Origin of the sequence: Thermococcus sp. LS2 (assembly GCF_012027375.1) — an archaeon.
Classification (GTDB): domain Archaea; phylum Methanobacteriota_B; class Thermococci; order Thermococcales; family Thermococcaceae; genus Thermococcus_B.
The window spans coordinates 1-56722 of sequence record NZ_SNUI01000009.1 but is presented as its reverse complement, the minus strand read 5'-3'; the positions used below and the strand labels follow the sequence as shown (position 1 = coordinate 56722).

General features: G+C 41.9%; 59 protein-coding genes, 3 tRNA genes and 1 pseudogene. 39 read left to right on the top strand and 24 right to left on the bottom strand.

All coding sequences use genetic code 11. The annotated features are described in order from the left end of the window. The first annotated feature begins 78 nt into the window (after positions 1 to 78). Positions 79 to 1371, top strand: a complete 1293-nt coding sequence (gene asnS / locus E3E24_RS10680) for an asparagine--tRNA ligase (RefSeq protein WP_167886909.1) — start codon at positions 79 to 81, stop codon at positions 1369 to 1371. 161 nt (positions 1372 to 1532) lie between these two features. On the opposite strand, the gene E3E24_RS10675 is transcribed toward asnS, so the two are convergent. Beyond that, positions 1533 to 3140: a radical SAM protein gene (locus E3E24_RS10675; RefSeq protein WP_167916021.1), complete on the bottom strand. Its 1608-nt coding sequence runs from the start codon at positions 3138 to 3140 to the stop codon at positions 1533 to 1535. Positions 3141 to 3457: 317 nt separating this feature from the next. Between E3E24_RS10675 and E3E24_RS10670 the strand changes: the two genes are divergently transcribed. Beyond that, a tRNA-Arg gene (locus tag E3E24_RS10670) sits at positions 3458 to 3534 on the top strand. A 431-nt stretch (positions 3535 to 3965) separates the two neighbouring features. Next, entirely contained in the window at positions 3966 to 5114 is a 1149-nt protein-coding gene (locus E3E24_RS10665) for a transglutaminase-like domain-containing protein (RefSeq protein ID WP_167915992.1), read from the top strand. A gap of 3 nt (positions 5115 to 5117) precedes the next feature. On the opposite strand, the gene E3E24_RS10660 is transcribed toward E3E24_RS10665, so the two are convergent. Together E3E24_RS10660 and E3E24_RS10655 are read right to left on the bottom strand one after the other, a co-directional pair. Next, positions 5118 to 6266, bottom strand: a complete 1149-nt coding sequence (locus tag E3E24_RS10660; RefSeq protein WP_167915991.1) for a DEAD/DEAH box helicase — start codon at positions 6264 to 6266, stop codon at positions 5118 to 5120. A 42-nt stretch (positions 6267 to 6308) separates the two neighbouring features. Continuing rightward, a tRNA-Lys gene (locus tag E3E24_RS10655) sits at positions 6309 to 6386 on the bottom strand. A gap of 99 nt (positions 6387 to 6485) precedes the next feature. Between E3E24_RS10655 and E3E24_RS10650 the strand changes: the two genes are divergently transcribed. Next, a tRNA-Leu gene (locus tag E3E24_RS10650) sits at positions 6486 to 6573 on the top strand. Positions 6574 to 6700: 127 nt separating this feature from the next. Here E3E24_RS10650 and E3E24_RS10645 read toward each other — a convergent pair. Then, the gene (locus E3E24_RS10645; protein ID WP_167915990.1) at positions 6701 to 7828 is read right to left on the bottom strand and encodes a tyrosine--tRNA ligase; all 1128 of its coding nucleotides are present in this window, start codon (positions 7826 to 7828) and stop codon (positions 6701 to 6703) included. A 231-nt stretch (positions 7829 to 8059) separates the two neighbouring features. Between E3E24_RS10645 and E3E24_RS10640 the strand changes: the two genes are divergently transcribed. The 8 genes from E3E24_RS10640 to E3E24_RS10605 all read left to right on the top strand — a co-directional run bounded on the left by E3E24_RS10640 (position 8060) and on the right by E3E24_RS10605 (position 18354). Beyond that, entirely contained in the window at positions 8060 to 9190 is a 1131-nt protein-coding gene (locus E3E24_RS10640; RefSeq protein ID WP_167915989.1) for a CGP-CTERM sorting domain-containing protein, read from the top strand. Positions 9191 to 9280: 90 nt separating this feature from the next. After that, positions 9281 to 10675: an ABC transporter substrate-binding protein gene (locus E3E24_RS10635; protein WP_167886905.1), complete on the top strand. Its 1395-nt coding sequence runs from the start codon at positions 9281 to 9283 to the stop codon at positions 10673 to 10675. Next, positions 10672 to 12513 carry an iron ABC transporter permease gene (locus E3E24_RS10630; RefSeq protein WP_167886904.1) on the top strand — a complete coding sequence of 614 codons (1842 nt, stop codon included), beginning with the start codon at positions 10672 to 10674 and terminating at the stop codon, positions 12511 to 12513. The genes E3E24_RS10635 and E3E24_RS10630 overlap by 4 nt, the downstream gene beginning before the upstream one ends. Before the next feature lie 10 nt (positions 12514 to 12523). Then, the gene (locus E3E24_RS10625) at positions 12524 to 13585 is read left to right on the top strand and encodes an ABC transporter ATP-binding protein (RefSeq protein ID WP_167886903.1); all 1062 of its coding nucleotides are present in this window, start codon (positions 12524 to 12526) and stop codon (positions 13583 to 13585) included. 34 nt (positions 13586 to 13619) lie between these two features. Continuing rightward, positions 13620 to 14231, top strand: a complete 612-nt coding sequence (locus E3E24_RS10620; RefSeq protein WP_167886902.1) for a DUF447 domain-containing protein — start codon at positions 13620 to 13622, stop codon at positions 14229 to 14231. Between the two features lie 94 nt (positions 14232 to 14325). Continuing rightward, a complete protein-coding gene (locus E3E24_RS10615; protein WP_167886901.1) occupies positions 14326 to 16302 on the top strand; it encodes a metallophosphoesterase in 1977 nt (658 codons plus the stop codon). A gap of 93 nt (positions 16303 to 16395) precedes the next feature. Next, positions 16396 to 17010 carry a hypothetical protein gene (locus E3E24_RS10610; protein WP_167886900.1) on the top strand — a complete coding sequence of 205 codons (615 nt, stop codon included), beginning with the start codon at positions 16396 to 16398 and terminating at the stop codon, positions 17008 to 17010. A gap of 96 nt (positions 17011 to 17106) precedes the next feature. Continuing rightward, positions 17107 to 18354 carry a phosphoglycerate kinase gene (locus E3E24_RS10605; protein ID WP_167915988.1) on the top strand — a complete coding sequence of 416 codons (1248 nt, stop codon included), beginning with the start codon at positions 17107 to 17109 and terminating at the stop codon, positions 18352 to 18354. 5 nt (positions 18355 to 18359) lie between these two features. Here E3E24_RS10605 and E3E24_RS10600 read toward each other — a convergent pair whose 3' ends face one another. From E3E24_RS10600 to E3E24_RS10585, 4 genes are read right to left on the bottom strand one after another with little or no spacing between them, the layout of a single operon-like run. Further along, on the bottom strand, positions 18360 to 19172 hold the full coding sequence (locus tag E3E24_RS10600) for an ABC transporter permease (protein WP_167886898.1): 813 nt from the start codon (positions 19170 to 19172) through the stop codon (positions 18360 to 18362). Then, positions 19169 to 20161 carry an ATP-binding cassette domain-containing protein gene (locus E3E24_RS10595; RefSeq protein ID WP_167886897.1) on the bottom strand — a complete coding sequence of 331 codons (993 nt, stop codon included), beginning with the start codon at positions 20159 to 20161 and terminating at the stop codon, positions 19169 to 19171. The genes E3E24_RS10600 and E3E24_RS10595 overlap by 4 nt, the downstream gene beginning before the upstream one ends. A 5-nt stretch (positions 20162 to 20166) precedes the next feature. Continuing rightward, the gene (locus E3E24_RS10590; protein ID WP_167886896.1) at positions 20167 to 20571 is read right to left on the bottom strand and encodes a ferredoxin family protein; all 405 of its coding nucleotides are present in this window, start codon (positions 20569 to 20571) and stop codon (positions 20167 to 20169) included. Beyond that, a complete protein-coding gene (locus E3E24_RS10585) occupies positions 20564 to 21028 on the bottom strand; it encodes a PadR family transcriptional regulator (protein WP_167886895.1) in 465 nt (154 codons plus the stop codon). The genes E3E24_RS10590 and E3E24_RS10585 overlap by 8 nt, the downstream gene beginning before the upstream one ends. Before the next feature lie 151 nt (positions 21029 to 21179). On the opposite strand from E3E24_RS10585, the gene E3E24_RS10580 reads away from it, so the two are divergent. The 7 genes from E3E24_RS10580 to E3E24_RS10550 all read left to right on the top strand — a co-directional run bounded on the left by E3E24_RS10580 (position 21180) and on the right by E3E24_RS10550 (position 27279). Beyond that, complete coding sequence (locus E3E24_RS10580; protein ID WP_167886894.1) at positions 21180 to 21614, top strand: ATPase; 435 nt, start codon at positions 21180 to 21182, stop codon at positions 21612 to 21614. Continuing rightward, the gene (gene nth / locus E3E24_RS10575; protein ID WP_167886893.1) at positions 21577 to 22296 is read left to right on the top strand and encodes an endonuclease III; all 720 of its coding nucleotides are present in this window, start codon (positions 21577 to 21579) and stop codon (positions 22294 to 22296) included. Before E3E24_RS10580 ends, nth begins: the two co-directional genes overlap by 38 nt. 65 nt (positions 22297 to 22361) lie before the next feature. After that, positions 22362 to 23537 carry a magnesium transporter gene (locus E3E24_RS10570; RefSeq protein ID WP_167886892.1) on the top strand — a complete coding sequence of 392 codons (1176 nt, stop codon included), beginning with the start codon at positions 22362 to 22364 and terminating at the stop codon, positions 23535 to 23537. Then, a complete protein-coding gene (locus E3E24_RS10565) occupies positions 23530 to 24303 on the top strand; it encodes a sugar phosphate isomerase/epimerase (RefSeq protein WP_346766030.1) in 774 nt (257 codons plus the stop codon). The genes E3E24_RS10570 and E3E24_RS10565 overlap by 8 nt, the downstream gene beginning before the upstream one ends. Before the next feature lie 167 nt (positions 24304 to 24470). After that, on the top strand, positions 24471 to 25892 hold the full coding sequence (locus tag E3E24_RS10560) for an acetate--CoA ligase family protein (protein WP_167886890.1): 1422 nt from the start codon (positions 24471 to 24473) through the stop codon (positions 25890 to 25892). Positions 25893 to 25897: 5 nt separating this feature from the next. Beyond that, on the top strand, positions 25898 to 26605 hold the full coding sequence (locus E3E24_RS10555; protein WP_167886889.1) for an acetate--CoA ligase family protein: 708 nt from the start codon (positions 25898 to 25900) through the stop codon (positions 26603 to 26605). A 254-nt stretch (positions 26606 to 26859) separates the two neighbouring features. Next, the gene (locus tag E3E24_RS10550; protein WP_167886888.1) at positions 26860 to 27279 is read left to right on the top strand and encodes an ester cyclase; all 420 of its coding nucleotides are present in this window, start codon (positions 26860 to 26862) and stop codon (positions 27277 to 27279) included. A 487-nt stretch (positions 27280 to 27766) separates the two neighbouring features. On the opposite strand, the gene E3E24_RS10545 is transcribed toward E3E24_RS10550, so the two are convergent. From E3E24_RS10545 to E3E24_RS10490, 13 genes are all read right to left on the bottom strand, one after another. Continuing rightward, positions 27767 to 29080 carry an RNA-guided endonuclease TnpB family protein gene (locus E3E24_RS10545; protein ID WP_167886887.1) on the bottom strand — a complete coding sequence of 438 codons (1314 nt, stop codon included), beginning with the start codon at positions 29078 to 29080 and terminating at the stop codon, positions 27767 to 27769. Next, positions 29077 to 29247 (bottom strand): hypothetical protein, encoded by a 171-nt coding sequence (locus E3E24_RS10540; RefSeq protein WP_167915985.1) that lies wholly within the window; start codon positions 29245 to 29247, stop codon positions 29077 to 29079. The genes E3E24_RS10545 and E3E24_RS10540 overlap by 4 nt, the downstream gene beginning before the upstream one ends. Positions 29248 to 29385: 138 nt before the next feature. Beyond that, on the bottom strand, positions 29386 to 29802 hold the full coding sequence (locus E3E24_RS10535) for an MFS transporter (RefSeq protein ID WP_167886886.1): 417 nt from the start codon (positions 29800 to 29802) through the stop codon (positions 29386 to 29388). Between the two features lie 15 nt (positions 29803 to 29817). Then, complete coding sequence (locus tag E3E24_RS10530) at positions 29818 to 30498, bottom strand: MFS transporter (protein ID WP_240912208.1); 681 nt, start codon at positions 30496 to 30498, stop codon at positions 29818 to 29820. Between the two features lie 91 nt (positions 30499 to 30589). Beyond that, complete coding sequence (locus E3E24_RS10525) at positions 30590 to 30880, bottom strand: hypothetical protein (RefSeq protein ID WP_167886884.1); 291 nt, start codon at positions 30878 to 30880, stop codon at positions 30590 to 30592. Continuing rightward, a complete protein-coding gene (locus tag E3E24_RS10520; RefSeq protein ID WP_167886883.1) occupies positions 30877 to 31698 on the bottom strand; it encodes a cysteine synthase family protein in 822 nt (273 codons plus the stop codon). The genes E3E24_RS10525 and E3E24_RS10520 overlap by 4 nt, the downstream gene beginning before the upstream one ends. A 165-nt stretch (positions 31699 to 31863) precedes the next feature. Continuing rightward, the gene (locus E3E24_RS10515) at positions 31864 to 32457 is read right to left on the bottom strand and encodes a 7-cyano-7-deazaguanine synthase (protein ID WP_167886882.1); all 594 of its coding nucleotides are present in this window, start codon (positions 32455 to 32457) and stop codon (positions 31864 to 31866) included. 155 nt (positions 32458 to 32612) lie between these two features. Then, positions 32613 to 32798, bottom strand: coding sequence for a hypothetical protein (locus E3E24_RS12910; RefSeq protein WP_240912205.1), 186 nt, complete (start codon positions 32796 to 32798; stop codon positions 32613 to 32615). A 35-nt stretch (positions 32799 to 32833) separates the two neighbouring features. After that, positions 32834 to 33136 (bottom strand): hypothetical protein, encoded by a 303-nt coding sequence (locus E3E24_RS12905; RefSeq protein ID WP_240912204.1) that lies wholly within the window; start codon positions 33134 to 33136, stop codon positions 32834 to 32836. Positions 33137 to 33146: 10 nt separating this feature from the next. Then, a complete protein-coding gene (locus E3E24_RS10505) occupies positions 33147 to 34895 on the bottom strand; it encodes an OPT family oligopeptide transporter (RefSeq protein WP_167886881.1) in 1749 nt (582 codons plus the stop codon). 424 nt (positions 34896 to 35319) lie between these two features. Continuing rightward, positions 35320 to 36471 carry a tRNA uracil 4-sulfurtransferase ThiI gene (thiI, locus tag E3E24_RS10500; RefSeq protein ID WP_167886880.1) on the bottom strand — a complete coding sequence of 384 codons (1152 nt, stop codon included), beginning with the start codon at positions 36469 to 36471 and terminating at the stop codon, positions 35320 to 35322. Positions 36472 to 36475: 4 nt separating this feature from the next. After that, complete coding sequence (locus E3E24_RS10495) at positions 36476 to 36796, bottom strand: hypothetical protein (RefSeq protein ID WP_167886949.1); 321 nt, start codon at positions 36794 to 36796, stop codon at positions 36476 to 36478. Between the two features lie 44 nt (positions 36797 to 36840). Further along, positions 36841 to 37446, bottom strand: a complete 606-nt coding sequence (locus E3E24_RS10490) for a nitroreductase family protein (RefSeq protein WP_167886879.1) — start codon at positions 37444 to 37446, stop codon at positions 36841 to 36843. Positions 37447 to 37741: 295 nt separating this feature from the next. Here E3E24_RS10490 and E3E24_RS10485 point away from each other — a divergent pair, with 295 nt between their 5' ends. Beyond that, positions 37742 to 38455: an aspartate/glutamate racemase family protein gene (locus E3E24_RS10485; protein WP_167886878.1), complete on the top strand. Its 714-nt coding sequence runs from the start codon at positions 37742 to 37744 to the stop codon at positions 38453 to 38455. Positions 38456 to 38566: 111 nt separating this feature from the next. Beyond that, positions 38567 to 39949, top strand: coding sequence for an ADP-specific phosphofructokinase (gene pfkC, locus E3E24_RS10480; protein WP_167886877.1), 1383 nt, complete (start codon positions 38567 to 38569; stop codon positions 39947 to 39949). 32 nt (positions 39950 to 39981) lie between these two features. On the opposite strand, the gene xerA is transcribed toward pfkC, so the two are convergent. From xerA to sfsA, 3 genes are all read right to left on the bottom strand, one after another. Further along, positions 39982 to 40812, bottom strand: coding sequence for a site-specific tyrosine recombinase/integron integrase (gene xerA / locus E3E24_RS10475; RefSeq protein ID WP_167886876.1), 831 nt, complete (start codon positions 40810 to 40812; stop codon positions 39982 to 39984). Positions 40813 to 40837: 25 nt separating this feature from the next. Next, entirely contained in the window at positions 40838 to 41695 is an 858-nt protein-coding gene (locus E3E24_RS10470; protein ID WP_167886875.1) for a toprim domain-containing protein, read from the bottom strand. Between the two features lie 72 nt (positions 41696 to 41767). Beyond that, positions 41768 to 42463: a DNA/RNA nuclease SfsA gene (gene sfsA / locus E3E24_RS10465; protein ID WP_167886874.1), complete on the bottom strand. Its 696-nt coding sequence runs from the start codon at positions 42461 to 42463 to the stop codon at positions 41768 to 41770. A gap of 78 nt (positions 42464 to 42541) precedes the next feature. Here sfsA and E3E24_RS10460 point away from each other — a divergent pair, with 78 nt between their 5' ends. From E3E24_RS10460 to E3E24_RS10375, 18 genes and pseudogenes are all read left to right on the top strand, one after another. Then, positions 42542 to 43102: a V4R domain-containing protein gene (locus tag E3E24_RS10460; protein ID WP_167915987.1), complete on the top strand. Its 561-nt coding sequence runs from the start codon at positions 42542 to 42544 to the stop codon at positions 43100 to 43102. Then, positions 43102 to 44220 carry a winged helix-turn-helix domain-containing protein gene (locus E3E24_RS10455; protein ID WP_240912207.1) on the top strand — a complete coding sequence of 373 codons (1119 nt, stop codon included), beginning with the start codon at positions 43102 to 43104 and terminating at the stop codon, positions 44218 to 44220. Before E3E24_RS10460 ends, E3E24_RS10455 begins: the two co-directional genes overlap by 1 nt. 103 nt (positions 44221 to 44323) lie before the next feature. Then, the gene (locus E3E24_RS10450) at positions 44324 to 44959 is read left to right on the top strand and encodes a 4Fe-4S dicluster domain-containing protein (RefSeq protein WP_167886872.1); all 636 of its coding nucleotides are present in this window, start codon (positions 44324 to 44326) and stop codon (positions 44957 to 44959) included. A gap of 10 nt (positions 44960 to 44969) precedes the next feature. Continuing rightward, positions 44970 to 46871 (top strand): anaerobic carbon-monoxide dehydrogenase catalytic subunit, encoded by a 1902-nt coding sequence (gene cooS / locus E3E24_RS10445; protein ID WP_206205018.1) that lies wholly within the window; start codon positions 44970 to 44972, stop codon positions 46869 to 46871. Between the two features lie 73 nt (positions 46872 to 46944). Continuing rightward, positions 46945 to 47751, top strand: a complete 807-nt coding sequence (locus E3E24_RS10440; protein WP_167886871.1) for a P-loop NTPase — start codon at positions 46945 to 46947, stop codon at positions 47749 to 47751. After that, positions 47752 to 47946, top strand: coding sequence for a CooT family nickel-binding protein (locus E3E24_RS10435; RefSeq protein WP_167886870.1), 195 nt, complete (start codon positions 47752 to 47754; stop codon positions 47944 to 47946). A gap of 215 nt (positions 47947 to 48161) precedes the next feature. After that, positions 48162 to 50081: a proton-conducting transporter membrane subunit gene (locus tag E3E24_RS10430; protein WP_167886869.1), complete on the top strand. Its 1920-nt coding sequence runs from the start codon at positions 48162 to 48164 to the stop codon at positions 50079 to 50081. After that, entirely contained in the window at positions 50078 to 50959 is an 882-nt protein-coding gene (locus E3E24_RS10425) for a respiratory chain complex I subunit 1 family protein (protein ID WP_167886868.1), read from the top strand. The genes E3E24_RS10430 and E3E24_RS10425 overlap by 4 nt, the downstream gene beginning before the upstream one ends. 2 nt (positions 50960 to 50961) lie before the next feature. Then, on the top strand, positions 50962 to 52575 hold the full coding sequence (locus E3E24_RS10420; RefSeq protein WP_167886867.1) for an NADH-quinone oxidoreductase subunit C: 1614 nt from the start codon (positions 50962 to 50964) through the stop codon (positions 52573 to 52575). Between the two features lie 3 nt (positions 52576 to 52578). After that, positions 52579 to 53097 (top strand): 4Fe-4S dicluster domain-containing protein, encoded by a 519-nt coding sequence (locus E3E24_RS10415; protein WP_167886866.1) that lies wholly within the window; start codon positions 52579 to 52581, stop codon positions 53095 to 53097. Beyond that, positions 53090 to 53671 carry an NADH-quinone oxidoreductase subunit B family protein gene (locus E3E24_RS10410; RefSeq protein WP_167915986.1) on the top strand — a complete coding sequence of 194 codons (582 nt, stop codon included), beginning with the start codon at positions 53090 to 53092 and terminating at the stop codon, positions 53669 to 53671. The genes E3E24_RS10415 and E3E24_RS10410 overlap by 8 nt, the downstream gene beginning before the upstream one ends. Beyond that, entirely contained in the window at positions 53661 to 53945 is a 285-nt protein-coding gene (locus E3E24_RS10405; protein WP_167886864.1) for a monovalent cation/H+ antiporter complex subunit F, read from the top strand. Before E3E24_RS10410 ends, E3E24_RS10405 begins: the two co-directional genes overlap by 11 nt. After that, complete coding sequence (mnhG, locus tag E3E24_RS10400) at positions 53942 to 54301, top strand: monovalent cation/H(+) antiporter subunit G (RefSeq protein WP_167886863.1); 360 nt, start codon at positions 53942 to 53944, stop codon at positions 54299 to 54301. Before E3E24_RS10405 ends, mnhG begins: the two co-directional genes overlap by 4 nt. Continuing rightward, on the top strand, positions 54294 to 54548 hold the full coding sequence (locus E3E24_RS10395) for a hydrogenase subunit MbhD domain-containing protein (RefSeq protein WP_167886862.1): 255 nt from the start codon (positions 54294 to 54296) through the stop codon (positions 54546 to 54548). The genes mnhG and E3E24_RS10395 overlap by 8 nt, the downstream gene beginning before the upstream one ends. Continuing rightward, on the top strand, positions 54549 to 55319 hold the full coding sequence (locus tag E3E24_RS10390) for an MnhB domain-containing protein (protein ID WP_167886861.1): 771 nt from the start codon (positions 54549 to 54551) through the stop codon (positions 55317 to 55319). Then, positions 55312 to 55716: a sodium:proton antiporter gene (locus E3E24_RS10385; RefSeq protein ID WP_167886860.1), complete on the top strand. Its 405-nt coding sequence runs from the start codon at positions 55312 to 55314 to the stop codon at positions 55714 to 55716. Before E3E24_RS10390 ends, E3E24_RS10385 begins: the two co-directional genes overlap by 8 nt. Continuing rightward, complete coding sequence (locus E3E24_RS10380) at positions 55713 to 56198, top strand: Na+/H+ antiporter subunit E (RefSeq protein ID WP_167886859.1); 486 nt, start codon at positions 55713 to 55715, stop codon at positions 56196 to 56198. The genes E3E24_RS10385 and E3E24_RS10380 overlap by 4 nt, the downstream gene beginning before the upstream one ends. 10 nt (positions 56199 to 56208) lie before the next feature. Next, positions 56209 to 56722: pseudogene (locus E3E24_RS10375) on the top strand (cation:proton antiporter); the annotation flags it as partial.

The window sequence follows — 56722 nt, the reverse complement described above, 5'->3', positions numbered from 1 at the left end:
GGGTGCCTTTTCTTTAGGTAGCATGGTTAGTTTAATAAACCCTCAGTTTAACTTTCAAAAAGTTGTGAGGTGATGGTTATGATTGACAAGATTTACTGTGCTCAAGTTAAACCTGAAATGGAAGGACAAAGGGTTAAACTTGCTGGTTGGGTGTATAGAAAGAGAGAAATTAAAGACAAGGTGTTTATAGTCCTCAGGGACTCAAGCGGAATTATTCAAACCGTATTCAAAGAGGAGCTCAGCAAAGAAGCCTACGAGACTGCAAAGAAAACCGGAATAGAGTCAAGCGTGATAATTGAAGGTGTTGTAAAGGCTGATAGAAGGGCCCCTGGAGGAGTTGAAATTCAAGCCGATAAGATTGAGGTAATTCAAAACGTCGAGTTCTTCCCAATAACCAAGGACGCAAGTCCAGAGTTCCTCTTGGATGTCAGGCATCTTCACCTTAGATCTCCAAAAGTAGCGGCAATAATGAAAGTTAAGGCAACTCTAATTCAAGCTGCGAGAGAATGGCTCCTTCAAGACGGCTGGTATGAGGTATTTCCACCAATATTAGTTACAGGGGCAGTTGAAGGTGGAGCTACGCTCTTCAAGCTCAAATACTTTGACAAAACTGCTTACTTGAGTCAATCTGCTCAACTTTACCTTGAAGCTGCAATCTTTGGCCTTGAAAAAGTATGGAGCTTAACCCCTTCGTTTAGAGCAGAGAAGAGCAGAACAAGGAGGCATTTGACAGAGTTCTGGCACCTTGAGCTTGAGGCTGCATGGATGGATCTCTGGGACATAATGAAGGTTGAAGAAGAACTCGTTAGCTATATGGTTCAGAGAACCTTAGAGTTGAGGAGATCAGAAATAGAAATGTATAGAAAAGATCTCACAACCTTGAAGAACACAGAGCCACCTTTCCCGAGGATAAGTTATGATGAAGCAATTGACATACTTCAGAGCAAGGGCGTTCAGATAGAGTGGGGCGAAGACATGGGAGCTGATGAGGAGAGGGTTTTAACAGAAGAATTCGACAGACCATTCTTTGTTTACGGATATCCAAAGCATATCAAGGCCTTCTACATGAAGGAAGATCCAGAAGACCCAAGAAAGGTCTTAGCGGCTGATATGCTTGCACCTGAAGGATATGGTGAAATAATTGGTGGTTCACAGAGAGAAGACGATTACGACAAGCTTGTGCAGCGTATTTTAGAGGAGGGCATGGATCCAAAGGACTACGAGTGGTATCTCGATTTGAGGAAATACGGCTCAGTTCCGCACAGCGGCTTTGGGCTTGGTGTAGAAAGAGTAGTTGCATGGATTCTCAATCTTGACCACGTTAGATGGGCAACCTTGTTCCCAAGGACTCCAACAAGGCTCTATCCATGAGCCTTCTCTCTTTCTTTCATAACGTTAATGATCACTTGAGAGTTCAGCATATTATGCATCCTGCCTGAAAAAAAGCGAAAGTTGAAACTTTTTATGCAATTATTACCTCAAACAAGACCCAAATAAGGTTTATTGAAATGAAGAAAAGTGGAGATAAGGGTCTAATACGCCTCAGCAAGGCTCGGTGTGCTGTACCAGCGGTGCTCTTCCACCTCGATGCGCACATCTAACGGCTCGAGCTCCTTCACCTCGTAGCCCTTTTCCTTACCCCATTTCTCGATCTGCCTTATGACGATGCGCGTCCCCAAGCGGGCCAGAGGATAGAACGGGATAAGGAAAGGATTGCCTCTCATGACTGCCGGAAGCCCTTTGGTGACCTCGTGCATCATGTGCTTCCATGCGTAGTACAGGTGGAGAAACTGGCCGTAAGTTATCATCTCATCGATCCTGTAGAACTCCTGATCCTTCAGCAGGCCCATTGGAACAAAAGCTAGAGGTGTGACAATGAAGTGAGCCTTGTTGCCAAGCTTCTTTTCAAGCTCCTTCTCCATCGTCACTATGAGCTGAGCAGTCATAATCTCGTAGTCATCGGTGTCACCAGGCAAACCTAGGATCGTTGTGTAAGCCGGGAACCAGTAGTTTTTGTTGAAGACGTACGTCCCGTTCAGCAGAACCCATGGCCACTCCTCTGGAGAGAAGGGCTTCATCTTGTTGTTCATATACTTCCCGATAAGCTCTGAAGCCGCTGTCTCAAAGCCAACCTGAATTCCGACCCAGTGACTCGGGCCTGCTTCTACTATGTGGGAGATTTCCTCTATCATGCCAGGGACGGCCAAGGCTCCAGCTACAGCCCCGTGGGTCGGGTTTACGTTACGTGTGTACTTCCTGGCCATCTCGAACAACTCAACTACTGCTTCAGCGTTTGGATAGAAGTTTTTCTTATCCTCGACCTTGTATAGGAAGATGTCCTCACTGTGGAGCCAGGCGTGGTCTATTCCAGCTTCAACATTCAGCTTTATCTCCTCCTCGATCTTCTCAAGTGGGATGTAGCGGGCGACCCTGAGGTTGGGCTCGCAGAAGCGGCACCCCCTACCGCAACCACGCATTACCTCGACGAGTCCCTTGTAAGAGGGCGCCACGATAGTTGGGATTTCCTCAACCCTAGGCCAGCCTTTTATAAATATCGTCTCATCTGTATTCCCGCTCTCAATGTCCCTGAAGAGTTCTCCAGCGACGTGATCGACCTCGCCTATGACCACGTGGTCGATTTTAAGCTTTTCCTTAGTCTCTCTCTTGAACTCAAGTTGCCATGCCCCAGGCCCGCCCACAACCAACCTGAACTTAAGGTTCTTGCCCTCCCTCACGCGGTTTATCCTCTCGACGAGCTCCCTGAACTTGATGCTGGTGTAGTTCTTCCACTGGCCGCCGTTGGTGAACATCATACTGACAGGGCCAAGGCCGAGGGGATCCATCTCGTAAAGGGCCACTATAGTGGTGTCATCGCCGATAAACTTCCCGATTTTGCGCGGGTGAGCGACAACGACTTCGTTTCTCTTAAAGCCGTCCCTCAGAAGGGCTGCCTCAACCTTTCTCAGCCCGTAGGGTGCTTGAGTTAAAACACCGTTCTCGTCCGGGAGTTGCGAGTCGAGGAGGTAGAACACCCACTTGGGGAGCTTGTCATAGGGGGCACAGCCGAGAAAGTCCAACAAAGGTACGTTATGATATGTACTCGTTAGCGTCTCATCTGTTGTCAGGACTACTCTGGTCATCTTTATCACCATAGGTATGAAAAAAAAGTTGCATATATAAGAGTTTCGATTCTACATGATTTTAAAAATTACAAATTAGACCAATCTCAGTCAATACTAAGAACAAGCGTAAACAAAATCAAAAAACAAATCAGGAACAACCAAAATCAAGTACGCTCAATTATGCCGTGTCCTTCAAGGATTCAAAACCTCTCCCTTGACAGAGAATACCTCCACATGGTCATTGCTTTCCATAGCTCTTTTAAACTTAAAGAGCTAGCGGTGCATTTTCAACCACCGCAATCTTTATAAATACCTTTCTGATGATTAGTTCCCGAGGGCCCGTAGCCTAGCAGGATAGGGCGCCGGCCTTCTAAGCCGGAGGTCGCGGGTTCGAATCCCGCCGGGCCCGCCAACAAACTTTGCCTTCACTATCCTTCTCTAAGTGCCTTTCTTGGAGTGGATTTCTCTCTAAATTAGCGTATTTTCAGTGTTTCACTAAAAAGCGTTCTACGGACGTAAGATGAAAGAAAACCGCTTAAATGCTGTTTTTAGTTGAATCAGTGTTATATCAGGGGATCTTAGAAATATAAACAAACTCTCGCACTCTTTAAATGGACCAAAAACACTTTTGGCCAAACTTTCCCAAAGTTTGAAAAACTACGTTTCCCACATCCTTCTTTACTCTCTTAAATCTACCAAGAGAGCAAAGCTCCTCTCACCCTCATTTTCACTGAAGTTCTCGGGACTCATGCTGGCATTCTGACTAAACTCCGCTCTCAGCAAAGTTTGCTATGCAACACATTTTTAATCTCCCGTACATAACCACTTCTAAGGTGAGACTGTATGAGGTTGCTTAAATTCATGCTTTCAGCACTTATAATAGCACTCGTATTTGTAAGCGGATGTGTTCAAATCGAGACAATCACCCAAACAGAAAGATCAACTTCAGAAAGTCATCCCTTCACCAAGCCTTCAGCAACTACCTCATCTACTCAAACTGCTTCTACAACAATAGTGTTGCCCCAATCTAATACCACTCCTTCTTGCTCGGACCCTCTCTGGAGATATGTCCTTGAAAGGGCAATCCCATGTGCTTTAAGCAAAGAGGAGCTTGCTAAAATAAAGCCCTTAGCTGAGCAGCTTAAAGGTGACAGCTTACAGCAAAGTGCTTGGAACATCCTAGAGTGGGAAAAAGAGCATATCCAATATGACTGGGAAAAAGCGTCCCTCCCAGCTCCAGAAATTAAAATATACAGCAATGGGGATTTTGAGATTGTAAGAGGAAAAGACAACACGATACAAACTCCCTATGAAACAATAATGAAAGGAAAAGGTGTCTGCACAGATTACGCAATTTTAACAGCTGGGCTGCTTTTGGGTATGAACTACTCTCCCGTTTACATTTTCAGCATTAACTTCACGGACAGCGATGTTGGGCATGCAGTGGCAGTAATAGAAATTGGAGGGTGGTACTTTGTCCTAGACCAACACCCTCCCGCCATGGATTTGGGAGCATATTACCGGTACTGGAAGGAGAACGGAAAAACGATCTCAAATGCGACAATTTATGAAGTTACTCTTGTAAATGGCAGTGCTAAAGTAAAGAACTTGGGAGTTGTCTCTGGGATAGAGTTCCTAAAGCAGGATTACAAGTTCACTGATGCAGATGCACAGGCAATTTCTGGGAGCTTGTCTTCAATAATTTTGAAGAACTTTTCAAACTTGATGCTTGATGAGAAACTTCAGTCACTTTCCAAAGGCACACTGCCAAATGGATATTCAGAGGGAAAAGTTTGGACGTTCAGATTTGAAAAGTTTGTTGAATATTACAATCCTCTGTTCCATGAACAGCTGATCAATTATCTCTATGACAGTATAGTTTCAGATCCAGAAGTTAGAGCTGACTTAGGGCAGTATTCAGCGTTTTGGATTGAGATAAGAGAGGAGGGGGAGAACCTTAAAATAATTCTCGATATTGCCAAGTCGAGATAAATCTCAGTATTTCTTTCTTGAGTCTCTGCTCTTTTCTTTGTCTATGATTTCTTGAAGCTTTGATTTCTTTATGCTAACTTTTGCAACGCTCTCAATATATCTTAACCTCCTATACTCTCCCGGCATGATGAATGTTATTGCTTTCCCTCTCTTACCTGCCCGTCCCGTTCTTCCAATCCTGTGGATATACATTTCAGCGTTTTGTGGCAAAGAATAGTTTACAATGTGAGTGATGTCTTGAACGTCTATTCCTCTTGCAGCAACATCTGTGGCAACTAGAATGTTTATTTTTTGTCTTTTGAAGCGCATTAAGGTTCTTTCTCTGCTTCTTTGGTTCATATCTCCGTTTAAAGCTTCAGCGCTATATCCCATACGTGCAAGCTTTTCTGCTAGTATTCTAGTCTCCCTCTTCGTTTGGCAGAAGATTATTCCATAGAATTCACTGTTTAATATTCTTTTCAACACGGCTATTTTTCTTGCTGGTACAACTTCAATATACTCTTGCTCTACAAGCTCTGGAACTGGCTCGTCGCTGCTTGTTCTTATCAGCTCATATTCCTTCATGTATCGTTTTGCTAGCCTCAAAACTTCACGGGGCATCGTTGCTGAAAACATAAGGACACGCTTATTTCTTGGTGTCTCTCTGAATATTGCTCTTATATCATCTATGAAGCCCATATCGAGCATTCTGTCAGCTTCATCTAGGATGAAGTATTGAATTCCGTCAAGCCTCAATGTGCCTCTTCTGATGTGATCGAGAACTCTTCCAGGAGTTCCAACCACTATGTGGGCTCCTTTTCTAAGGGATCTTATCTGGGGGCCTATTGGTTGTCCTCCATATACTGAAAGAACTCTTATCCTTTTCTTGCCTCTAAGCGACTTTATCTCGTCAGTTACTTGAAGAGCAAGCTCTCTGGTTGGCGTTAAAATTATTGCTTGGACTTCCCTTTCATACTCGTTGATAACATCTACAAGCGGTAATGCGAATGATGCAGTTTTTCCAGTTCCTGTCTGTGATTGTCCAACTATGTCTGCGTCTCCTCTTAAGAACAGAGGGATAACTTCCCTCTGAATGTCTGTAGGTTCCGAGAACCCTTTTCTTCTGACTGCTCCCAGTGTATTTTCTGAGAGTCCTAATTTTTCAAAACTCATTTTCTTGTCTCCGAAAAGCACTCCAGAAGAAGTGCAGCTTGTTGGCGGGCCGGGGGGGATTTGAACCCCCGACCTGCGGATTAAGAGTCCGCCGCTCTAACCAGGCTAAGCTACCGGCCCGCGTCCAAAATCATTGGGAGTCAAGCATTTTATAAATTTTTCGGTAGTACCAAACAGAAAACTTTATAAGTTGATTTTGACCGAAATATTTTGGCTTGAGCGGGGGTTGCCGAGCCTGGTCAAAGGCGCGGGATTGAGGGTCCCGTCCCGTAGGGGTTCCGGGGTTCAAATCCCCGCCCCCGCACCACAACAAACTCTTCTGAGCAAACTTCTCAAAAATAGTCTCTTGGTAATAAATCAAACTGTCTGCAATTCTGGATACTTAGTTAAGCTCAATTAAACCAGAAAAGGGAAATTAAAACGGGAATAAAAACTCATCTCGTAATCTTAACTTCCTTCATCAGCTCTAAAGGTTCTGGGTGCTTTTCAAAGTACTCTCTGACCGGCTTGAGGAGCTCTATCAAGTATTCGGCAACCGCATTCTTCAGGTCAAGTGGGTGCAGCTTTCCTTCAGCAAAGTCCTTCTTGAGCTCTTCAAACGTTGTGTACGTTACATCACCACCGAACTTAGCTGGTCTGTGAATGGTAAATTCGGTTGGCTCCTCCCTAAAGATTATGTGCTCCACCCAATCTAGAACTGGATTGTATCTGACTTCTCTTGCAGGACAGAATGCCTTCCTAAGCTTCTGCCTAATCTCTTCGGGGCTGTCGTGTATGAAAACAGCGGAGTATGGCTTTGACTTGCTCATCTTCATCTGTGCTTTTATTTCTTTGAACTCCTCTTCGCTCTCAATTGGCCACTTTGGTGGTTCTTGCAGACCAAGTAGGAGGTGATGGTGAACGGCAACCGGCTTGTATTTCTTGCCTTCCCAGACAAGCGGATGGTACTTCAGCTTTTCAGCGACTTCTATTGCGATGACATGAGCCTTTCTTTGGTCCATTCCAGCGTGTGCAATGTTGACTCCTTGGTAGAATATGTCAGCAACCTGCATCATCGGGTAGATCAGCTTTGCAAAGTCTATTGCCTCCCCCATCTGCCTGCCCATGATTGTGATGGAACGCATAACTCTGCTTAAAGTAACGTTCTTTGAAATATCAATGACGGTCTGCCAGTAGTCACCTTTTTCAAGGATCTCACTCGCTAAGACGAACTCTACCTTATCTGGATCTCCGCCCATAACTTTGATGCTCTGCTTCATTCCTTCTTTAAAGTAAGTTAAAGCTACTTTTTGAATTGTCTCAAGGTCTCCGCCGAGCTTGTCATTAATCCAGCTGTGCCAGTCTGCTAGGAATATCCTTGTTTTTATGCCTGCTTTTTGGAAGTCAGCAATCTTTGCACCCGCCATCAATCCAGTACCGAGATGAATGTAACCGCTTATTTCAAATCCTATATAATGCTGAAGAGGAACTCCCATTTCCAAGAGTTGTCTCAAATTTTCTACGGTCAATACCTCCTCAGTTGGCTTTCTTGTTATCAACTCAATCTTTTTCTCTATGTCCATTCACACCACCTAAGCCAAAAATGACGTTATCCTTTAAGGCATTTACGCATTTAATGTTATCATGATGTCAGAGTATCATGAGTGTACATAACTCCCCAGTGCTGTCTTTTGGTGTTGAGTTTCTCAACATCTACCAATATAAATTCGAGTGCCTCGCTACACATTGTTACCTAATGGGGGTTCAATAAGATTTATAACTGCTTTATACGTTAGACATTTTTGGTGAACGCCATGAAGAAGCTTTCAATACTACTGTCAGTTTTTGTTCTTTTCGGGCTTTTCGGAATTGCTTTTGCCAGCGCAGCGACTGTCGCTGTGGATCTAGCCCACGGTGAAAATGACAAGTACCTTGCAGGAGACGTTCTTGACAGAGACACCAATGAGACTTTAGCACATGGCATTGTAAAGACAATCACTGATGTGAAGTGGGCATACTTCGGTGATCCAGCTGCTGCTGACACCTTAGGCATCCCACACCTTGGTGATAAAATTACAGCCGATGCTCTCAAAGATGTTGACATGCTTATCATTGGTCAGCCATCAAGTCCATTCGAGCCAGATGAGATTCAAGCAATTGCAGAGTGGTTCAAGCAAGGTGGAAAGGTTCTCTGGATTGCTGGTGACAGCGATTATGGAAGCGGTGTACAAGTTCAAGACACTGTTAATTCACTCCTTGACCAGCTTGGAATTGGCCACCTCAGATTGGATCTCTGTTCAGTTGAAGACCCAACAAGCAACGCTGGAAGAGGATACAGAGTTGTTGGTATTGTTAACCCCGATCCAAACACTCCAGATGCAAGCATGATTACTGAGGGCTTCAAGAACGGAGGAAAAGTCCTCTACCACGGTCCTGGCGTTGTTGCTTATGTTGATGACAATGGAAACTGGCAGAAGCTCGTTGATGGAAACATACCAGAGAACGTTTACAGAATCGTCAAGACAACTACAGATGGTACAATCGTTGAGAACAACGACCCACCAGCAAATGCCTACATGGCCGGCGACACTGGAGTGTTTACACTCTTAGCAGTTGAGTTTGTCAAGTTCGACAACGGAAAGCAGAGCTTGCTCATCGTTAGCGGTGAATCACCATACGGTGACTACGAGCCAACATGGGCTCCAAAATACCACGGAGTTCCACTTGACGGTCCAACCTTCGTTACAAACTTCATCCACTGGGCACTTAAAGAGGCAAGCAAAGTAGAAGAGAAGCCAGCAGAAACCACAACAGAAAAGCCAGCAGAGACTGAAAAGCCAGCTGAAACAAGCACTTCAGCTCCAGCCACAACAAGCAAGACATGCGGTCCAGCAACCCTTGTTGGATTAGCATTGATTCCACTGCTCTTGAGAAGAAGAAAGTGAATTTTTCTCTCTAAACCTTTAATTTTTTAACATTTTTTTGTGGCAAAAATTTAAAGAAGCTTTTGTAGAACCCATCAGAGGTGAGCCAAAATGAAAAAAGGCATTGCTCTTTCACTTGTACTGCTGTTTCTCATTAGCATAGTGTCTGGATGTATTGGTGGTGGAGAGCAGACAACGACAACCCAGAAAACTGGGGAGGGAATAACTTTAATAGTTCTAACAAGACACGACACTACTATTCAAATGCTGGCAAAAGAGGCATTTCTAAAGAGTGACATTGCTAAGCAGTATAACATTGTGAACATTAAATTCATCAAAGCTCCAGATTCACAGTGGCCAGCCCTAATTGAGAAAGGTGCTGATATTGGGTGGGGTGGAGGGCCAACGCTCTTTGATGACCTCTTCAAACAAGGCTATTTAGCTCCAATCACAGATGAAAAGGTTCTTGGACTTCTTGGAACACAAATAAAGGAAGATATTGCTGGAATGCCAATGGTTAGAAAAGGTGACGATGGAAAAGTTTACTGGATTGCAGCTGCACTTTCATCGTTTGGTTTCACAGTGAATAAGGACGTCCTTAAGAGGTGGAACCTTCCAATGCCAGAGAGATGGGAGGATATAGCAAGCGAGACTTTTGCACTAGACCCACCACAAGTTGGTATTGCTGATCCAACAAGGAGCACCTCAAACACAAGAATTTACCAGATTATTCTCCAAGCTTTTGGTTGGGAAGAGGGATGGAAGGTTCTCACAATCATAGCTGCAAACTCAAAGATTTACGATGCAAGTGATGCTGTTAGGGAGGCCGTTATAGCTGGTGACATAGCTGTTGGAAACACAATTGACTTCTATGGATACACTGCAATGAAGCTTAATCCCTCATGTGTTTATATCATTCCAAAGGGAGAGAGTATCATCAATGGTGACCCAATTGCCTTGCTTAAGAACTCCCAACACCCAGAGGCTGCACAAGCTTTCATTTACTGGGTACTCACAGAGGGACAAAAGATTTGGCTTAACGAAGATGTTAACAGACTTCCAGTTAATCCCGCAGTCTTTGACACTCCAGAGGGACAGAAGAGGCCAGATTTAAAGAAAGCTTATGAATTAGCTTTGCAAACCCAAGGTATTCAGTTTGATGATGCAAGAGCATTGGCTACGATTTATGCAATGCAGTTCTACTTCAAGGCTACATTGGTTGATGCAAACCAAGAACTCCACAGAGCATGGGTTGCCCTTGTTCAGGCTTACAAGCAAGGAAAGATAAGCAAAGAAAAGTACGAGCAGCTTAAGGCACAGCTTTTGGCTCCAATACAGTTTAAAGATCCGGACTCAGGGCAGGTGGTTACCTTCACTGAGGAGTATGCAAAGAAAATAAATGAGAGGCTCATTAAGGATTCAGGATTTAAAGACACCCTTATGCAGGAGTGGAGAGATGCTGCAAGAGCTAAATACAACAAGGTGTTAGCGGAGGTGCAAGGATGAAAGTAAGCAAATGGAGTGAAAGACTCTTTGGAACACCTTTGTTTGAACCTCTTGTTGCCTTTTCTTATCTTTTCCCTCTGCTTTATATAGTAATATTTCTAATTGTGCCAGTCTTGGCTATGCTGGCAATAGCATTCAGTCATGAGGGACACTTTTCGCTTTACTGGTTTAAGAGCATATTAACCTCAAGCTATTACGTCCAATTCCCACCTAGGGGAGATTTTGCTATAAAGACTGTTACTGCAACTGGGGAGACTGTTTATCTAATCAGGGGAATAGACTTTGGAGTTGTAATTAACTCACTTGTGGTTGCTGCTCTTGTGACGCTTTTGGCTTCACTTATGGGAACAATCTTCGCCTTTGTAATGGCGAGATATGACTTTAAGGGTAAAAACTTCTTTAGAATTGCCCTCTTTATTCCCCTGTTAGTTACCCCATTCGTTAATGCATACGTTATTAAGAAGATGTTTCTCGATACAGGTTTAATCAACTACATTTTCTATGAGTTGCTTCACATACTGCCCTTTAGGATTAAAATTGATGGTTTGGCAGGTGTTGTTTTAGCTCAGGCTATGACGTACTATCCAATAGTTTACCTCAACGCCTATGCAAGCTTTATTAACATTGATCCAACATTAGAGGAGCAGGCAGAAAATCTCGGGAGCAAAGGCTTCCACTTATTTAGAACAGTAACGTTCCCATTAGCTTTACCAGGTATAGCCGCTGGTGCAACGCTTGTATTCATCTTTAGCCTTGAAGATTTAGCAGCACCAATTGTCTTCCAAGGTGACCCATTGGCTAAGAAACTGATGTCTTATCAAATCTTCAGCAAATTCCTCTATGGTTTGGGTGAGAGGAGCCCGGAGATTGCGGCACTATCAATTTTAATGCTTACTTTGGCTGTGCTTGCATTCCTCGGAATTAGGAAGTATGTCAGCTTGAGGCAGTATGCTATGCTCAGCAAAGGTGGAAGATGGAAGCCAAGAGTCAGCAAACCAAAACCATGGCAAGCTGCAATTATCTATATAGTGTTGCTCCCACTACTGCTCTTCACAATATTCCCACAGATTGGTGTCGTTCTATTGGCATTCTCCAAGCAATGGAGCGTTACTGTAATGCCTCAAGGATTTACAACGGAATACGTCAAGCAGATGCTTCTTAATCCCGACGTGAGAAGATATATCATAAACAGCCTTATGTATTCAGGTGCCGCCGTTATACTCATCATACTCCTCTCAATAACGTCTTCTTATGCAACCAGCAGATTTAAGGGAATCTTAACCCCAGTGCTTGAAAGCTTAGTTATAATCCCAATCGCTGTTCCAGGTATCGTTGTCGCAATGGGATACTTCTACTTCTTCTCACAAGTGTTCCCCAACACACCACTAGACCCAACGAACATCTTCAGCTTCAACCCGGCTTTTGTACTCATACTAGCGTATTCAATCAGAAGACTGCCTTTCTCAGCACGTTCTGTCTATGCAGGACTTCAGCAGGTTCACGTCTCACTTGAAGAAGCTTCAATGAACCTTGGAGCAAGCAGATGGAAGACAATAACCGGTATCTTGCTACCACTGATTTCACTTAACGTCTTTGGTGGTGCAATGCTAAGCTTCGTTTATTCAATGAGCGAGACAAGTGTTGGTATTACATTAGGTTCACTCAACATGCAGTATGCACCGATTACAGCATTCATGAAAGACATCATGATGTCAGCAGCAGGAAGCGCTCAGCTTGCTGCGGCATTGGGTGTGCTGTTAATTACAGTCCAGATACTCTCAATTGTGTTAGTTAACATAATCACCAAGCAAAGATACGCATTCATAGGATTAACATGAGGTGAGAAAGTTGGTTGAAGTCAAACTTGAGAATATTGTTAAAACCTTCGGAGAAACCGTCGCATTAAAGGGAATTGACCTGCATATAAAGCACGGCGAGCTGTTTACTTTACTTGGGCCATCTGGATGTGGAAAGTCCACAACATTGAGAATTATTGCTGGTCTTGACTTCCCAGACAGCGGAAAGATATTCTTTGACGACCAAGAGGTTACATATCTTAGCTCAAGCGAAAGAGGGGCAGTCTTAGTGTTCCAGAACTATGCTCTTTGGCCTCACATGACAGTTTATGACAACATCGCTTATGGGCTCAAAATTAGGAAGCTTCCAAAGGAAGAAATTGAGAGAAAGGTCAAATGGGCATTAGAACTTGTTAAGCTCGAAGGCTTTGAGGACAGATATCCTACTCAGCTTAGCGGTGGTCAGCAGCAGAGAGTTGCAATAGCGAGAGCTATAGTCGTTGAGCCTAAATTGCTTCTCCTCGATGAACCTCTTTCAAACCTTGATGCAAAGCTCAGGCTTGAGATGCGTTCAGAAATCAGGAGAATACAAAGGGAACTTGGCATTACAGTCCTTTACGTTACACACGACCAAGAGGAGGCAATGGCAATAAGTGATAGGATAGCAGTGATGAACGTTGGAACCGTTGAGCAGGTCGGAACGCCGAAGGAAATCTACGAGAAGCCCAAGACTGAATTTGTTGCATCTTTCATGGGCAAGACAAACGTAATTCCAGCAAAGGTTGTTGAAAGACATGGCGACAAGGTTACAGTAGAGTTTGAACACTTCAGACTTGAAGGGCTAACATATACCGACAAGAGCGACAAAGTTGTCATCGTTATTAGGCCAGAGCGTATCAGCTTAAAGCCAATTGAAAATGCTGTGAAGCTTGAAGGTAAGGTTGATCTCATCGAATACTATGGATTCTTTATCGAGGTCGTTGGAATGTTCGGAGAAACTAGAATCATTGCAAGAACCATAAGTGATAAGGACGTTATGGGCTTAAAGCCACAAGGACCAGTTACTTTCTACATAAATAAAGACGATATCCTCATCTTGCCAAAGCAACTCTGACTTTCTTTTCTTAACTTCCTTCTTGGGTGAGAGCATGAAGATTTTGGAGCTGTTTGATGAAGGAAAAGTGTATGAGGTTTTGCTAGTAACAAAGTCAAACTTAACCCCCATTGGGATTATTCGAAAAGGGAATTATTTTTATTTCAAGCTTTTTGAAGGAAAGAGCTTTCAAGAAATCAAGGAACATCCTTTTGGAGTTGTCCACATAACGCAGGATGTCGAGCTTCTGGTAAAAGCTGCGTTGAATATTCCAATTGATGTAGAATTTGAAGATGCAAAGAAAATACCTCTCAGAAAAATCAAAAAGTTAAGCTGGATTGAGGGCAAGATAGAGTTTGAAGAGAGCGAAATTGAGGACGAACTTGGAAAAAGCAGAGTGTTAAAATGTAAATTCATTCCAGTTTACGGTGAGATGGTCCCTTCAATTGTAAAACCTATCAGCAGAGCGGATTACATTTTGCTGGATATGGCGGTTCACTTAACTCGGCTTTTTGTAGCGACAAGGAGGCATAAGGTTGATGCAGCTCAAAAACTCTACTCGAAAATATGGCAAGGGTACCAGGAATACAAAAGATTAGGGGGAAAAAGCGAGCTTTCGGAAAAGATTATGGGATTGGCTCTAATTTCAGTCAGATGGAACTCGTAGTGTTAAATATTCTCACTTTTTATTCCTTAGTTGCACAAATTTGTGTCGGATAATATTTTATAGCTAAATTAGCATTTTTTTATTTGGTGGTACCATGAAGAAGGGAGTTGCATTACTTTTAGTTTTGATGGTATTTTCTATGTTCCAAGTAGTACAAGTAGAGGCAGCGACGCTTTCTCCACTTGATGTTTTGGCGTACCCTGCTCCAGGAGCTCCAGTTGTGGCTCTTCCAGGGGAAACAGTTACAATGAGGGCTCAAGATGGCGTTGAAATAACAAGCCTTTCAATAGTCTCAGTGCTTAACGGCCCCTATGAGCTCCAGATAGTTGGAAAGAATGGAAATGAACTTCAGGTTAAAATCCCAGATAACGTAGTTCCAGATGACTATTTCTTGATTGTGAAGTCCAATAAGGGCGAAGTTGTTGTTCCAAACGGTGTCTGGATTCTCAAGGAGTATCCAAAGGTTCTCAGGATTGCTCATGGAAGCGATCTCCACATTACAAGCGGTGCAAAGATTGGTTATGTAAATGGAGAAAAGTTCTGCAGAAGCATATTCAAGTGCGGTGAAGGGGCAATTCCACTCTCAAGCTACGTAGCAGCTGACAGCTTCTTCACATACTGGGGAATGAACCCAGCAGTTGATGTAATCATTGCAACAGGTGATGTCGTTGATACTGCAGGTGACAGCAAAGCATATGGATATCTGCTTAGCTTAATGGAAAATGCCATTGCTGCTGAGAAGCCGATAATAATCGTTAAAGGTAATCATGATGATCCACCAAAGTATTTCTCAAAATTCATTGCTCCACCAATCTACTATATCACAATTGGCAAGTTCATAATCATAGCTTTGGATTCTGATAATGAAAGATCACACCCAACTATGGAGCAGCTTGAGTGGATGGAGAAGATACTTGAACAAAACCCAGATAAAATACCAATTATTTTAGTTCACCACCCATACTGGTACAAGACTCCAGAAGGAAAGAGCGGAAAAATTGAAGGTCTCAGTGCATTTGATGACTGGGAGACAATAGCTCCTCTCGTAAGCTGGTACTGGATTGGTGGAAAAGAAAGAACAAGTGAAGACTTAGCCAGGAGATTCCTCGAGGATGTTGAAAAGTACAACATAAAACTCGTCTTAAGCGGACACGTTCATGCAGACTACGTTCAGGTGTATATTGACAAGAACGGAAATGAGCACTGGTTTGTAACTTCAACAACAACTGGTGCTCCAGACAAGAGAGAAGAAGACAACTGGTACGGTTCAAGAATTGTAGAAATTGACGAAAATGGAAACGTTAGACTTCCAGGAATCGAAGAGATGTTTGGTACCCTCTTTGGTCCAATAAGTTCATTCCCTGTTCCACAGGAGTTTATAGTGTTTAGGCACACAACTGATTTTGGTTCAGCAATTAAGTTCGTGAATGAGTATCAGGAGACAACAGGTAAGATAGCAGTTGTTGTGCCGGAGGGGGCAAAAGTCGATGATGCTGTCACAAATGTCAAATACAAGGTCTTAGGAGAAAGAACCATCGGAGATAAGCACTACATGCTCCTTGAGGTCACTGTTCCAAAAGGCATCAGTGAGCTTGTGATAACAAAGGGTAAAGACACTGAGAAGCCACAGGTCAGCATTGCTTATACATCACCTTCAAAGCCAATAAAAGGAAAGCCATTTAAGGTTTACTTCAAGGCAAGCGATAACTTGGGAATCAAAGACTTATATGTGGAGATTGAAGCTAATGGTGAAGTCAAGAAGTATCCAGCAGAGCCTACAAAGGGCGGACCAAACGTTAATTACTTCCTTGCTCAGATCCCAGGTGTTGATGCGGATGAATACACAATCAGAGTAGTTGCAGTTGACTTCTACGGCAACAAGGCTGTTGCTGAAAAAGTTATGGGCAAAACGACAACAACCACAAAGACAACAACTACTACAACCTCTGAGACTACTTCAAGTGAAAGCTCACCAACACAAACTTCAACAGCCACAACAAGCAAGATATGCGGTCCAGCGGCGATTGTTGGATTGGCACTGATTCCACTGCTCATGAGGAGGAGAAAATGAGCTTATCCTCTTTCTTCCTTTTGTCTTTTCTACAATATTGGGAGGGGAAGAGTTTTTAAACCATTATCAGTTTTTCTCCTTTGGGTGATGCCCGTGAAATTTAAGGGAAAAGCCTTTGGAAACATTGTTAGAATTGAATTTGAAATCCTAAGACTTAGCGAGCTTAAAATAGATGATTTGAGAGATTTTGATGTTGACAGCTTAAAGATTGAGCTCAGATCAACTTCTTCAGGTTTGAAGCTCATTGGCATTTGGGAGGGCGAGATTGAAAAAGCTGGTGAGGGCATTAAAAAGGCTCTTGAAGAGAGCTATAAACTTAAGGAGAGAATTTTGAGGAAGATGAAGGCAAAAGTTGATACGATAAGAGCTACAATGAAAAAGCTAGGATTTAAAGAGGAGATAATTGGATATGGAAATATGATACGCTTCACAAAGAGGATTGGGGATTATGAAATAGTGGTTCTAACATCATCAAAAGATGATGTTGTGAGAGTTGAAGTTTATGGAAACGACAAAAAGATACTCGGCCCCGAAGTTGAGAGCCTCTTTGAAGATGTTGACATAGAAGAGCTTGAGGTCTATGACCTTGAAGAGGAAGGAAGAGAAGAAAGATTGGTCATAAACCTCGAACTTCCAAAGGTGGAAGAAAAGCCAGAGGTTAAGATTGTGGAGGCAATAAAGCTGATTGAGAACCTTTTAATGACTTAATTCTCGATTTTTTCTTCTGATTTTTCATTGTTATCACCCAAAGTGTATAAGATAACCTTTTAATGCGCTTTTTATTGACGTATCCTTGGTGATGAAATGTTCAGGCTCACGGATTTCAATTATAACGGCAAAACGGTCTTTCTGCGAGTGGATTTGAATTCGCCTGTGAAAAATGGTAAAATCATAAGTGATGCAAGGTTTAGAGCTGTTTTGCCTACTCTGCTTTATCTTCTTGAGCACAATGCAAAGGTTGTAATAGCTACTCACCAGAGCAAGCCGTACAATGAGGACTATATCACAACGGAGCAGCACGCTGAAATCTTGAGTTCATTGATTGGTAGAGAGGTTGAATATGTTGAGGATATCTTTGGAAAATACGCTAGAGAAAAGATAAAGTCTCTTAAACCCGGTGAAGCTATAATTTTAGAAAATCTTCGCTTTGCTGCTGAGGAAATAAAGCAGAAACCTCTTGAGGAATGCGAGAAAACTCATTTTGTAAGGAAGCTTGCTCCGCTCTTAGATTATGTTGTCAACGATGCCTTTGCTGCTGCTCATCGTTCTCAGCCTTCTCTAGTAGGCTTTGCTAGAATTAAGCCGATGATAATGGGCTTTTTAATGGAAAAAGAGGTTAACGCCTTAACCAGAGCTTACGAAAGCAGAGAGAGGCCAAAGGTATATGTGCTCGGCGGTGCAAAGGTCAATGACTCGCTTAGGGTGGCAGAAAATGTGCTGAGGCAAGAAAAGGCGGATTTAATCCTTACTGGTGGATTGGTTGGAAATATCTTTACACTGGCAAAAGGATACAACCTCGGGGTTGCGAATATCGAATTCCTCGAGAAAAAGGGACTCCTAGGGTTAGTAGATTGGGCTGAGAAGCTTTTGGATGAATTCTATCCATACATTAGAACTCCAGTTGACTTTGCCATTGATTACAAAGGAGAGAGACTTGAGATAGATTTGCTGAGTGATGAAAAGTGGCTGTTTGACGAATATCAAATTCTCGACATAGGCTCAAGGACTATCGAGAAATACGCCCAGATTCTAAAGCAGGCAAAAATAATTGTGGCAAATGGCCCCATGGGAGTCTTTGAGATAGAGGAATTTGCAAGGGGGACAGTAGGTGTTTTTAGAGCTATTGGAGAAAGCGAAGCATTTTCCGTTGTAGGAGGAGGGCACAGCATAGCGAGCATATATAAGTACGACATTCAGGGGATCAGTCATATAAGCACCGGCGGCGGAGCAATGCTTGCATTTTTTGCTGGAGAAAATCTCCCGGTTTTAGAGGCTCTTAAGATAAGTTATGAGATGTTTAAGAACAAAGAAAAGAAGGAAAATCCGCTTTGACACCTTCACTCAATTGTTGCTTTTTCAAATGAAATCATGGCTATTATGAGGAATGCTAGGGCTAGGGCTGCCAGAACACCAATGTCTGTCATCAGCGAAAATCTCGTGAGTGAAACTGTTGGTATGCCGGGTATTGGAGCTGCTGCAGTTGTTGGTGCGTTAACCAATACATGCCTTGCTGCATCAACGGCGTAGGTTAGTGGGTTTATATAAGCTAAATACTGCATCCATGTTGGCATCGTCTCAACCGGATAAAACGCTCCGCTGAGGAACATTAGGGGGAGCATTAGAAAGCTCATTATCATTTGGAATCCTTCCATGCTTGTCATCTTGAGAGCTATGCTGACGCCGAAGCTTGAGAATGCTATTGCAAGCAGGAATCCTATGAGTATCATTGGCAACACACCGGAAAACTTAAGGCTGCTTGCTATGGTGAAGGTCAATAAGAGGATAATCAATCCCTGGAGGACTGCCATTATTGAGTCCCCGACTATTCTGCCAGCTATGGCTTCTTTCCTTGATGCTGGAGCAACTAAAATCTCCTTGAGGAATCCAAACTGCTTGTCCCAGATGACGCTTATTCCGGCTATGAAGCTTGCATTGAAGATCGTCATTGCTGTTATACCCGGTGCAAGGAATGAGAGGTAGTCAACACCTCCAAAGAGTGCACTCGCCATTGGGAAGTTAAAGACTTTGCTCCATCCTAGTCCGAAGAATATAAGCCACATCAAAGGATTCACAAACATTCCTATGACTCTTGATTTAGCTCTGAAGAATCTTTTAATCTGGCGATAAGCCATTGTCGTAAAAGCTTTCATCTCATATACCTCCTTCTGACTGCTATTTTTGCCATGTCAAAACCGCTTGCACTCTCTTCTCTTAGTTCTCTACCCGTTAGATACAAGAACACATCATTGAGTGTTGGTCTGTGGTATGTGACTTCCAAGATTTTGACGCCGTATTGCTGAGCAAGTTCAAAGAGCTTTGGCAGAGCTTCAGCAGCATTCACAACTTCGAGCCTAACCCTTCCGTCGGGAAGAACCTTACAGCCTCTTATGAAATCGGCATTTAGGCATTTTATCCCTTCTTTTCCATTCGCTATTCTGATGTAAATGACGTCATTTCCGATGAGCTTTTTGAGCTCTTCAGATGTTCCCTCTGCTATGATTTTTCCATGGTCAATGATTGCTATCCTGTCAGCTAGTTGCTCTGCTTCATCCATGTAGTGCGTTGTTAGGAAAATTGTCATTTCATGCTCTTCCTTCATTCTTTTTATGTACTCCCAGATGTGAGCTCTTGTCTGTGGATCTAATCCTATCGTTGGCTCGTCCAAGAAGAGGACTTCTGGCTCATGAATCAAAGCCCTCGCAATTTCAAGTCTTCTCTGCATTCCACCGCTGAAAAACTTTACCTGCCTGTCTTTGAACTCCTCAAGCTCGACAAATTTCAGCATTTCCATGATTCTTTTCTTCAGTTTGTCCCCACTTAGTCCGTAAATCTTTCCATGAATGTACATGTTCTCGTAAGCTGTTAGCTCTCTATCCAAGCTTGGATCTTGAAAAACTATTCCAATCTTTTTCCTAACCTTATCTGGTTCTTTTACAACATCATATCCAGCAACAGTGGCCTTTCCTGAGGTTGGTTTGAGCAGTGTAACAAGCATGTGAATTGTTGTGGTCTTTCCCGCCCCATTTGGTCCCAGAAACGCAAATATCTCACCCTTCCTGACTTTAAATGAAACGCCTTTAACAGCTGTGAAGTCTCCGTATTTCTTAACAAGATTATCAGCTATTATTGCATATTCCATTTTATTCACCTCCCATTGTTGCGCCTGAACTTCTCAACGTGTTCTGGGCGAAAAACGAACTTGATGTTGTATTTCTTCTTAAACGGAAGCTTTAGGGTATTGTAAATGAGAGTTAAGAATGAATGCTTAATGGGGTTATCTCTAGGCCTCAGCGCGCCTGTTGGGCAAGCTTCAACGCATAGATAACACCCCTTACATAGCTCTGGATTTTTCATAACTGGCCTTAGACGGACTTTTTCATTGAAGCCAAAGAGGGAAACCTTCATAGGCTCAACGCTCCAAATTTTTTCGCCATAGGGACAGACAGTTATGCATTCCTCCCCTCCGCCACATATTGGGTAGTAAATTGTCAGCGGAGCCTTTTGCTTCATCTCCTTGTAATATTCTCTCCAGCTCTTTACCTCACTCATATGAACCACCAAATTCCACAATGAACTTGATTCTCTTTGCGAACTCCCTTATTATCTTGGAAAGCTCTTCCTTCTGCTTTTCTGTAAGGTTATCAAAGTTGTCAAAAATCAACTTGAATGCTTCTCTAAGCTCTTTCCCTCCCATCTCAGAAAACTCTCTGTAAATTCTTGCGAGCTTGATTGCTTCCTTCAGCTCATCTTCATGCTCTTTTAGGTACTCAATGCCATTTTCTGTTATCTTGTAGATTTTTTTCTCCCTCTGTCCAGTTCCTATTGTTTCAATAAGTCCAGCGCGCTTCAAGCTGAATAGGATTGGATATATCACTCCAGCACTTGGAGCTGGAATTCCAAACCTCTCTTCGAGTCCTTTCATTATCGCATAACCGTGCATTGGTTCTTTACTCAACAGATGAAGCACGAGTAGCTTAAGATGTCCTTTAAACTTTGGTCGCTCCAATATTCTTCACCTCGATATATCGATCGATATATTTGACGTTATAAATCTTTCGGTAAGTTTGTATGGCTGGAGTACAAAATATCTTTGGAGGGTATCGAAAGATGAATACTCTTTTAAGTGTGGTAAGGATTATTTTTATTGGGGATGCGAAATGAGGCTCATTCTTAAACCTCTCTTTGAAGTAGAACTTCCCCCAGAGTTCATTGACATCTTAAAGGCAAAGATTAAAGGTAAAGAAGTTAAGGAAGGAGAAATTGTCGAAATTGACTTATTAGGGAAGCAGTTGAAATTTGAAGTTATTTACGCAGAGCCTAAGGAGTTTAAAGTGAAGGAGGACACAAAAATAGAGCTTTCATCTGGGAGGGAATTAATCTTAGATTTTGAATTTGACAAAGCCATTAAAAACATTATACTGCTCGAAAATGGCATTACGCTAGTATTTGACGATGAAGTTCTAGTTTTGAGTAAAAGGGGACACAAGATTTATAATGAAAAATTCGAAGGACTTAAAGAAGTTAGGGGAACTAAAAACACGCTGGTGGTAGTTTATGAAAATGGAAAAAAGCTCAGGCTCATTCACTTTTGAGGAGAGCTGGGAAGAAAAGAAAGAGAGGGCAGTTAAGATTGTAAAAAAACTGATGGAGATGTATCCACGTAGGAGTATGAACGAGATTCTACAAGGAGATCCATTTTTCACTTTAATTAGGTGCATAATTTCCCAGAGAACCAAAGATGAGACAACAGACAAAGCTAGTGATGCTCTTTTCAAAAAATATCCCACAATTCACGATTTAGCAAATGCTAAAGTTGAAGATGTTCAAAAGCTCCTAAAAGAGAATGGCGTAGGTCTGTGGAAAAATAAAGGAAAATGGATTGTTGAATGCTCCCGAACAATTCTGGAAAAATACGGTGGAAAAGTTCCCGACACATTGGATGAGCTTGTTAAACTGCCAGGCATTGGAAGAAAATGTGCGAACATTGTTTTGGCTTATGGCTTCGGCTATCAAGCGATTCCTGTTGATACCCATGTGAACAGAATAAGCAAACGTTTAGGCTTAGCTCCCCCTAAAGTTTCACCCGAAAAAGTTGAGGAATATCTCATGAAGCTCATTCCCAAAGAGCTGTGGATTTATGTGAATCATGCCATGGTAGATCACGGAAAAGCAATCTGCCGTCCAATAAGCCCAAAATGTGACGAATGTCCTCTAAGAGGGCTCTGCCCGTATGCAAAAGGCCTTATTAGTGATGAAGAGATAAGAAAAACTTAGTCAAGAAATTTTATATACCTAATTGTTGACTCCAAAAGGGGTGCCAGAGATGGAGGGGGAGGGCGATGACAGTCCTTTTGGACTTGAAAGAGAAGCTGAGAGAGGCATACACTGCAACATTAGCGTCACTAGTAGTCTCATTGATAATTGGGTTCTTTGGAGGGACTTTTCTGGGTAAATATTTCAACAAGATTCGTTCTACTTATCCTGGTATCTTGGTGATTCTCCCCGGAATGATGGGCTTGAGGGGAAATGTCTTTGGCTCTATGGCGTCTCGATTTTCAACGATGCTCTATTTGGGTGATTTGGAGCCGAGGATTCGAGAAAAGAAAGTTCTGAGAAACATTGTAATTGCAATGATACTCTCCTTAATACCCGTTACCATTTTGTGGGCAGTTGGTGTGATTAAAGGCATACGCTATCATGCATTCCAAATTCTGCTCATAGTCATTAGCTCCACAATTTTAGTATCGTTATTATTAGGTTATTTTACTGCATTTGTTACAATATTCTCCTTCAAAAAAGGAACGGACCCAGATAGCGTCGCTGCCCCGTTAGTTGCATCTGTGGGGGATTTACTCACGATCCCTTCACTGATTATGTTCATTCTAATTCTGGAGTCATTCAAGCTAGCATTTTGGATATCGAATCTTCTCCTTATTGGGCTGTTGATTTTCTTAGTAGAGACTAGCAGGATAAGGAAGAGTGAGCTCTTGGAATTTAAGGAGCTGTTTGTTATAATCACATTCTTAGCTCTGCTTTCATTAATCTCTGGATTCACCCTTGAGAGGTTCAGCCATTTAATTCAAGCATCCGTAATTCTGGGATTTGCTTATCCATCTCTACTGAGCAGTTTTGGAAACTATGGTTCAGTTATAGCAGCAAAAACTTCAACGAAGCTTCATTTAGGTGAGATAGAAAGGTATCTCTCGCTGGAGCCTTTCTTGGATATACTTTCCTTATTCGCAACCACACCAATCATAGGACTCTTAATTAACATCTTTGGAATCTTGATTGCAAGACTTATGCTCGGAATAAAGGTTACATTCTCACTTGAGCTCACCTTAACTTATCCCTTCATGGCTCTCTTAATCATGCTTTACTCCTACACGATCTCATACTTCCTCTTTAAGAAGGATATAGATCCAGACAATGTTGCGATTCCACTCATTTCAAACAACAGCGATATCTTTGGAACAATATACGCGGTTTTAATAGCAAAGCTCATTGTGGGTGGTTAAATTGATAGGTGTCTCAACGTATGCATTATTTGACAAAAGTTTGGGAGTGGCCCTATACAAATTTAGAGAATTCCCTCTAGACTTTGTTGAAATAATGGATGAAGGCTACCACGTGCTGGACAAGTATAACTACAAACCTCATCTCGAAGCCCTAGAGAGTTATGGGCTGAAAAACATCATCCATGCCCCGTTCAGTGACCTAAACATTGCTGCACTCAGTGAAAAGCTCCGGAGGGTGATGCTTGAAACAATCTTTGAAACCCTTGAAATTGCGCATGAAATGGGATCCCTCTTGGTTGTTCTTCACCCAGGACACTATTCACCGCTGAGCTTAAAATTCCCAAAAGCTTATGAAAAAGTCCACAAACGCTCTTTGGAAGAGATTGACAGAGTTGCTGAAAAAATAGGGGTTAAAGTTGCTCTTGAAAATATGCCAAAATTCCCAATTTTGGATGGTCAAACTGCTGATAGAATATATAATTTAATTGATGGCACAAATCTCTACGTAACTTTCGATGTTGGACATTTATACACAGTAACCAAAAATTATGCAGAATTTTTGGAACTCTTAGGGGACAGGATAATTCACATCCATCTACATGACAACGATGGAAAGAATGATTCTCACTTAGCGCTGGGTGATGGGATAATACCTTGGGATGATGTGCTCGAGATATTGCCCAAGAACATCACATGGAGTTTAGAGGTTAGGAGTTTAGATGATTTCAAAAAGAGCCTTGAATTTTTGAAAAGTTATCTAAAATAATCTTGGACATTCTTTCCAAGTTATTATCACCAATGCAGCTTCCAATTCATCAAGGATTCTATTTGACATACATAAAACTTTTATACAGCGAAAGGAAGAAAGTTAATTGGAAAAAGCTTCGAAAGCAAGCCTTATTCAACGAAAGTTTTTAACTAAAGGTGATAGAAATGGAAATGCCAAAAATCGTTGAAGAATTGAAACCTTTTTTTGAACCAAAAGCAGTCGCTATCATTGGAGCAACAAACAAAAAAGGAAAGGTTGGAAACGTCATTTTTGAGAACTTCAAGAGGAACAAGGAGCTAGGGATTTTTAAGGGCAACATTTATCCTGTAAATCCAAAGCTTGATGAAATCGAGGGATATAAAGTCTATAAGAGTGTTAAAGAACTCCCTGACGACACAGACTTGGCTGTCATCTCTATTCCTGCACCATTTGTCCCAGCTACAATGAGAGAGATTGCAGAGAAGGGCATCAAGGCAGTTATAATTATCACAGGTGGTTTTGGAGAGCTTGGTGAGGAAGGGAAGAAATTGGAGAGAGAAATCTATGAAATAGCAAAGGCAAATGGAATTAGGGTCATCGGACCAAACTGTGTTGGTGTTTACGTTCCAGACACAGGTGTAGACACTGTGTTTTTACCAGAAGAAAAGATGGACAGACCAAAGAGTGGCCCAATAGCTTTCGTTTCTCAAAGTGGAGCCTTCGCAGCAGCAATGCTTGACTGGGCTGCTTTGGCTGGGATAGGAATTGGAAAAATGGTCAGCTATGGCAATAAAATAGATGTAGACGATGCTGATTTAATGGACTATTTCATTTATGACGACCAAATTAAAGTTGTCACCTTCTACATTGAAGGGGTTAAGGATGGTAGAAAGTTCATTGAAGCTGCAAAGAGGATAACAAAAGTAAAACCCGTCATTGCACTGAAGAGTGGAAGAACTGAGTATGGAGCAAAAGCTGCCTCATCACACACTGGTTCATTGGCAGGGGCGGATGTTATTTACGATGCTGTCTTCAAGCAAACTGGAATAATTAGAGCTGAAGACTTTGAACATATGTTCGATGTTGCTAAGGCCTTTGCAAAGTGCAAGCTTCCAAAAGGCGATAGGATTGGAATAATTACAGATGGCGGTGGAGCCGGAGTTATGGCAAGTGACGCAGTTGCTAAGTTCGGCTTGAAGATGGCACAGCTCAGCGAAGAAACCCTCAAGTTCCTTAAGGAGAACTTCCCACCACATGCAGTTGCAGGAAACCCAACTGATGTTGTTGGTGATACAGACGCTCAAAGATACAAGATTGCAATTGAGGGCTTTGTAAACGACCCGAATGTTGACGCTATCTTAGTAATAGTTCTCTTCCAAGTGCCGCTCCTTAACGAAGAGGAAATAATTGAAATCCTAGCGGACTATGCAAAGAAGAGTGAGAAGCCAATTGTAGCAGTTGCAATGGGTGGTAAGAAGACAGAATACTATGCAAAGCTGCTTGAGGAGAAGGGGGTTCCGGTATATCCAACGCCTGAGAGAGGAGTTAGAGCTTTAGCCGGTCTTGTCCAATACGCAAAATATTTGGAGAAGGTTAAAGGGGAGTGATTTTTATGAAAGAGGAAGCTTTGAAAGTTATTGAAGATGTTTTGAGCAAGGGCAGAAAAGCCTTAGTTGAATATGAGGCAAAGCAAGTTTTGAAGGCTTATGGCCTGCCTGTTCCAAATGAGAAGCTTGCAAAGACTCTTGATGAGGCTCTCGAATATGCAAAAGAACTTGGCTATCCAGTTGTTCTCAAGCTGATGTCACCCCAAATACTCCACAAGAGCGACGCAAAGGTTGTTGTTCTTAACATCAAGAACGAGGAAGAGCTAAAGAAGAAGTGGGAGGAGATTCACGAAAATGCCAAAAAATATCGCCCAGATGCAGAGATCTTAGGGGTTTTGGTTGCTCCAATGCTTAAACCTGGGAGAGAAGTCATCATTGGTGTAACTGAAGATCCGCAGTTTGGACATGCAATAATGTTCGGTCTTGGTGGCATCTTCGTCGAAATCCTCAAGGATGTTACATTTAGAATTATTCCAATTGAGGAGAAAGATGCTTGGGCAATGATAAAGAGCATTAGAGGTTACCCAATCCTGGCTGGTGCAAGAGGAGAGCCACCAGCTGACATGAAAGCATTGGTTGACATGATGTTAAAAGTTTCAGAGCTTGTTGACGATCTAAAAGACTACATAAAAGAGATGGACTTGAACCCAGTGTTCGTTTACAACGAAGGTGAGGGTGCAGTTATAGTTGATGCAAGGATAATTTTGAAGTGATTTTATTCTTTTTATATTTGCCTTTTTGTTTTAAAAATATCTAGAATTGTTTTGATATTGATAAAAAATTAACATCTGCTTTATTCTGGATTATTTATAAAGAATTTAACATAACCAAAAGGTGTATATACTTGTTTTTGACTTAATAAATATGAGAAGCAGCATATGGACAAATTCAGAAACTCGCCAAAAGTTCAAATGCGTCGCTTTGGAGTGAAATAACAGCATAAAAACGTAAAAGGAGGTGATAAAACATGACAACAGAAAAGACTAAGATCATTGAGCGATTAGTCGAAGAATTTTGGAACCAAGGAAACTTGGCTGTAGCAGATGAGCTCCTTACCCCTGACTTTGTAAACCACGACCCTGTTAACCCCGAGGTTACAAATCTCGAAGCCTATAAACAATGGGCAAGTGTAATGCATAAGGCATTCCCCGACTTTCATGTGACTGTTGAAGACACTATTGTTGAAGGCGATAAAGTAGTAAAACGCTGGACAGTTACCGGGACACAAAAGGGCGAAATCATGGGCATTCCTCCGACTGGTAAGCAAATAAATATCCAAGGAATCGCAATCTACCGCTTCGCTGGCGACAAGATTGCAGAAATCTGGTGGGGTTATGATGCATTGGGCATGCTGGGACAGCTTGGTGCTTTTCCTCCGAAGGAATAGATAAAGAATTTCGTTAAGGCGTCTTTTGAGAGTGGCATGCTTGACTCTCTCTCCTTTTTATCTTTGAAGTTGTTTCAATGTGTCCAAATAGTTCGAGATTTCAAGTAAATATGAAAGCTAGAAACAAAAGAACTTTATGCTTATGTTAAGCACTAAAATTTAAGCAAGATATGAAAGGAGTTGGCGAAATTATACACGAAGTTTGGTTTAAGAGTTCGGGAAATGCTTACAACTTAAAGGATATTCGAGGTGTCAAGAAGTTCATTATATATTTTTCCTATTATGCACCAGGTTTATTGAAAAAGCAAAATCCATGGATTTTAAAGAAAATTGAATGGTATCCTAATTTGAATAAAAATACTCAGCTCTTTTTCTTTGTGAATCATTTATGTATTCGCTTGGATTTTTCGCTAAGAATATTTTACATGAGCTTTTAGCTCCTAAAGACTGACCTCCCCCCGCCCTGAAGGGCGAGGGTTCCAATGAATTAACCCCTCGCCAATGGCAGGGAGGTTTGAGGGGTTCTCATCAAGGTAACCCTCAGAGAGAGTTCTTCAAACCCCTCGGGGAGGGTCTTCCCCCCGTTACCCCTACCTCCCGTAAGAGCGGGAAGGCTTGGGGTTATGGTTTTCACTGCTTTTTTCAAAATGTTAAAAGCACCAACGAGGTCGGCATTCATTACAACGCCCTCCCTGCGGCACTCAAACAAACCCCTAAAGATTCTCCCGTTAGCGTGACGTTGGCCGCAGAGGGGGCAGGTTTGAGAAGTGAAAGCCTCATTAACGACTTCAACAACAATACCATATTCTTCGGCAACTTCTTTCAAGCGTTGAATAACGTAGTTAAAACGCCAGACGTGGGAGAGGATAAAGTTCTGCTTTCTACCTTTATCTGAATTTCTTGCGATTTCCTTTGGATAACCAACAACTATTCTTGAAACTCCAAGGGAATAAAGTTTCTCAACGATTTGTCTAACTGCAGTGTTAATGTAGTGTTTGGCTTGGAGTTTAGCCTTCTCATGCATCTTTTTGAGTTTTCTGCTCTTTTTAGCCCCACTCTTGTTGAGTTTAGACTGGTACTCAGCAATTCTCTTTTGCCAGTAGAAGGCTATTGATTTTAGTGGTCTCCCTTTCACAAGAAAAGCATCGCCATTCTCCACGTAAACAGCCATTAAATTGTTCACTCCGAGATCAATTCCAGCCACAAGATTACCCTTGGGTTCTCTCGGGACTTTAGTCCACCCTTTTCTGGTTAATTTTTCCTTAACAGTGAAACTGATATGAGCGTACCACTTCTGCTTTACTTCATCATAAATGACTTCTAATCGCCCTTGTTTGCCCTTCAAGTGAATTCTCCCTTTAAACTGGAGTCTCAATCTACCAAATTTGCCGAGGCGTCTCAACTCGAGGGTGTTTCCCTCAATCCTGTATTGGTCGTTTCTCAGTGGAATAACGAAGAGTTTCCTACCGTTCTCCTCTCGAATAAATCTTGGAGGCTTTGGTTTGAACAACCCTGGTAATTCTCTCCGTTTTTTCTTCTGGTTCAAGGTGAAGAATGAACGCCATGCTTCCGCGTTTTTTCTGGCTAACTGCTGGACTGTTGAGCCACCAATCCAGTCCCTGAAAGCATAGTATACTTCTTTTTCTGTAGTTGCGAAGTCTATTTTACCGAATTCCTTGAATTGTCTCAGTCTCTCGTAGTTAATCTTGTTCCAAACTACTGCCGTGGCATGGGCTAACTCGAACAAAATCTTTTCCTGCTCTTTTGAGGGATGGAGTTTTACCGTGACGCTTCTCTTCAATCTTCTTCACCAGTTTCTTTGACTTTTTTAATCCATAATTTCATAGCTTCGGTGATGGCGACTCCTAACGCTCCTCGGATTTTTCCGTATCGTTTTTCCACAAGCTTCCTGAACTCCTTTTCAACTTCGTCGTCCACGGAGATTGTTATGACCCCCATGTCTCCCATCATTAAATATTAATACATACAAGTATTTAAACATTTTGGTTTCCTATTTGAGTGCCGGTTTTTTAGTTTTCGTATCCCTCCGTAAACGGCGAGGCTTAAAAAAGAAAAGTCAAAATCACACAGGCTTAAACGATAGCTTTATACTAGCTTTTCTGCTTTTATCGATTTAAACTTTAAGATGAAAGCTCCCAAAGCTGAGGCTCCAAAAACACCCACAAACGCAAAGCCGAGCTTAAATCCAAAGAATCCAACTATTATTGGTCCCAAAGCTTGGCCAACATCTTTTATGCTCTCTAAAAAGCCCAAAGCTGTGCCTTTGAGCTTTGAGATTTCTGTTGCTAGAGGCTTTGTTGAGGCTTCACTTATTGAAGCACCGAGAGAGAACAGCACAGCTCCAAGGATTACCAAAGGTAAGGACTTTGAAAATGCAAAGATGAACATTGCTAGGCTTACCAACCCCATACCAAAGATTATTGGCTTTATTCTTCCAATTTTGTCGCTTAAATAGCCGGCGTATGGCTTTACAATTGCCATTATTGAGATTTCTACCGTCAAGATTAGTCCAGAAAGCTAAGCTTTGTTTTCTAAAAAGTAGAAAAGCGGTAGGAATGTTTCAATGCTCTGGTACGCCATGTAAACTGAAGCATCCAAAATACCCAATAGGAGCAAGTCAGAACTGAAGGAAAACTCAAATTTTTCCAGTTCTTTTCCCGTCTCTGGAAATGTGAAGGTTAAAGCAAAGACAATTGAACCGAAGAAAGAACATAGGAGGAAAACTATCCAAAAGTCCCTCAAGTAAATCAGAGTTCCAGCTAAGAGAGGTGCTAAAGCCCTCCCAACTAAAGTTGAAGAACTCAAGAGCCCCATGAAGGTTCCTTTTCTCTCTGGAAATAGGTCGCTTATTAAAGCTAAAGAAACTGGGACAAATATAGCAGTTGCTATTCCATAATATGCTCTAACTAAAGCCAAAACTAGTGCATCCTTTGCGAGAAAGTAAAGGAGAGGAGCAGAGAAGAACACAAAGCCACTAATCTTTAACAACTTTTTCCTTCCGTAGATGTCGCTCAAGAATCCAGATGTAAAGTTAACAAAAATTCCAGTTATTGTTGATGCCGAAGCTATTAATCCAATTTCTCCCCTTGTTAGTCCCAAACTTTTAGCATAGAGCGGTAAAGTTGGGGATTTACTCATAGTTGAGCCAAGTATTGCGAAGAACGAGGCGATTAGTGTGAGATAGAGCTTTTTTCTCATAGCTATCACTAAAACTTGGATTGAAAAGTTAAAAGCTTTGCTTTAAGTAAGATTTTTCATTCATAGAGGGAAAAATATCCTGTATGAGGGATTATTCTTTCTTTCCAAACAAACCCACTAAATCATGTATAATCAAAAAGTCTATCAATCCACTAACTACAGCACTCAAAACTCCACTCATTAACATCAAAATCGAGAAAAACAAATCCAAGCCCTTATAGGCTAGAGTTATTTTAACAGCCATCTTCTCCCCTCTAAGAATGGCCCAACCTAAAACAACATTTAGCACTCCAAACAGAAGGTAGACCAGCGCTCTCTCGCTTGCATAGTAGTAGAATAAAAAGAAAGCTTGAAGGAAGAGCAGATACACAGCTAACTTCATTTTTCCTCACTGAAGTATCTCTCAAATGCTTCCACATATTTAAATCCATCGTCCGGGAATATTAAAACTGCCGTTCCTCCATATCTGTCTCTGACTTTCTCTAGAGCCTTCACGACAGCACCAGCACTTAAGCCAATCAGCAGTCCATCGCCCCTTGCAACCTTTATGGAACCCCCAATTGCTTCTTTTTGAGTTATTTCCACAACTTCGTCTATCTTCACTTTTGGAACCCATTTTGGCTTTGTTTCTAATCTTTTTATCCCTGGAATCTTCTCGCCTTTTGCTGGAACTACCCCAACTATTTTTGTATCGTAGCGCTCTTTGAAATACTTTGCTAATCCAGCTATGTGTCCAGAAGTTCCTATTCCCGCTACTATGACATCTGGCTTTTTCCCTATGCTTCTCAGCTGCTCATCTATTTCTCTCGCTGTGTATTTGTAGTGTGCCTCAAAGTTGTCCTCGTTTTCAAACTGGTTGAGATTTACAGCATTGTTTTTCTCTGCCTCCCTCTTCACGAATTCGACCATAGTGGGATCAATTGTCTCAAAGTCAGTTCTAATTACTTCTGCACCGAGAACCTTCAAAAGCGTCTCTGTCGTCTTTGGCGTTGGCTTTGGAATGTATGCCCTAAACTTGACTCCAAGAATGTTTGACATAGAAGCCATTGCAATTCCAACGTTCCCAGAAGTGGCTTCAAAAAGCTTGTTCTTTCCGTTTATTTCTTTTCTTTGCTTGGCCTTCATGAGCATGTTGAAAACAGCTCTGTCTTTAATGCTTCTGCTGAAGGGGTTAAAGAACTCTAGTTTGGCAAAATACATCCCCCCTCTCATCTGAAAGCGAAAGCCTAACTAGGGGGGTTGGCTTAAACTTCTCATAAAGCTCAAGTGTATTTGAAAACACATTCATCTTTTATCACCGAGTATTAGTATGAGTAACCATTTATAAGTGTTTCTTTCGAGGCAACAATATACAAAAATGTGTAATTAACAGGGGGTTCCAAAAACAGCCTCGTGAACTTTCTTGAATTCCCCCAACGAGCCTCTAATTATTGGATGCTTCGGCACAAAAGGACAGCCTTCCTCGGGCTCAATGCTTATGTCAAATGTCCCGATTTCCTTGGCGATTTTTACAACTTCTTCTTTATCAAATCCAATCAGAGGTCTTAAGATTGGCAAATCAGTTGCCAATGAAATTATGACCAGATTATCAAGGGTCTGTGATGCCACTTGTCCTAAAGAATCCCCAGTTATAATCGCCCATGCTCCATTTTCTTTTGCTATCTCTGTGGCTTTCTTGTACATGGTGAATTTGCAAAAGACACAAATCCATTTATGTTTTTTCAGCTCAATAAGCTTTTCAAAAACAGGGGCTTGATATTCGTAGACATCAACGACGACTAACTCTTTCAGCCTTTCGGGATAGAGCTCCTTAAGTCGTTTCCAAATTTTCTGAACTTTCCTATACTTGCCTTCATCTTGCTTGAAGTGGATTGGAATTACCTCTAGACCCTTTTTTAGCATCAGATAAATAGCTACGGGTGAATCTATTCCTGAGCTGAGCAAAGCAACAGCCTTCATTTTAAGCCCCCGGGAAGTATCCAGTTTCTGAATATTTATGTTTTGCTATCAAGACTGTAAAAACATAGTTTTGCACAAAATTGAACCCTTGTCGAGGCGTAATAAGATCAATATAGGTTTTTTCGAAAAATATTGGACAAGCAAAAAGAAAAAACTCAGACTGCTGAATTCTTTAAGACCTCTAGTGTTTCTTTTAGGCTTTTGTAGCCAAGTTCCAAGTAAGCATCGCCCTCTTCCTTGTAGCCGTCAGCGTATGCACTCCAAGCCCTGTTGAGGTTCCTCTCGGCCTTGCTGAAAGTTGTCATTATCTCACCATAGGCCTTAATGCTCTCGACCCTCAAAGGCTGAGCTTTCTCCTCAAAGGTATATAACTCCTCTATGATCTTTGATAAGCTCTCCCTAATAGCTTGGTACTTAGTGAGGATCTTGAGGCCATTAGTGATTCAATGTCATTTATAGCTTGCTTCACTATTCTCTCGAGTTCTTTTCTTCCACCGCTTCCGCTTTGCTTGGCTTTTTGTAGGGCTTCCTTTTCTCCCTGCCTCCTTAGGACTATTCCAACGCCCATGATTGCTAATGAGGTTATTACTCCTCCCCAAATTGGGGGAATCCTAGCGGCACTCACCGCGCCGCCTATTAAGCCAGCTGTGAGCAATACATTTCCAATGAGCTTCTTCATTTTCATCACCTCATGGATGAAGCACTCCTGCAACTGTAAGCACTGCAAAGAGCAATGTCATAGCTGCTTCGCCAACCATCAGTCCTGCAGCAAATGGTAGCACTTTCTCCGTGATGAACTCGTGACCCCTTCTCTTCTTTGCAAACTCGTGAACCACACAGCCAATTCCGTATGGGATGATGTAGAGGATTGGCAAGTACATTGAGAGACCGACCAAAACGCCAAGCCCTGGAACACCGCTCATTGAGAGAGCAAATCCTAAGAGTCCTCCTGCGAGGAACTTATCTACTGGGACGTTTCCTCCCAATATAGCTTCTATCATTGATTTAAGGGCCATAGCTTGAGGCGCTGGAACCATGTCGTTTCCAATTCCATAAGCTTTCCAAATGAGCCCAACTACAGTCAGAGCAATTATTGGGCCTATCCAAGCGGTTAGCAACTCCATCTTTTGCTGTCTTGAGGGGATTCCTCCTACCAAGTGGCCTGTCTTTAAGTCCTGCATCATATCAGCTGCTCCTGAGATGGCGACACCAACGGTTGCACCTAAGAGAATTGTCAATGGAATGTTCTTGTTCGTTAGATAGAGGAGTATAATTACTGAAACTAAGGAGAGTCCCGAAACAGGGCTCCAGTCCGTCATTCCCGTGGACATTGCTACCAATAGAGATGCGATGAATATCCAGGCAACTCCGACTAAAGCGGTGAGCAAGCTCCTTCCAACGCCGAGGTTTCCGAGCTTGTAGGTCGTTATGAAGAGCAGGATGAAGGCCAAACCAGCACCTATGTAGAGGTAGCTAATTGGTAGCTCATCGTTTCCGTTCTTATCGTTCGTCTTGCTTGCCTGTGCTAGGCTTTTTATTGCCACCGCAATTACGGGAAGTGAGAGTATTAATCCAGCTATTGAACCACCGAGGAGCATTCCAATACCCAATGGCCTAGTCATGTTACCGTAGACGAATGAGCTTATGGCTGCACCTTGAACGTCACTTGGAATCCAGCCTAGAGCCTTGACGAGAGGAGTTATGATGTAGTATGACAGAACTCCCCCAGCCAAGACTATCAAACCGTTCCTTCCCGTAATTAATCCCATACCAAATACCATCAAGGACAAAGCGATAGTCAAGTTTATCCAGGATGGGAGGTGGAGTGCTGATCCCAAATCAACTACTTCTGGAAGCACGTGGGGCAAACCTAAAATTGGGAACTGCTGTATTAAGTAAACTACTGCGCTCAAGACCATACCGAAGAGCAAAAGTCTTGTCTTCTCTATACCGCTTCCGGGAGTTTTAAGTACAGTAGCAACAGCCGTTCCTGTTGGGAACCTTAACCTGTCGATTTCAATCATCTGCTTTCTGAGTGGGATTATGAAAGTTATTCCCAAGATAGCTCCCGCTGCCGTTGCTAGGAAGAAGTAGAGCGTATTTATCTCTGTGTGGAGTCCCATTATGTAGAGTGCTGGAATTGTGAATATGACTCCCGAAACGGAGATGTTCACAGCTGAAGCTATCGTTTGAACGATGTTGTTCTCAACGATGGTTCCCTTCTTTAGAAGTCCTCTCAAAATTCCCCAACCCACTATGGCGGCAATTGCAGAACCTCCGGAGGTAAAGCCCATGATCATTCCCGCATATGTAAAGCTGGCTGCCATAAATGCTCCCCAAATAACACCTAAGATTATAGCCTCGGGAGTTACTTCACGATAGGTCTCTCTTTTTTCGGATGCAACAGCATTCTTGGATACTCTCTTGTAATTTTCCATCCCAATACCTCCTGTCCAATTGTGTACATTGAGTTTTGCTTATTGACCTCATACCCAAAAACGTGTCATTTTCGGTTTTTCCCACATATAAAGTTTTTTAGAACCCAAATTGCCAAAAATAGATGTTTTAATCCGATAGAAATCTAAAAATCCCTTTATGTCGATTTTTTATTTTTGAGGGATATAGAAGTACTTGGACTTATCTTCACACACCATTGAAAGTCTAAAATGAACACTACAGCACGTTACGATTTTATTAATGTAAAGGATACCATTTGTTTATTGATAATGAAAAAGGAAACCCAATGGGAACATGAAAGAAGATGGGAATAAAAGTCCACTCCTCAACAACGTGGATATGCACTTTTTATGTAATGAATACCCCCCATTTACCATATCAATTGCTTAAGGGATAGTGCTCTTTTTACTTCTCACATCCCCTCTGTTTAGGCTCTTCTCCAAAGATTTCCCTGTAGAGCTTTTTGAATTCCTCCCAAGAGCCTTTAATCACTGGGTGCTTTGGAATGAATGGAACTTCATCCTCTGGAAGCGTTGATAGCTCAAAAGTGCCTATTTCTTTTGCTATTCCTACTATTTCCTCCTTGTCCAGTCCTATGAGCGGTCTGTAAATAGGCAAATCGCTCGCTTGGCTAACTATATACATATTTTCCAGCGTTTGAGATGCAACCTGTCCGAGGGAGTCTCCCATAACGATGCCTTTAGCTCCGAATTCTCTCGCTATCTTATCGGCATTTTTGACCATCATGAACTTGCAGAAGACACAAGTATAGTTCTCCTTTTTGAGCTCCTTGAGCTTCTCTATGATTTTCTCCCTTTCTTTGGGCTTAATCACAATGAGATCAGCTTTTCCACCGTAGTGGTATTTTTTAAGCTGATTCCATATTTTCCTGACTTTTTCGAGGGTTTTTTCTCCCATGTATATGTGAACTGGAATAACTTCACAGCCCCTTTTCATCATGAGAAATGCTGCCACGGGAGAATCTATCCCACCGCTGAGCAGGGCGACAACTTTTCCCTGGGTTCCTATGGGAAGACCTCCCCAAGCCTTAATTTTGTCCACAAAGATGTACGCTTTTCCTTCCATTAGCTCAACGCCGACCTCAATGTCGTAGTTTTTCAAATCCACCTCAGCTTCGTCATTTTCCAAGATATATTCACCAACTTTACCTTGGATTTCTGGACTTTTCAGAGGAAACTCTTTTGTAATTCGTCTTGCTGTAACCCTAAACTTTGGTTTTTCCAAATTAAGCTCTCTCTTCTTTTTGCGGAAGAGCTTTAAAGCGGTTTTATTGATTTTCTCCAGCTCAGCATCAACTTCCATCGCTGGGGAAAGGGAAACTATTCCAAATACTCGCTTTAGGACGTCTATACTCTCCTTCGCTCTATTTGTTTTAACTATTATCCTCCCATGCTTTGCAAAGACGTTCTTGTAATCAATTCTCTCACTGACTAAAGCTTCCCTAATGTTGTTGATCAATATGCTCTCGAACCATTTTCTCGTTTGCCTTGATTTTGTCCCAATCTCACCGTATCTCACTATCACGCAGTTGAACATCTCCTCACCCCATAGGTAGCTTTATCATAATCTCCACATATTTCTGTATGACAACGTAAAGGGCTAAGGCTATGACATACGAGGACATTATTATGAGCTCGTTCATCTCAAATATATGAGCCGCTAACTCTTTTGTCCTTGGGGAGTAATCAACAACTGCTTTCATGTATCTTGCCTTCAGCCAATGATTAATTTCGATTCCTGCAACTAGCAGTATTACACCTAACAATCCCCACATTTTGCCTAGAGCGAGCATTAGAAATAATGTAGAGGCAAATATTACCCACCCACCGATAAGGCCCAGCAGTATTACAAATTCAATCATCTTTTCACCGTTGAGGTTTAGAAAAATCATAATAAAAAGGTTCTTCAGAGTATTTTCAAAACGTCTTCAGCGCTTTTCCTCCTTCTTTTCGGCTTTGGTTCTTCTCTTGGATATCCCACTGTTATTAGACCTACAAGGAAGTACTCATCTCCTAAGTCAGCCATTCTCTTGAGCTCTTTTTCTATGTGCTCGAAGCATGTGACCCCTATGTAGCACGTTCCCAATCCAAGCTCAACGGCCTTAAGCATTAAATTTTCAATTGCCATTGCCGCACTTTCCAATGCAAAGTAAAACTCTAATTCGTTATATTTCTCGCCTTGCAGTGCTCTAACATTCTTGTTGATGAACACTCCTAGATAGAGTGGTGCTCTGTACATGCCCTCCTCAAATCTTTTGAGCAGCTTCTTCATCTTCTCTTCTGGCAGTCCTCTCCCCGTAAAGTATTCAATGTGCCCCTGCTTTATCAGTTCATAGACTTTTTCTCTGATGTCTTTGCTCTTATATGCTACAAAGAACCAGTTCTCCAGTCCGCTTGCAGTTGGAGCTCTTATAGCAGCTTTAATTAGCTCCTTTAAAGTTTCGTCATTAACTTCTCGCTCCTCATAAAACCTCACTGAGGTTCTCTTAGCTATTGCTTCGCTCAACTCCATGAAAATCACCATCTTAACGCTATGTTTTTTGACTAATTAACCTTTTTGTGAACCAAAGGTTGACTTCTTGTCAAGAATCGTTAGTATAATGAGGCCAATGCCCATCAGAGAAAGGACGATATCTCTCCTAAAAATACCATAGAGGGTTAATATGAGGCTATAGGCAAGCCATATCCAGAATCGTCTTTCCATTTTCTCATCAGAATCTATGGTCCAGAATTCATTTTTAACTTTGTCTGATGATTAAGCCAAAGGTTTAAGTAATGCCTTGAGAACTCTTTTTTAGGTGGAATTCATGTATGGATGGAGAGGTAGGATTGGACTAATAGTTCCATCATCAAACACTACAATGGAGATGGAGCTTCACTCTGCTCTGCCTGAAGGTGTTTCCCTTCACACAGCAAGGATGCCATTGAAAGGTATTACCGAAGAGGAGCTTTTAAAAATGAGTTCTCTCGCAATTGAGAGTGCCAAGCTTTTAAAAGACGCTGATGTTGATTTAATCCTTTATGGATGCACAAGCGGCTCCTTTATTGGTGGAGCCAACTTTGAGGCTGAACTTGAGGAGAAAATTGAGAGAGAGGTCAATGTTCCAGTTGTAACAACAAGCACAGCTGTTGTTGAGGCTCTGAAAATTCTAGATGCCCAGCAGATAATAGTAATCACCCCTTATACTGACGAAATAAATCAGAGGGAGAAGGAATTTCTTGAGGCAAATGAATTTGAAGTTCTTGATATTAGGGGTCTTGGAATCATTGATAATCTACAAGTAGGGAAACTTGAACCTTACGAAGCTTATCGTATGGCTAAGGCAATGTTCATGGACGAGGCAGATGCAATTTTCATAAGCTGTACCAATTTAAGGACTTTTGAGATAATTGAAGCTCTTGAAAAGGACGTGGGTGTTCCAGTTGTTACTAGCAACCAAGCATCGCTGTGGCTTGCTTTAAGGGAATTGGACGTCAGAGAAAAGATACCTTGGCTTGGAAAACTCTTTGTAGAATACTGAGATTTCCTCTTTTTTCTTCCAGCTCGGTTTGGCGTTTATACAACAACTGCAACGAAAATATTTTAAACCTTCTTCTTGACTTTGAATTAGTACTCACTGAGGGTGATACTAATGATTGACATTCTTCAAGATGCTCAAAAGCTCAGCTTATATCTGGCATACAACATCAACGTTGATGCAATAGTTTATCTCAAGAGTGAGCATATTGAAAAGCTGATTAGCGAGCTTGGAGCAGAGAACATAAGGAGGAGAATGGAAGAGTATCCAAGAGAGATTAACGAGCCTATTGATTTCGCTGCCCGTCTTATTCATGCATTAAAAACCGGAAAGCCTATGGCTGTTCCTCTTGTAAACGAAGAGATGCACGTGTGGTTTGATGAGAGGTTTAAGTATGATGTTGAGAGAATGGGTGGACAAGTCGGAATCATTGCAAACCTTCTTGCCAATCTTGACTTTAAAAAAATTATTGCATATTCTCCCGTTCTAGCTAAGAGACAAGCTCAGATGTTTGTTAACAAGCCGAATCTTCTTTATCCTGTTGTTGAGAATGGAAAGCTGGTTTTAAAGAAGCCAATTGAGGCATATCGTGAAAATGATCCAATAAAGGTGAACAGAATATTTGAGTTTAGAAAAGGTATGAGGTTTAAGCTTGGAAATGAAGTTATTGAAGTTCCTCATTCTGGCCGTTTTATCGTTGCTTCACGTTTTGAGAGCATTAGAATTGAGACAAAGGAAGATTTAAAGCCGTTTTTGCCAGAAATTGGCGAGCTTGTAGATGGAGCTATTCTGTCTGGATATCAAGGTATTAAAAAGCGCTATTCTGATGGAAAAGATGCCAATTATTATCTAAGAAAAGCGAAAGAGGATATAATGCTTCTCAAGAGAAAGAAAGACATCAAGGTTCATGTGGAGTTTGCATCGATTCAGGACAGAGAGCTGAGAAAGAAGGTCATCTACAACATCTTTCCTTTAGCAGATAGCGTTGGAATGGATGAATCGGAGATTGCTCACATTCTTAATTCTCTTGGCTATCCAAAGCTTGCAGATAGGATTTTTAACTACAACAGAATTGAGGACACTGTTTTGGGTGGAAAAATAATCCTCGATGAGCTAAATCTTGAGATTCTTCAAATCCACACGATTTACTATCTTATGTACATCACCCACAAGGACAACCCGCTCAGCGAAGATGAGCTCAGGCAGAGCTTGGAGATTGCAACTATACTTGCAGCAGCAAGGGCTTCTCTTGGAGACATAAAGAGTCCAGAGAACTTTAAAGTCGGCTTAAAGGTTCCATACAACGAATACGGTGAGTTTGTGAAGCTTAGGTTTGAGGAAGCAAAGAGAAAACTGAGAACAAGAGAATATAAGGTTGTTATCATCCCCACAAGATTAGTTAAAAACCCAGTATCAACAGTGGGACTTGGAGATACCATTTCAGCAGGAGCATTCACAAGTTATCTCGCTTTACTGAGAAGAAAGGGAGTTTATTGATTTAGTACTATAGGATTACCTAGATGATACTATTATTCTATCAAACTCTCAATCAGCTTTGCTTTTTCTTGCGCTCTCCTCAAATGTTCAACAGTGACTTTAGTATAAATTTGAGTCGTTGAGAGATTAGAGTGCCCTAAGATTTCTTGAATGACTCTTATGTCAATCCCGTTTTCAAGCATATGTGTTGCGAAGCTGTGTCTGAGCATATGCGGTGTAACTTTAATTCCAGCTTTTTTTCCGTATTTGTCAAGGAGATACCATACGGTCTTTGGTGAGAGCTTGTCTTTTTTATTTCTCCTTTCTTCAACGAGCAGATACTCACTGTTATCCTTCCTCATTCTTAAATAGTTCTCAATTTCCTTGAGAAGAGCCCCCGGGATTGGTACAATTCTGTCTTTTGCCCCTTTTCCTCCTCTAACGATGATTAGAGACCGGTTAAAGTCAACATCATTAATTTTCAGATTGCAGAGCTCACTAACTCTAAGTCCCGAGCCGTAGAGCAATAGCACTATAAGCCTGTCCCTTTTTCTCGTTGGTGGAATTACACTCAAAAGCTTCTTTACTTCCTCTTTTGTCAGACTTTTTGGCAAGCTTTTAGGGACTTTTGGAGACTTGAGTCTTTCTGCCTCTCCATCAAGCCCTTCAAATCTAAAATAAGCTTTTAATGCTTGAACAACTAGATTTAGACTTTTATTAGAATATCCGCTTTTCTTAAGCTTTGCTAAGAAACGAAGAGCAGAGCGGGCATTTAAATCATTTCCCTCTTCTAAAAACTTTCTCACGTAATATGAGTACATTCTAACCGTATTTTGGCTTTTGCCCTCCAATTCGAGATACATTTCAAATTCTTCAATGTCCATAGAGCATCACAAAAAATATAGAGGATTAAAGCTCCTCTATTCTTTCCTCGAAGACCTCAGCTTCTTCAAGTTTTTCTGCTTCCTCCACTTTTTCGGCTTCCTTTTTCTCTTGCTCTTCTGGCTTCGCAATTGTCATGCTGAGGTATACTATCTTCAAAAGTTCTTCAACGAGCTTTTCTTCTTCTGCGTAAATGTATCCTTGTCCAACGATTACTCTGCCCTGCAATCCAAGCTTTTCAACGGCTTTTCCTATGATTTCTTCACTTGGAACTTCTTCTCCTGGAAAGATTTGCTTCCATGCATCCTCAATTTTCACCAAATTACTCCTCTTGTCGAGGAGTATCTTTAGATTCTCGTTTTCATCCCTTAATCTCTGGTATTCTTGCCTGAGCTCCTCATATTTCTGCTCAAGCTCTTGCAGCTGGCTTTCGAGATTTCTCTTCTCTTGCTCAAGCACGTCATATTTTCCTCTTAGGTCAAGGAGTTGATTTCTAAGAGCCATGTATTCTGGGAGCAACTGGAGACTCTTCAATCCTGCTCTCACGAGAGTATTTTTGAGCTCTTTCCTCACAAGCTCGACATCTATGTGCTCTAAGTCGTGCCCTAGTGGGATTTTCATCCTCTCAACATGTCCAACCAATTCACTAAGCTCTCTGAAAAGTCTCTCCGCAAGTTCTCTTCCTACCCTATCGGCATCAGTTGCTATTATTAACAAATCTGCCCCAGCTGCTGCGCTTTTTGCAATTTCTAAATTCGTCGTTGGGATTATTGAGGAAATTGTTATGTTGTATTCACTTCCTAAAGCAAGACCTTGCAGAGCTTTACTAACAACCTCAACGTCGCTCGCACCTTCAACTAAAATCCTAACATCTACAATCGTCATTCCAGACACCTCTTTAAGCTTGGGGTGTTACCCCCTAAGGATTGTTAAACTCTATGGGCTTTAAAAACTCTCCTAAATTTCAACCTCAAGATTATTGTTCTCAAGAACAACATCTCCTGAAGGCAATAGAGCTATACTCAAGGCTTTTATCTCAACACCTTTAGCTTTCGCTTCCTTTAAAAGCCTTGCAATTTCTGGGTCACCTTTAACGTAAGGCTTAAACTTCCTAACATCTGGCAAAGCTCCAATAAAAATAATCATTGTCCTTTTGCCCTCCTCTCGGAGTTTTATGAGCTCTCTGATGTGCCTCTGACCTCTTAAGCTTGGACAGTCGGGATACATAGCATATTCCTCTTCCCTGAGAACAGCACTCTTCATTTCAACCCAAATCTCTTCCCCATTACACTCCAAAAGGTAATCTAATCGAGAAGTCCCAACTTTAACTTCTCTTTTCTTAATGTAGCAGTCTTTCAGCCACGGGATTAACCCCAATTCAACAGCCCTCTCAAATGCTCTCGCTTGAGTTCTTGTATCAATCACGGCACCTTTAGAATTTTTATCTTCAAAAGCAACTAAAACAAAGTCAGTTTTTCCTCCTTGTTTTGGAGTGCAGAAGCATTTCTTACCCTTAATCATAAACTCCTCTAAGCGTCCGGTGTTTGTTATAAGAGCTTTTTTGACTTCATTATTTATTCTAACCAACCCGACAAATCTGTTTATTCTCTCAATAAACTCTCCTTTAACGATGGGAAGCTTTAGGAGTATCATAATAAACAGCTAAATTTTTTCATTGAAAAGATTTGTGACCAAAAATCTTAAAGTAATATATGCAAATAATTTCATTAGATGATGGGCATGGAGGATATCAGCATTCTAATAGAAAAGTGGAGAGAAATATATAAGGCGGAGGTTAAGAGCAAAAAGAAGCACAGAGAGGAGGTTAAGCTAACTCCCGAGAATTACTTCAATGTTGTGCGTCCGTTTTTCATGAAAATCTCTCCAGAGGATAGAGAGTACGTGAGGACTTTTAGGATGGTTTCGTATGGCATGCTTGAATATAGCCCATCTTTGAGGACTCTAATTCTGAGAGGTGCAGGATATAATCTAGCTCGCAGATTGATAGAAACTGGTGAAATTAAGGACATTGATGATCTGCCAAAAGTGTTTCTAAATCAGAAGATAGGGCTTCTTGATATTGTAGATGAGTCGTTCAGCAAGATGAAGGTGAACATATACGAGTGCATCAGCTGTTATCAGGCACCTCCTATTGGCAGAACCCTATGCGACTTTGAAGCCGGGTTGATTCAAGGGGTCATGGAAGAGCTTATCGGAAAAAATATAACACGTGAGATTTACTGCTGGGGGCTTGGCAACTCTTTCTGCGGATTTGAAGTGATATTCGAGTGATGGATATGAGCATTTTAGCAGTTCAACCTTCAAGCAAATGTGACAGTAGTTGTTTGATATGTCCTTGGAAAGAGAAATTTGGCTGCGCTGGAATAATGCTCCCTCTTGAGGCATTGGAGACACTCAGCTCTCATCTTGAGGATTTTAAATTTGATGAAGGGCTTTTGACATGCCCAAATCCTCTTCTTCATCCAAAGATTGACATCATAATTAGGCAAACTAGGGAACTCTGTAGAAAGATCACTCTTTTCCTTCCAGTATCTGTTTCAAGAAATTTCCTCCACAAAACCTCCCTTGAAAACGTTGATTTTATCTCCTTGATCATACCCTCTTATAAGGACTTAAAATCAAATCTTCAGACAGTGAAAATACTCCTCTCTCAGGGTATAGACAATCTTGAGGCGTATATTTTGCTGGATTCCAACTCTGACTTCGCTGAAATCCTTTCAACAATTGAACTGTGCAAAAGTTATGGGCTAAAGATAACTTTAGGGCCAAAGCTTTACACATCTCCATATGCGGATAAATTCCTTGAAAAAGTCGCGAAGAAAGAAAACGTCGAAATTGGTCTCCATTATGGAAGGAAATATTTCTATAATGCCATTAAGGTCTTCATAGACAATTATCCAGTGACGTTGCTTACTTCTCCGAGTGCTGAGAATTGTAGGGCTTTGTACTTAAATCCCTATGGGAACTTCTCAAAATGTCCACTTTCAAGATTTGAGGTAAACTATAGGAAAATAACCAGAGAAGATCTTAGAAAAATGCTCTTTTCATCTTGCGCAATAAATCGAAATATTATTGGACTTTCACCTAAAATACAGGTCTCATTTGTGACAAAAGATGGTGTTGAAATTCCTGGAGAAATTTTGGAACTTTTGGAGTTAATCTCTCAGGTTAATTCCTTTAGAGCTGCATGTAAAGCTCTTGGAGTTTCTCCATCAACGTACTGGGAAAAAATAAAGAGTTTAGAAGAAAAGTTGGGTATCTCTTTGGTTATATCTGTTAGAGGAGGGAGGAAGAAGGGAATAACAATTTTGACAGATTTTGCTAAGGAACTTCTGAAGGAGTACAAAGAAATTAGGGAAAGAGCAATAGTATCACTATATGAATACTAAGTCGTGTTTTTGTGCGTGAATAAATTAAGGAGTTTTTGATTTATTTGCCGAACACGGTCTCCTTTTAATTTTCTTTGTTTACCTTAATTTTGAGGTGATAACAATGTCACTTCTCAAAGCGAGTTTAGAGAGACCTACCATCTACATTGACCCTAAGAAGTGCATGGGGTGCAGGTCTTGTGAAATAGCCTGTGCAGTAGAGCATTCAATGAGCAAAACACTGTTCGGAGCAATCTCTGAAAAACCAACACCCAAGCCGAGGCTAAAAGTTGTAGTTGCGGATTTCTTCAATGTTCCACTGAGGTGTCAGCACTGTGAAGATGCTCCATGTATAAAAGTCTGCCCAACTGGGGCAATAAAGAAGAGCGAGGAGGGTTTTGTAATACTCAACGCCAACAAGTGTATTGGCTGTTTGATGTGTGTTATAGCTTGTCCATTTGGACATCCGAAGTATGAGCCAGAATACAAGGTTGTTCTGAAGTGCGATTCATGCATTGAGAGAGTTAGGGAAGGCAGAGAGCCGGCATGTGTAGAGGCCTGTCCTACTAAGGCATTGAAGTTTGGAACTCTCGAGGAAATTCTGGATGAGATTAGAAAAGAAAGGGCAGAAGAATTAATTTCGGGCTTGAAAGTCCCAGGAATTGTATACATGGAGCAAGTTGTTGAAGAAAAGAAAAAGGAAGAGAAAATCAGCCCAATGGATGTTTATACAGCCTACTTAGAGGTTAAGTGGTATTGAGGTGGTTGTGATGGCGGAATACATAAAGTTTAAGGTTCCTGCAAAGCAGGTTTCTGAAACTAAGGGAGTTGCTGACCTAATTGAGAAGGCTGAAGAGGAGGGTGTAAAGACTGCTTGGCACCGCTTTTTAGAGCAGCAACCTCAATGTGGATTTGGACTGCTAGGGATTTGTTGTAGAAACTGTAACATGGGTCCATGTAGGATTGACCCATTCGGCACTGGACCAACTAGAGGTATTTGTGGAGCAGATGCTGACACAATAGTTGCAAGGAACATTTTGAGAATGATTGCAGCTGGTGCTGCAGCACACAGCGACCATGCAAGAGACATCGTCCACGTGTTTAAAGGAGCAGCAACAGGGGAGTTCAAGGGATACAAGCTGACGGATGTTGAGAAGCTTAGGGGATTAGCTCAAGCTTTAGGAATAGAGATAGAGGGGAAAACCGAGAGTGAAATAGCCTTAGAAGTTGCACACATCTTGGAATGGGAGTTTGGAAAGCCCGACGATGAGCCATTGAAGTTGCTCATGGCAACAGCACCTAAGAAAAGAATTAAAGTCTGGGAGAGGCTTGGAGTTCTACCAAGAGCAATTGACAGAGAAATTTGTGAGTGCATGCACAGGACTCATATGGGTGTCGATGCAGACCCAGCTTCACTCCTTCTTCACGGTGTGAGGACTTCTCTCGCTGATGGATGGAGCGGCTCAATGATGGCTACCTATTTAAGCGACATCCTCTTCGGAACGCCAAAGCCAATTAAAACCGTTGCAAACTTGGGTGTTCTCAAGGAAGATTACGTGAATATAATTGTCCACGGTCATAACCCAATACTCTCAATGAAGATCGCCGAGGTTGCTCAAAGTGAAGAGATGCAGAAATTGGCCAAACAATATGGAGCCAAGGGAGTAAATGTTGCAGGAATGTGCTGTACTGGGAACGAAGTTTTAATGAGGCTTGGTATTCCTCCAGCTGGAAACTTCCTGATGCAGGAGTTAGCGATAATAACAGGTGCCGTTGAAGCCATGGTCGTTGATTATCAGTGTTTAATGCCCTCATTGGTTGACGTGGCTGGCTGTTATCACACAAAGATAATCACAACCGAGCCCAAAGCTCACATACCTGGAGCAGTGCACATAGAGTTTAAACCAGAGAAAGCAGATGAGATTGCTAAGGAGATAGTTAGGATTGCAATTGAAAACTTCCAGAACAGGCCAAAAGAGAGGGTTTACATTCCAAAACACAAGAGTGAAGTCGTTGCAGGCTTCAGCGTTGAAGCAATTCTTGAAGCACTTGGAGGAACTCTCGAACCTCTAATCAATGCACTCAGAGAGGGTACAATCAAAGGAATTGTTGGAGTTGTTGGATGTAATAATCCAAAGGTTAAGCACAATCACAGTCATGTAACATTAACTAAGGAGCTCATAAAGAGGGACATCTTAGTAGTTGGAACTGGTTGCTGGGGAATCGCAGCAGCGATGGAAGGCTTAATGTCACCAAAGGCTGCCGAACTGGCTGGTCCAGGACTAAAAGCGATATGTGAAGCACTTGGAATCCCACCATGTTTGCATATGGGAAGCTGTGTTGACTGTTCAAGAATCCTAATTGTCCTTGGAGCGCTCGCTGAGGCTTTGGGCGTTGATATCCCAGACTTGCCAGTAGCTGGCTCTGCTCCAGAGTGGATGAGCGAGAAGGCAGTCTCGATAGGAACTTACTTCGTTGCAAGCGGTGTCTTCACTCACTTAGGCGTTGTCCCACCTGTGCTTGGAAGCCAGAAGGTTACAAAACTCCTCACGGATGATATCGAAGACCTCCTTGGAGGAAAATTCTACGTCGAACCGGATCCAATAAAGGCAGCAGAAACAATATACAATGTAATAATTGAGAAAAGAAAGAAGCTCAAGTGGCCTGTTTGACTTTCCTTTTTAGTTTTTAATTTTTGAAAAGCAATTATAGAAGAAGCACAATTTAATCACTGGAGGCACTAAAATGAAGATACTTGTTGCTGGAAAGGGAGGGGTTGGAAAAACTACAATTTCAGCTTTATTAGCCCATATCTTAGCTGATAAAGGGTATAACGTACTTGCTTTAGACACAGATTCAGTTCCCAACCTTGCTCAAAGTCTGGGAATTCCATTCGAGGAAGCTTTGGAAATCATTCCGCTTTCACGAAATGAGAAGCTTGCAGAGGAAAGGACTGGAGCAAGGCCGGGTGAAGGCTGGGGAGTTCTGTTCTCACTAACTCCAAAAGTTGATGATTTAGCTGAGCAATATGGCATAACAATAAAGCCAAATTTGAAGCTTGTCGTCGTTGGAAGCATAGAACAGAGCAAAGAAGGCTGCCTATGCCCAGCATTAGCTCTCGCAAGGGCTTTTTTGATGCATGTTCTGCTCTCTGAAAAGGATATTGTAATTGTTGACAGCGAGGCTGGAGCGGAAGTATTTGGACGTGGACTGGCAGAGAAATTCGATGTCATGATATGTGTCGCAGAGCCAACGCTGAAGTCCTTGATGATAGCAAGGAAGCTCATAGAAATGGGAAGGCAGCTCAACATATCCCATATATTGCTTGTAATAAACAAAGTCCACAACTCTCTAAGAGCTTCCCAGCTTTATGCAAAAGTTTTCTCAGATTCAACACCTTACCATCTTATAGGCTTTGATGAGAATGTTATTTCTGTAGATAACGAAGGAAAAGGCGTTGATGCGATTTCAAAGGACTCTCCAGTGTATAGAGATGTTGAAGCTCTTGCAAGAAAGATATTAAGCATAAAAAAGCGTTCAAAGGTGTTGTAAATGTGCCAGTCGAAGGTCATAGTTCTTGAAGACGGAAAAGCAGAGGTAGTTATGACGGATGTAACTCTGCTTGAGGTTAAGGATGGGAAGATTGTTGTCAAAAATTTGCTTGGTAAAGAGTTAGTTCTTGAGGGATACGAGATTGACTATATTGATTTTATTTCCCACAGAATTTATTTGAGACTCTCTCTTTGATACTCATTTTTGTTCCATAATGTACGTTTTAACCAAAGGTTTAAAATGAATACATTGGGCAAAGTATATAAACATAACTCCACAGAAAATTTCACAGATGTATGAGTTTCGTTTCATGAATAAAAATTTCACTCAAAGTATTTCGGACAATGTAGTGTGTAAATTGATACTTTGCTAAAATCAAGTCCAATCAAGAAAAATTTGGGGGAACAGCAATGGGGACTCAGATGTTGTTAATCCCAATTAGTATATTAGTTATAGCAGCACTGGTAGGGTTGTCAAAAGCAAAAATAGTCCTCAAAATAGTAAGCACACTATCAGCAATGGCCTCAGTGGCAATGATATATGTTGGAATCTTAGGGTTTAGAACAACGCTTGAGCTCAAATACAACTTATTCAATTCATCATCGCTTTTTACGTCTCTCAACTGGCTTGTCTTTAGAGTTGATTCACTCTCAGCGTTTTTCCTACTGATACTAGGAATTCTCAGCCTTTGTGCGTCAATTTACGGTATCAAATACATGGAAAAATATTTTGACAAAGAAGACATGCGTGTTTACACTTTCAACTATCCGATTTTCCTGTTGACAATGTATCTTGTCCTGATATGCTGGGATTTGCTATGGTTCATAATTTTCTGGGAGCTCATGAGCCTGTTTTCACAATTCTTAGTTGCATTTGAACAGAGCGAAGAGAAAGCCGTCAAGGCAGCATTCAAATACTTCTGCATGACAAAAGCTGGAGCTGAGTTTATTATTTTGGTTGTTGTGTTAATAATTCTTAAAGTCACAAACTTCAATGGTAACTACTCAGAGATTGCCAGCATTCTGCCAGTTTATCTCTCAGCCCATCCAGCAATGCTTTATGCCTTAACATTCGCATTGCTCATAGGATTCGGTGTTAAAGCCGCTATGATACCATTCCACTCATGGCTTCCTGATGCTCACCCAGAGGCTCCGAGCAATGTTTCAGCCCTGCTGAGCGGTGTGATGATTAAGTTGCCTATATATATGATGTTCCGCTTTTTCCTTGGCTTCTTCCCAAAAGATGTAAATATTGGTCTCGTAATAGCGTCTTTTGGGGTTATAACGCTGTTCTTTGGCACGATGTATGCTTTGCTCCAGACCGACTCGAAGAGACTCTTAGCATATCACAGCGTCGGTCAAATAGGCTATGTCATCCTTGCATTAGGTGCTGGCATCTATCTCATTTCCTCCGGATACGAGCTCTTGGGTAAGGTAGCTCTGATGGCTTCGCTGTATCATACAATAAACCACGCGGCATTTAAGGGACTACTCTTTCTGACGGCTGGCTCCGTTATCTATACAACAGGTAGTAGGGATTTAAACTATCTCGGAGGGCTCGCTAAATATATGCCTCTAACAGCGGTTTCAGCTCTCATAGGTGCGTTATCAATAGCAGGAATGCCGCCATTTAACGGATTTGTCAGCAAGTGGATGATATACATGTCGACTCTTCCAACACCGACGTTGATTTCGCTCTTTGGAGCCCTTGCACTCTTCATAAGTGCCGTTACAACGGCATCTTTCATTAAGTACTTTACAGCCATCTTTACAAGACCTCCAGCTGAAGAAATTGAGGCAAAAGAGGTTCCCTCCTCGATGTGGATTCCTCAAATACTTCTAGCAGTCATATGTATAATATTTGGTATATATCCATTCTTCCCGCTCAAAATGATTTCATCGGCTTTAGGCTCAATTGGAATCACCGTTAACTTAGATGCCTTAATAGTCTATCCATCGATCGTTGTGCCAAAAGTCGGCAGCTATTCGCCAATAATAATTTTTGCGTTCCTGTTAATTTCAACACTAATGGCTTTGCTGCTTATTCCATCGAGAGACAGTGTGGTAGTGTCCATATGGAGAACAGGAAGGAGCGATGATCTCAACGTGAGCATGCCTGCTGAAGGATATTATAAGGATTTTGAGGAGGCTTTCAGTGAAATTTATGTTCTAGGTGGCACTAGTAAGAGGGCTGTGCAAAAAGTTGCAAAGATTGGAAGAACATTTGGAACAAACTTTGAAGTCTTGTCCTATGACTTAGACTCAATGCTTTCCCTTGCAATGGTTCTCATACTGATTTTAGTGGTAGTTTTAGGGGGTGTTGGTCTATGAACATAATTTTCATAGCAGTCAACTTGGCATTCGCTCTGCTTATTGCTCCAGTAATAGATGGTTTTGAGAGGAAAATCAGAGCACGTTTGCAGAACAGACAAGGACCATCAATACTTCAGACATGGTGGGACTTGATAAAGCTCTTGAAAAGGCCCACAGTTGAGCCTCAAGGTTCTATTAAATCCCTCTACAAGCTTGCTCCCTATATAACTTTCACAGCAGTTTTAACGGCTTATTTAGTAGTCCCAACACTCTTGCCTAGCTCAATGAACTTCATTGGGGACTTTATAGTCGTGGTTTATCTTCTTGGCTTGGCAACTTTGAGCTTTGTCATCGGAGCGTTTTCATCTGGAAACCCCTATGCCCAGATAGGCTCAAACAGAGAGGTTTCGCTCTTTATGAGTGAAGAATTGCTTCTGGCTCTTATCGTAAGCACGATAGCTGTAATAGGCAAAAGTTTAAGCTTTGAGCAGCTGTTCCCACTGCCTTTGAGGATTTCATCAGCTCTCGCATTAATTCTGCTTTTCGTTGTGGTATATGTTGCAAGTGCCAGATTGCCCTTTGATATTGCCGAAGCTGAGCCTGAAATAATTGAGGGCCCTCTAATCGAATACAGCGGAAAACATCTTGGTTTACTTGAATATTCAATATTCCTGAAGCGCCTTCTCCTTTACAGCTTGCTTTTGAACTTCATCATTCCAATCCAGAATCCAATAAGACTCGTTTGTTATCTCATTGGCATAGTAATTCTTTCAGTGATTTATTCAACATTCGAAGCTTACTATGGAAGATTCAGGATTGACCAAGCTGTCAAGCTGATGAAGAAACTTTCTGCTGTGGCTTTGGTTGTGTGGATTATAGCCGTAGTGGGGTGGTGATTATGCTACTTGAAATTCTGAAAGGAAATGATGCTAAAATCCTCAGGCATGATGAGAAAGTAATCTTAGCTTTGGTTCCAAATGATAAGCTTAGAACCACTGCAGAGCTACTTTTCAAGGCGGGCTGTTATTATGCAACTGGGGTTGGCGTTGACGAGCGCTTATTGGGAGTAGGCTTTTCAATGTATCACATCTTCAACTGTGAGTCTGAAAAGAGATATGTGATTCTCAAAGCAGTTGCAAGCAACTTAAGGATTCCCTCAATTACTCCAGTTATAAGCGGTGCAAACTGGGCTGAAAGAGAGGCAATGGACATGGTTGGGATTTTCTTTGATGAACATCCAGAGCCGCTGAGGCTTATTTTACCCGACGATTGGCCTGAAGGGATCCACCCACTGAGGAAGGAGTTTCACTACAATGAAAGGCCTCCAAAAGTTGAATTCAAACCTCCAAAAAGAGAGAAAAAGCCTGGAGTTATGGAGGTTCCAGTGGGGCCCTATCATCCAACACTTCACGAGCCAGAAGTGTTTGAGCTTCATGTTAAAGGCGAGGAAATAGTTGGAGCAGTCTACAGAGGATTTCACGTCCACAGAGGAATGGAAAAGCTGGCAGAGGAAAGGATGACGATAAACCAAATTCCATTCTTAGCTGAGAGAATTTGTGGAATTTGCGGCTATACCCACAACTGTGCCTACGCTCAAGCTGTTGAAGATGCTGCTAAAATTGAAGTTCCAGAGAGAGCTCTCTACATAAGAACTATACTCCTTGAGCTTGAAAGACTGCACTCTCATTTGCTTTGGTTCGGTGTTGCCTTCCATTTACTCGGCTTTGACTCTGGATTCATGCACACATGGCGTATAAGAGAGGCGTTTATGGACTTGGCGGAGCTTTTAACTGGAAATAGAAAAACCTATGGAATGAATCTCATCGGGGGAGTTAGGAGAGACATTGATGAAGAAAAGAAGAAAAAAGTGCTTGAGATTCTTGAAAAAACAAAGAAAGAAACAAAAGAAGTTCTTGATAATGCTGCTGGAATGAAGGAGCTTATAAGCAGGATGGAAGGAATTGGAGTTCTGCCAAAGAACGAGGGAAGAGAAATAGGAGTAGTTGGGCCAGTTGCAAGAGCCTCTGGCATTGACACCGATGTGAGGAGAGACCACCCATATGCTGCTTATAGCGACTTGGATTTCAAAGTGCCTGTCTATAAAGAAGGAGACGTTCTCGCAAGATTCTTGGTGAGGTATGAGGAGACATTTGAAAGCTTCTGGCTAATTGAACAGGCTTTAGATCAGTTGCCTCCCGGAGATATTCTAAACGAAGATTATGAACTCCCAGAATATGTAGTCGGCATTGGAGCAACTGAAGCTCCGAGAGGGGAGGATGTGCACTTTGTAATTACTGAAGGCGGCAACAAAGTTTACAGATGGCGTCCAAGAGCGCCAACATACAACAACCTGCCTGCAGTTCCTATAATGCTTATGGGTGAAAAATTGGCAGATGCGCCAATAATTATAGCTTCAATAGATCCGTGCTTCTCATGTACAGACCACATGGTTATTGTTGATGGAGAAAAAGTCTGCAGATGCTCTCTTGATGATTATCTGAGGGGGCTGTGAGCAATGGGGAGGTTTAAGCTTATTGCCAAGGCTGTAAGCATTGGAAAAGTGACAGAAAAGTATCCTTTTGTCCCGCTTGAAGTTCCAGATGGCTTTAGGGGAAAGCCCGTAATTGACCCGGAAAAGTGCATTGGGTGTACAGCATGCTCAAATGCATGTCCTCCTCAAGCACTGCAAGTTTATGATGACTTGGAGAGGGGAGTTAGGGTAGTTCACCTCTTCATAGGAAGGTGCATCTTCTGCGCCCGCTGTCAGGATGTATGTCCTACTGGGGCAATAAAGCTCACAAAGGAGTTTGAGCTGGCAACTCTCTCCGAGGAAGATCTGCATCAGTTTGTTGAGTTGCAAATGGTTCGCTGTGAAGAATGTGGCAGGCCATTTGACACCTTCAGGCATCTGCTATATTCAGCGAAGGAACTTCAACCTTGGGAGAGGGAGATGATGTTTTTGTGTCCAGAATGCAGAGTTAGGAGAATTTCTGAGAGGCTAATCTTTGCAAAAGGTGGTGGGGGATATGTTTGAGAGGAGTTTATGGGTTTTTCACTTAAACAGCGGGAGCTGCAATGGTTGCGATATTGAAATACTCAACATATTTGCTCCCAAGCAAGATGTTGAAAGGTTTGGAATTAAGCTCGTTGGCTCACCAAGGCATGCTGATGCGATAGCTTTTACGGGTCCAGTCACAAGGGAGTGTCTACCAAAGGTCATTGAAGCATTTAAGGCAGTCCCAGAGCCGAAGATAGTCTTAGCTATTGGCTCCTGTGCCTGTGGTGGTGGGATATGGTACGACACCTACGCAGTAATTGGGGGCGTGAAAGAGCTCTACAAAATCCTTAAGGAGGAGTATGGCATTGAGCCTCCAACAACAATTTACATTCCAGGCTGTCCTCCTAAGCCAGAGACAATAATCTATGCTGTAGCGATGGCAAGAGGCTTAGTAAAGCAGAAGCAGAAGAGAGAAATTTACATCGAAGAGCTCGACGAGAAGACAGAGAGAGACATAGTTGAAATTCTCTTTGGGGAAGCAAAGGAGACAAGGCACTTTGTCCCTAACATAGCAGTTAAAACAGATGGAGGGGAGATGAATGAGCCTTGAGAGTGAGTTTTTTCTTTTGATGAAGTTTGTTATTCCGCTTTACCTTTTAGCATTTGTTATTTATGCAATTAGGGCTTTTAAGGGCCCGACAATAGTTGATATAATCCTAGCAGTTGACTGTATGAGTTTTGATATTGCCGCTTTTATGGCGATCCTTGCTGTATACTTCAAGAGCGCATTCTTAATCAGTGGAGCAATAACTTTAGCACTTTGGGCTTACTTGTTGGACATTTACATCGCAAAGCATTTGGTCAGCAAGGAGGTGGGAGCATGAACGAAGTCCTCTTCTACATTGGAGCAATCATGATAATCATTGGTGGCATTTGTGACCTTTTTGGCGCTCTCGGACTCTTAAAATTCCCAAACTTTTACATTCGCTTGCACGCTGCAACGGTAGGAACTATTGGGGGAGCAGTGGTTCCATTGTTTGGTGTTGGCTTTCTTGCACTCGGGGCAGACTTTCTGCCCCACAAGTATGCAATTGCTGGTGCGAGCTTTGTAACTGGAATCATAGTTCTTCTAGCGGCTCCAGCGGGAGCACATGCATTAGCTTACGCTGCCCATAAGGCTAAAATCGTCAAATGGCAGCCAAAGGTTGACCATCTCGCAGAGGTGAGGGAGAATGATTGAAATACACTTACTAATGCTCCTCATCACGGTAATCATGGGATTAATCTTCTCATATTTGGCAATCATTGAAAAAGATCTGCTCAAGGCCATTGGTTTTTCAGCAGTCCAAGCTATTGCTTACGCCATTGCATTCTACATCCTAATGGCACCAGACATTGTTTTAGCATACATAGCAATTGCTGTTGGAATTTACACGGCATTGCTTGTGTTTGTAGTAAGCAAAACAACTCGCTACGAGGTGGTTTAAATGAGGAAGCTAATTCCACTCGCACTAATTTTGGCAATCATTTTCATCGGTGCTTATATCATAACACCAAAGCTTACTCCACAAATTCAAGTCAGACCTCTTGGCGAATTCTACTTGGAGAACAGCTACTTTGGTGGTTATTCGGCTAAGAGCCCTGAGGTTGTAACTGCAATCCTCTGGGATTATCGTGGTGTTGATACTCTCTTTGAAACTTCAGTGTTCTTCCTTGCAATCATTGGAAGCTTAACACTCTTCAGATTAAACAAAAAGCAAGAAAAAGAAGCGAAACAGAAGACGGAAGAGTTCAGTGGTGGGTTAACTCTCGTCATAAAGTCGGTGACGAAAATTATTGTTGCGATGATTTTGGCTGTTTCGGCTTCGATTGCTTTGCATGGTCATTTGACTCCCGGTGGTGGTTTCCAGGGTGGTTCAGCCCTAGCAGTTGCTCCCTTGCTGATAATTGCAGCTTACTCCAAGTATGCTTTAGAAGATCATGGTTTGGACAAGACTAGGGCTTTAATCCTTCGTTCCATTGGTCTCTTAGGAATTGCTCTCGTAGCATTAGTTCCATTGCTTAATGGCGGCTTCATCATGCAGAACCAGCCAATCTTTCCAGCTGAGGTTGGAAGACAACTTGTAAGTGGTTCACTGATTTACTATAACTTCTTTGAATTCCTAGCAGTTGGCGCTGGATTCACGGCAGTATTCTTACTCTTAGCAATTCCGGAAAGTGTGTTCAAGAGGTTCTTGAGGAGGGAGGCTCATGAATGATGTGATAACATTCATCTGGGCAGTCATCATATTATCTCTGATCGCAACAATCGTAATAAGCCTCTATGGAATTGCGAGGAGGCCCAATTTAGTCAAAAAACTCATTGCGTTAACAATCTTCGGAGATACGGCAAATCTGGTTGTAGTTTCGCTGGGTTACCGTTTGATTTACCCAGTGGCACCGCCAATTTTGCCCTCACTCTCAAAGGAGGCTTTGAAGCAATTCATTTCAACGGCAGTTGATCCTCTGCCACAGGCTCTCGTTATTACAGCTGTTGTTATTGGAATGGCCGTTAACGTACTCATCGCTTTTGCAATAATTCAAATCTACCGTCTATACGGGACTGTTGACGTGAGAGAACTTCAGAATAAGTTGCTTGGGGGTGGCGAGCAATGAGAGGAGTAATTCCCACGGCAATACTAACTTTTATCACTTACATCCTCTTCACTGGCTCTACAAAGCCATTCGACTTGGTTACGGGGTTAATTGTTGCTATTGGAGTGGGCTTGCTTGTCGGAAAATACCTCGTTCAGAGTGATTCCAAAGCCTTGAACCCAGTTAGATGGCTTTGGGCTGTAATTTACTTCATCTGGTACATGCTTATTGCTGAAGTAAAAGCACACTTGGATGTTATGGCTAGAATACTCAGCGGAAAATACGAGGCTGGAATAGTAAAAGTCCCCATTGGGGTGAAGACGGATTATGCAAAAACACTTGTAGCGAACTCAATCACAAATACGCCAGGAACTGTCGTAGTTGACTTGGATGACAAATACATGTACGTAAACTGGATTAACGTGACTACGGAAGAGCCTGAAGAAGCGAAGAAAGAAATCTCGGAGGAATTTGAACGCTTTGCTAAGAAGATTTTCGAATGAGGTGAGGGAAATGAACGTTGTTGGCTTGACTCCAATCATTCCAATTGTCTTTGCATTCGCACTACCATTATTCTCAATCCTCATCAAGGGGAATAGGAAAATTGTTCAAGCTTATGTCCTCTTAGGAACGGGTTTAACTTTAATCTCCTCGTATAGACTATTCCAGCTGGCTTACTCTTCAAGCACTCCATTGGTTTATACTTTCGGCAAGTGGGTTGCTCCAATTGGAATAGTTTATGAGGTTGACAGGCTGAGTGCCTTAATTGCTTTAGTCACTGCTGGATTAATGTTCCTCATTACGATTTACAGTTACCGCTATTTAGAACATGAGGAAGGTTTAGAATGGTACTACACGCTCTATCTTGGCTTAGAAGCTGGATTATTGGGTGTTTTGCTCACGGGTGATGCTTTCAATCTCTTCGTCATGATTGAGGTCACGAGTATAGCAGCTTATGCCTTAGTAATGTTCTATCGCGATAGGGGTGACTCAGTCACTGCAGGATTTAAATACGCTCTGATTGGTG

Excerpts from the sequence above, each read along its gene's own strand:
- pfkC (WP_167886877.1), top strand. The coding sequence starts at position 38,567 with ATGATTGACATTCTTCAAGATGCTCAAAAGCTCAGCTTATATCTGGCA.
- E3E24_RS10675 (WP_167916021.1), bottom strand. The coding sequence starts at position 3,140 with ATGACCAGAGTAGTCCTGACAACAGATGAGACGCTAACGAGTACATAT.
- E3E24_RS10425 (WP_167886868.1), top strand. The coding sequence starts at position 50,078 with ATGAACATAATTTTCATAGCAGTCAACTTGGCATTCGCTCTGCTTATT.
- E3E24_RS10520 (WP_167886883.1), bottom strand. The coding sequence starts at position 31,698 with ATGTATTTTGCCAAACTAGAGTTCTTTAACCCCTTCAGCAGAAGCATT.
- thiI (WP_167886880.1), bottom strand. The coding sequence starts at position 36,471 with ATGTTCAACTGCGTGATAGTGAGATACGGTGAGATTGGGACAAAATCA.
- E3E24_RS10620 (WP_167886902.1), top strand. The coding sequence starts at position 13,620 with ATGAAGATTTTGGAGCTGTTTGATGAAGGAAAAGTGTATGAGGTTTTG.
- E3E24_RS10385 (WP_167886860.1), top strand. The coding sequence starts at position 55,312 with ATGAATGATGTGATAACATTCATCTGGGCAGTCATCATATTATCTCTG.
- E3E24_RS10450 (WP_167886872.1), top strand. The coding sequence starts at position 44,324 with ATGTCACTTCTCAAAGCGAGTTTAGAGAGACCTACCATCTACATTGAC.
- E3E24_RS10505 (WP_167886881.1), bottom strand. The coding sequence starts at position 34,895 with ATGGAAAATTACAAGAGAGTATCCAAGAATGCTGTTGCATCCGAAAAA.
- E3E24_RS10460 (WP_167915987.1), top strand. The coding sequence starts at position 42,542 with ATGATGGGCATGGAGGATATCAGCATTCTAATAGAAAAGTGGAGAGAA.
- E3E24_RS10570 (WP_167886892.1), top strand. The coding sequence starts at position 22,362 with ATGACAGTCCTTTTGGACTTGAAAGAGAAGCTGAGAGAGGCATACACT.
- mnhG (WP_167886863.1), top strand. The coding sequence starts at position 53,942 with ATGAACGAAGTCCTCTTCTACATTGGAGCAATCATGATAATCATTGGT.
- E3E24_RS10415 (WP_167886866.1), top strand. The coding sequence starts at position 52,579 with ATGGGGAGGTTTAAGCTTATTGCCAAGGCTGTAAGCATTGGAAAAGTG.
- E3E24_RS10515 (WP_167886882.1), bottom strand. The coding sequence starts at position 32,457 with ATGAAGGCTGTTGCTTTGCTCAGCTCAGGAATAGATTCACCCGTAGCT.
- E3E24_RS10615 (WP_167886901.1), top strand. The coding sequence starts at position 14,326 with ATGAAGAAGGGAGTTGCATTACTTTTAGTTTTGATGGTATTTTCTATG.
- E3E24_RS10555 (WP_167886889.1), top strand. The coding sequence starts at position 25,898 with ATGAAAGAGGAAGCTTTGAAAGTTATTGAAGATGTTTTGAGCAAGGGC.
- E3E24_RS10630 (WP_167886904.1), top strand. The coding sequence starts at position 10,672 with ATGAAAGTAAGCAAATGGAGTGAAAGACTCTTTGGAACACCTTTGTTT.
- E3E24_RS10645 (WP_167915990.1), bottom strand. The coding sequence starts at position 7,828 with ATGGACATAGAGAAAAAGATTGAGTTGATAACAAGAAAGCCAACTGAG.
- E3E24_RS10495 (WP_167886949.1), bottom strand. The coding sequence starts at position 36,796 with ATGATTGAATTTGTAATACTGCTGGGCCTTATCGGTGGGTGGGTAATA.
- E3E24_RS10635 (WP_167886905.1), top strand. The coding sequence starts at position 9,281 with ATGAAAAAAGGCATTGCTCTTTCACTTGTACTGCTGTTTCTCATTAGC.
- E3E24_RS10530 (WP_240912208.1), bottom strand. The coding sequence starts at position 30,498 with ATGAGAAAAAAGCTCTATCTCACACTAATCGCCTCGTTCTTCGCAATA.
- E3E24_RS12905 (WP_240912204.1), bottom strand. The coding sequence starts at position 33,136 with ATGAAGAAGCTCATTGGAAATGTATTGCTCACAGCTGGCTTAATAGGC.
- E3E24_RS10525 (WP_167886884.1), bottom strand. The coding sequence starts at position 30,880 with ATGAAGTTAGCTGTGTATCTGCTCTTCCTTCAAGCTTTCTTTTTATTC.
- E3E24_RS10420 (WP_167886867.1), top strand. The coding sequence starts at position 50,962 with ATGCTACTTGAAATTCTGAAAGGAAATGATGCTAAAATCCTCAGGCAT.
- nth (WP_167886893.1), top strand. The coding sequence starts at position 21,577 with ATGAAAATGGAAAAAAGCTCAGGCTCATTCACTTTTGAGGAGAGCTGG.
- E3E24_RS10410 (WP_167915986.1), top strand. The coding sequence starts at position 53,090 with ATGTTTGAGAGGAGTTTATGGGTTTTTCACTTAAACAGCGGGAGCTGC.
- E3E24_RS10550 (WP_167886888.1), top strand. The coding sequence starts at position 26,860 with ATGACAACAGAAAAGACTAAGATCATTGAGCGATTAGTCGAAGAATTT.
- sfsA (WP_167886874.1), bottom strand. The coding sequence starts at position 42,463 with ATGATACTCCTAAAGCTTCCCATCGTTAAAGGAGAGTTTATTGAGAGA.
- E3E24_RS10455 (WP_240912207.1), top strand. The coding sequence starts at position 43,102 with ATGGATATGAGCATTTTAGCAGTTCAACCTTCAAGCAAATGTGACAGT.
- E3E24_RS10440 (WP_167886871.1), top strand. The coding sequence starts at position 46,945 with ATGAAGATACTTGTTGCTGGAAAGGGAGGGGTTGGAAAAACTACAATT.
- E3E24_RS10640 (WP_167915989.1), top strand. The coding sequence starts at position 8,060 with ATGAAGAAGCTTTCAATACTACTGTCAGTTTTTGTTCTTTTCGGGCTT.
- E3E24_RS10380 (WP_167886859.1), top strand. The coding sequence starts at position 55,713 with ATGAGAGGAGTAATTCCCACGGCAATACTAACTTTTATCACTTACATC.
- E3E24_RS10430 (WP_167886869.1), top strand. The coding sequence starts at position 48,162 with ATGGGGACTCAGATGTTGTTAATCCCAATTAGTATATTAGTTATAGCA.
- E3E24_RS10405 (WP_167886864.1), top strand. The coding sequence starts at position 53,661 with ATGAGCCTTGAGAGTGAGTTTTTTCTTTTGATGAAGTTTGTTATTCCG.
- xerA (WP_167886876.1), bottom strand. The coding sequence starts at position 40,812 with ATGGACATTGAAGAATTTGAAATGTATCTCGAATTGGAGGGCAAAAGC.
- E3E24_RS10540 (WP_167915985.1), bottom strand. The coding sequence starts at position 29,247 with ATGGGAGACATGGGGGTCATAACAATCTCCGTGGACGACGAAGTTGAA.
- E3E24_RS10560 (WP_167886890.1), top strand. The coding sequence starts at position 24,471 with ATGGAAATGCCAAAAATCGTTGAAGAATTGAAACCTTTTTTTGAACCA.
- E3E24_RS10580 (WP_167886894.1), top strand. The coding sequence starts at position 21,180 with ATGAGGCTCATTCTTAAACCTCTCTTTGAAGTAGAACTTCCCCCAGAG.
- E3E24_RS10490 (WP_167886879.1), bottom strand. The coding sequence starts at position 37,446 with ATGGAGTTGAGCGAAGCAATAGCTAAGAGAACCTCAGTGAGGTTTTAT.
- E3E24_RS10665 (WP_167915992.1), top strand. The coding sequence starts at position 3,966 with ATGAGGTTGCTTAAATTCATGCTTTCAGCACTTATAATAGCACTCGTA.
- E3E24_RS10600 (WP_167886898.1), bottom strand. The coding sequence starts at position 19,172 with ATGAAAGCTTTTACGACAATGGCTTATCGCCAGATTAAAAGATTCTTC.
- E3E24_RS10395 (WP_167886862.1), top strand. The coding sequence starts at position 54,294 with ATGATTGAAATACACTTACTAATGCTCCTCATCACGGTAATCATGGGA.
- E3E24_RS10435 (WP_167886870.1), top strand. The coding sequence starts at position 47,752 with ATGTGCCAGTCGAAGGTCATAGTTCTTGAAGACGGAAAAGCAGAGGTA.
- E3E24_RS10605 (WP_167915988.1), top strand. The coding sequence starts at position 17,107 with ATGTTCAGGCTCACGGATTTCAATTATAACGGCAAAACGGTCTTTCTG.
- asnS (WP_167886909.1), top strand. The coding sequence starts at position 79 with ATGATTGACAAGATTTACTGTGCTCAAGTTAAACCTGAAATGGAAGGA.
- E3E24_RS10485 (WP_167886878.1), top strand. The coding sequence starts at position 37,742 with ATGTATGGATGGAGAGGTAGGATTGGACTAATAGTTCCATCATCAAAC.
- E3E24_RS10390 (WP_167886861.1), top strand. The coding sequence starts at position 54,549 with ATGAGGAAGCTAATTCCACTCGCACTAATTTTGGCAATCATTTTCATC.
- E3E24_RS10470 (WP_167886875.1), bottom strand. The coding sequence starts at position 41,695 with ATGACGATTGTAGATGTTAGGATTTTAGTTGAAGGTGCGAGCGACGTT.
- E3E24_RS10660 (WP_167915991.1), bottom strand. The coding sequence starts at position 6,266 with ATGAGTTTTGAAAAATTAGGACTCTCAGAAAATACACTGGGAGCAGTC.
- E3E24_RS10590 (WP_167886896.1), bottom strand. The coding sequence starts at position 20,571 with ATGAGTGAGGTAAAGAGCTGGAGAGAATATTACAAGGAGATGAAGCAA.
- E3E24_RS10595 (WP_167886897.1), bottom strand. The coding sequence starts at position 20,161 with ATGGAATATGCAATAATAGCTGATAATCTTGTTAAGAAATACGGAGAC.
- cooS (WP_206205018.1), top strand. The coding sequence starts at position 44,970 with ATGGCGGAATACATAAAGTTTAAGGTTCCTGCAAAGCAGGTTTCTGAA.